This window comes from Colwellia sp. BRX10-1 (assembly GCF_014077545.1).
Lineage (GTDB): Bacteria > Pseudomonadota > Gammaproteobacteria > Enterobacterales > Alteromonadaceae > Colwellia_A.
Genome location: NZ_JACGWC010000002.1, coordinates 1 through 57,671, shown reverse-complemented (window position 1 = coordinate 57,671; position 57,671 = coordinate 1). Strand labels below are relative to the sequence as shown.

The following is a 57,671-nucleotide window of genomic DNA, read 5'->3' as shown; positions in this document are numbered from 1 at the left end:
TTATAGAATGAACGCACATTAGGATTGATTGGATCGCCATCATTTCTGCTTTCGACAATAGCCAGTTTATTGGAACTCAATTCGACTAATGAACCAACAGGATAAATACCCATACACTTGATAAATAAGTCGACTAAACGCTGATCTAAATGCTCTTTTTGCGCCAAACTTCGTAAAATACTAAATGCTTTTATATGGCTATAACCCTCTTTATAACAACGGTTGGCGGTTAGGGCATCAAAAATGTCACAAATGGCAATCATCCGACCATATTTCGTGATTTTTTCTTTAGGGATGTTATAAGGGTAGCCAGTACCGTCGAGCTTCTCATGGTGGAGTGCAGCAACTTCAAGACTCAATTCGGAAATACCCGGCGTCGACTCTATTATTTTTATCGAATGGTTTACGTGGCTTTTCATAATGGTAAATTCAGCTTCTGTTAACTTACCCGGTTTATTTAAAATGCTATCTGGGATATTAATTTTACCGACATCATGTAAAAAAGCACCAACTGAAAGTAACTGAATTATTTTTTTGTCTATTTTTAAAAAGCGCGCAAAAATCGTCATTAATACAGAAACCGATACTGAATGCTCGAGTAAGTACTCATCTTTTTTCCTGATATTGATCACACAGGCTAAGGCATCCGCATTTTTAAATACGGTATCAATGGTTTTATTCGTTATTTCAATAACGGGTGTTAGGTTTATATTTCGTCCTTGTTGAGCATCTGAAAATACTTGCCGTTGAATCTCTTTTGATTGATTAAAGAGTTTTTTCGCTTTGCTTATCTCTAAGATAATGGGGGATTTATTACTTGCTGGTAAGGGCGTCTCTTTTATACGACCAACAATATTATTATCGGCATCGAAGGTGAGTGTTTTGCTGGTATCAATTAATAAACTTTCGACGCCCCTGCTACGCAAATTACCTATAACCTTGATATTTTTTATATGGCCAGGGGTTGTTAAGCTGTAAGCGCCTCGTTGTTTGGCGATATCAACCACATAATGCCCTTTTAATAATCCTGAAATTTCAATTTCAACAATCATAAATAATATACTCGTTAAACTAGCAGCTGTTTTCTATTATTCTTTAGTTGATATAAATGGGTATCCGCCTCTTTTAGCAGTTCGTCCATCGAACGTCTACCATCACTTGCTGCTACCCCACAGGTTATTGTAACGGGTAAAACTGCTTGTTGATAAGGCATAGGGTTTTTGATAAAAAACTCGCTTAAACGTTTTGCTGCTAGTTCTGCTTCTTGGTATTTTTGGCTTGCCAATACCACAACAAATTCATCGCCTGCGAAACGAAAACATCGGTCATTTTCTCTTATTAATCCTTGTAAATTTGTCGCTATATAAGCCAGTACTCTATCACCACAATCATGACCGTATTGGTCATTAACTTGTTTGAAATCATCACAATCAACAAATAATAGTGAAAAGGGAACGCCATACCTTTGCTGTCGTACTAACTCCTCGGCAATAAAAATTTCCATTAAACGACGGTTGGCAACACCGGTTAAGCGATCATAATGTGCCATGTATTCAAGTTGCTCTCGAATGAGCACATTGGATAAGCACAAACTTACTTTAGTAGCGAGTTGCTCTAAATGAAAGGTGCCGAGTATATTACTAAAGCGACTTTTATCTCTATCAGAAAACAATAGGCTACCAAAAAGTTGCCCTTCTAGTATTAAGGGAATAAGCGCAATAGATTGTGCTTCTATAAGTAATTCAGTAGGTATAACAGCAGGTAAATTATCTAAATCATTCGTTAGGAAAGGTTTACTGTCATGATGAAAAGCTTTTAGCTGCTCTAAAGATATTTTGTTACTATGTCGTTGTTGCCAATTCGATTGCAATCGTTCATTGAATAAATAGCTGATCGGTGTTGGTTCAACCAAAAGTAAAGTAATCTCAGTGATATCAAATTTTTGTTGTATGGAGTTCAACAAACGTTGGATAAGTTCTTCACAAGATTTACTTTCAAGTACTTCTTTTTCTATTTCAAATAGCTTTAGTGCAATGTTTTCATTAGCTTTTGAGTTGGCGATTAGTTGCTCAATTTCTAATTCTGACATAATCATTTCTTGTTTTATGAAACCGTTTTAATTGTGTTCTTTTCAGAGCTATTGTGCAAGGGCTTAGTCAGGTCCCCTTTGTTAATCGCTATATTTACTAAAACATCACTTTTAAACGCTAAGGTAGTTGTGATAATGGTATTAATATTGCTTAACCTTTAATCGTTGATAAGAGAGGATGTTGGCAACAAAAAAATGTCAGTCTTTATTACTTAACCTTTTTTATGTTCAGCCGATAATAAGTTAATGCTTATATATTTTTTTGAATTTTTGGATTGTCATTTATGCGATTTTTATTAGTAATTTTAGCGTTGTTATTTTTTATAAGTAATACCTGCTATGGTCAAAAACTTGAAGCAGTGCAAATTTATACAGATAACCAGCTTTTGGGTTTGATTAAAGAGAATAAACATTTGGGGCAAGTTGTGCTCGACGAATGTCAGCTTGTACAAGACATTGAAGCACGAGCCACTAAATCAGAATACCCTTCGTACCAATTTCTTTGGGGGGATATGCTAGCGTATGGTGTCTGTGTTAAAAAAGATGTGCCGCTTGGACTTCACTTTATGAAAAATGCTGCAGACCAAGCTTTGCCTGAGGCACTTGAACAACTGGGGCGTTACTACCATACCGGTAAATTTATGCAGGTTGATGTAGAAAAAGCAATGTTTTATCTCAAAGAAGCCGCGGCAGTAAATAATTTAAAAGCACAGATCCGTTTAGCGGATATTTATGCACAAGGCTATGGTAGTCCATTAGACTACCCAGAGTTATATACACAACTTCATCACTCAGTTACCGATGATAAAAAAATTCATCAGCAAATTGCAAAAATATTATCAGCGTTGGCAGATAAAATGCCGGAGCATGTTGTTAATTCAGCCAAAGAAGGTAAATTTTAAGCTGTTTTTTATGTGATGACATTTTTTATCGCATTACTCTCTTAATAGCTTTAGCTAGTAAATCCCATAATTAACATGGGGCTAAACGATTTATATTGCGTTATTAAATTTTAAAAAAGCATCATCATTCGATAAAATTAATGTCTATCGACAGCGTTTTTAATTACCACTTAAAACCAACGCTTTGAATGGTAACGGGTATAGGTATATAATTGCTGTATTAACACATTAATCGAGTTTATCCCCTGAAAGATCCTCATCAAAAACGCGAAGCACAAAAATACGACAATCCAGTGGCGAGTCGAGAATTACTATTATCAGTAATAGAAAACTCTGCTGTGCCACTTAATTTTAAAGCGATATGCAAAGCTTTGAATTATCATGATGAAACGCATCATGTTGGCGTAAAACGACGTTTGCGTGCTATGGAAAATGCAGGTCAGCTTGTTTTTAATAAACTTAAGCAATATGTCATTCCTGCCAAAAATAGTTTGATCACGGGTAAAGTTACCGGTCATCGTGATGGTTTTGGCTTTTTTATACCTGACATTGCTAAAGGTGAGAAGCCAGGCAAAGATTTTTATATTTCATCTCATGAAATGCAACGGGTATTCCATGGTGATATTGTTAGCGCTATTTTAGTGGATCGTACCGATCGCAAAGGCCGACAAGAAATTAAAATAATTGAAGTCATTGAACCGCGTAAAGCCGGTATTGTTGGCCGTTTCTATGTTGAACATGGTATCGCTTATATTGTTCCAGACGATGCGCGTATTAAGCAAGATATTTTGATTGAACCCGAAAGCAAGCTTGGTGCACGGCACGGACAAATGGTGGTGGTCAATGTTCTGCATCGCCCATCAAAACGCAATAATGCCGTAGGTGAAGTGATTGAAGTCTTAGGTGACCATTTAGCACCAGGCATGGAAATTGACATTGCTCTACGTGAGCATGATTTACCGCACGAATGGTCTTCTAGCGTTATTGAAGAAGTTGCAACAATAGCAGACGAAGTCGAAGACGAAGCAAAAATTTCACGAGTTGATTTACGTGACTTACCGCTAGTTACTATAGATGGCGAAGACGCCAGAGATTTTGATGATGCTGTTTACTGTCAGCCTGAAGAATCCGGTGGCTGGCGTTTATGGGTGGCTATAGCCGACGTAAGTTACTACGTACGTAATGGTACAGCGCTTGATGATGAAGCTATATCTCGTGGTAATTCGGTGTATTTCCCGAGCCAAGTTATTCCTATGTTACCGGAAAAACTATCTAACGGTTTATGTTCATTAAACCCTGATGTTGACCGTTTATGTATGGTTTGTGAAATGACTATCAGTGCGTCAGGTGAGTTGTCGGGTAGTAAGTTCTACTCTGCGGTTATGCGCTCACATGCTCGTTTTACTTATAGTAAAGTAGCAGCAATTCTATCGGGTGAAGACGCAACCGAAAAGGCAGCGTTGCGCGAACAATATCAGCCATTAGTCGGCGATTTAGAAAATTTATATCAAATGTATTTAGCATTAAAGACCTCGCGAACTAATCGTGGTGCCATTGCCTTTGAAACCTCCGAGTCTCTATTTTTGTTTAATAGTGATCGTAAAATAGAATCGATTGTGCCGCTTATTCGTAACGATGCGCATAAAATCATTGAAGAATGTATGGTTTTAGCGAATGTGGCAACGGCAAAATTTGTAGAAAAACACCAAATGCCGGGCTTATTCCGTGTTCATGACAAACCGAGTGAAGATAAGTATAAAAACTTTGTCAGTTATTTAACTGAACTCGGCATATCCTTGCCAACACGAGAGCAACCTGAACCTGCTGATTACGCTAATATTTTAAACCATGTTCAAGGTCGTCCAGACCAAGAGTTGATCCAAACCATGTTGCTGCGCTCTATGCGCCAAGCAGTTTATCAAAGTGAAAATTTAGGACATTTTGGTTTAGCACTCGAGTCTTATAGTCATTTTACTTCGCCAATTCGTCGTTATCCAGATTTGGTTATTCATCGAGTGATTAAAGCGATTCTGGCAAAGCAAGCACAAAGCGCTAACGAAAGTAATGAAGCGAATGCCGGATTTTACCAATACTCACCTGAAGAAGTTATTGAACTAGGAGAGCATTGTTCAATGACCGAACGTCGTGCTGATGATGCGACTCGTGATGTTGCTGATTGGTTGAAATGCGAATTTATGCAAGATCACGTTGGTGATACTTTCACCGGTGTTATTTCAACCGTTACTAATTTTGGTCTATTTGTACGCTTAACCGATTTACATATCGAAGGCTTAATTCATATAACCTCTTTAGGGCATGACTATTATCACTTTGATGATGTTCGCATGTGTTTGAGCGGTGAACGTTCGGGCACTAAATATCGTATTGGTGATGTTTTAGAAGTTAATGTTGCCGCAGTAAACTTAGATGAGAAAAAAATAGATCTCGTTTTGTCGGGTGAACAAGCCCCGAAAAGTAGTGGTAAACCTGATGGTAAATCGAAAGCTAAAAGTACAGGGCTGAGAAAAAACGCCGATCAGGGCTTTAATAGGCCCAAGGGAACTAGCGACAAAGGAGCGCCTAAAAAGCCAAAAGACAAGAAAACAGAAAAATCAAAAGCTAAAAAGCGTACCGCACGAAAAAAACGTCCAGGTAAAAATGCTCGTAAAACGGCTGAGTAATATCGGTTAAAAAGTCGTAACGATTAACGTTCGACCGATACGTAATGAAGCTCGATATAGAGTAATTAAAGAAGAAGTTGAAAAGAGAATAACATGGCAAAACAAGACGAATTAGTATTTGGCATTCATGCTGTTAATGAATTAATTAAACGTGCTCCAGAACGCTTTATTGAGCTTTTTTTATTAAAAGGTCGTGAAGATGAACGGTTAATGACGATCATTAATTTGTCAAAAAAGTATGACATATCCACCCAGCTTGTTAGCCGTAAGGTCCTTGATGAAAAAAGTGATGGCGAACAGCATCAAGGCGTCTTAGCACGTATTACTCAAGGAAAAACTTACACCGAAAATGATCTCGTTGATATTCTAGCCCAAGCCAAACAAAAAGATGAAACACCCTTTTTATTAATTCTTGATGGTGTCACCGATCCTCATAATCTTGGTGCGTGTCTTAGAAATGCAGATGCGGCCGGTGTACAGGCTATTATTGTTCCAAAAGATAATGCGGCCCGCTTAACAGCAACAGTGCGTAAGGTTGCTGTTGGTGCAGCTGAAACCGTGCCATTGGTACAAGTGACAAATTTAGTACGTACGATGAAACAGTTGCAAGACAATGGTGTTTGGATTATTGGTACAGCAGGAGAAACGGATCATTGTTTGTACGATGAGAAATTAGCTGGCCCAATGGCATTAGTGATGGGCGCAGAAGGCAAAGGTATGCGTCGATTAACCCGTGAAAACTGTGATCAATTAGTTAAATTACCTATGGCTGGCAGTGTTTCAAGTTTAAATGTTTCTGTTGCTACCGGCATTTGTTTGTTTGAAATAGTACGCCAACGCCGTTAATGCTTACCTACATTTATGGTAGTTAAGTTGCTCCACAGCTTTAAACCTCAATAAAATCATCAAAGAAGTCATTTTCTTGGTGATTTTTTTGTTTATTGCCCTGTATCCTTATATTTATCTTGCCTTCGCTGCTTATATTTACTACACTTCGCGACCTTAATTCAGCCCGAACTTTTTGTTCCTTGCCTCTTTCTGGTGTTTGGCTGAGCCAGCTAATGAGGCTACAACCGTAAGGAGCTCGTAATGCGTCATTACGAAATCGTATTTATGGTTCACCCTGATCAGAGTGAACAAGTACCTGGCATGATCCAGCGCTATACAGACTTGATCAATGCTGCTGAAGGCAAAGTCCACCGTCTTGAAGACTGGGGCCGTCGCCAATTAGCATACCCAATCAATAAATTGCACAAAGCACACTATGTTTTATTAAACATTGAAGCGCCACAAGCAGTTATTGATGAGCTTGAAACAGCTTTCCGTTACAATGATGTTGTTATTCGTAACATGATCATGCGTACTAAAGACGCAGTAACAGAAGCGTCAGCAATGGCTGCTGCTAAAGAAGAACGTCGCGACGATCGCCGCGAAGTTAAGAAAGATGCTCCAGCTGTTACAGAAGCACCAGTTGCTACTGAAACTACAGAAGAAGCTGCGAGCGAATAAGTAACTCGTGACAAACTCTCTTTATGAGAATTGCCTTGTGTTGGTAGGTGAAGTGGTAAAACCACCGAAAAAATCAACAAGCCCTGCAGGTATTCAGCATTGTCAGTTTTCAATGGACCATAAGTCCATACAAAATGAAGCTGGCATGAACCGACAAGCATTTGTCCGGATACAGGTTGTCGCAACAGGTGAGCTGTCACAAAACTTAACTCGTGATTTAATTGCGGGCAGTAAGCTCAAAGTGACTGGTTTTATAAACCGTCATGAATCAAGAAATGGTAACCCACTTCTTGTCTTACATGCTCAACATATTGAAATGATTAATTAAGGTGGTTTTTTGGTTGGTTAATCTACCCAATAAAGACACCATATTTAGGAGAAATCCATGTCTCGTTTTTTTAGACGTCGTAAGTTCTGCCGCTTCACAGCGGAAGGTGCTACCTCTATCGATTATAAAGATATTGCTACACTGAAAAACTATATCACTGAAAGTGGTAAAATCGTTCCTAGCCGTATTACTGGTACTGCCGCTAAATATCAACGTCAACTTGGTCGTGCGATCAAGCGTGCTCGTTACTTAGCTTTATTACCATATACTGATTTACATAAGTAACCTAAAAAGGGGTTTTGAAAATGGAAGTAATACTTCTTGATAAAATCGCCAAATTAGGCGGCCTTGGTGACAAGGTATCAGTTAAATCTGGTTATGCACGTAACTTCTTATTACCGCAAGGTAAAGCAGTTTTTGCATCTGAAGCTAACGTTGAACATTTTGAAGCACGTCGTGCTGAAATTGAAACAGCATTAGCAGCAACTTTAAAAGCTGCTGAAGCTAAAGCTGCTAAAATCGTTGAATTGGCTGAAATCACTATCGCATCATCTGCGGGTGAAGAAGGCAAATTATTCGGTTCTATCGGTACTAAAGATATTGCTGATGCAATTACTGAAGCAGGCGTTGAAGTAGCGAAAGCTCAAGTACGTATGCCTTTAGGTACAATCCGTGAAACGGGTGAATTCGAAATCGCAATTCACTTACACAACGATGTTGATACTAACATTAAAGTTGTTGTTATCGCTGAAGCTTAATTTAGTTCGCTAAATTACGTTGATAAAATACCGTTATTTCTTTTTAAGAATAGCGGTATTTTTTTGCCTATTGTTTCCGATAGTATAAATATTTTTACCTGAAAATTATCACTGTAAAATAATTCCCCTCTAAAATATCATCAAAAAGTAGGTATACTCCAGTCGTTAGCATTAAGTAAACCTCGTTCAATTAAACCGCCAATACCTTGTAAACCACCAGTATGTAATAAGACGAGGCGATGTCCTTTAGGAAAATACTGCTGATCTATTAAGTCTAATAACGCTAAAATCATTTTTCCTGAATATACAGGTTCAAAAATGAAACCTGTTTGTTGGCTAAAGCTTAATATTTTCTCCACATCTTCTTTACTAAATTTAGCATAACCGCCACGGTGAAATTCTGGCATTATTTGCCAATTACTGAAATGTAGATTATCACCGAGCAGGCTATTTACTTGTTCTGTTAAGTAACCATCTTGCTTTAATACGCCAATCCCTAAAAGATTATGCTGATTATTATCTGCTTTTATAAGTCCGGCTAATGTACCACCACTACCCACAGGCGTTACTAAAGTATCAAATTCACATTGTTGATTTAATTCAGTTATGACTTCGCCAACGCCAGCTAATGCTAAGGTGTTACTGCCGCCTTCAGGCACAATTAAATAGCCAGGGTATGTGAGTTGTAATTGAGCTAAGTACTCCTTGTTTTCACGAAGTCGATAGGATTTTCTGTCAACAAAGTGCAGTTCCATGCCCCATTGCTGGGCCATCGAGAGGGTGAAGTTACTCGCATATTCTTTTTCACCACGAATAATACCGATACTTTTTAACCCCTGCTGATGGCAAGCAAAGGCGAGGGCGTGAATATGATTAGAAAAACTACCACCAAAACTTATCACACCAATATAGTTATGTGCTCGGGCGTGGCGTAAGTTAAATTTTAATTTACGCCATTTGTTGCCAGATATTATCGGATGAATAATGTCGTCTCGTTTGATCGAAACAGAGAGTTGATGCTTCTCAAATAAAGGGTGGATGATTTTCTGTAAAGGAGATTCTGTTTTCATAAAAGGTAATGTTATTCTTTACTTAAATATAACTACTCGATAAAAAACTTGCGCCTTCAATGGAATAGGGGATAATGATTTATAGACATCTGACTATAAATAATAATATTGATAAATGTCACTTATTAAAAAAATAAATAATTTTTTCTCCAAAGTTGAGTCCAAAGACTTGTTAGGTGTAAGTTTACATCAGCATTCTTTTGCTTTTTTTTCCTGTCCAGAGCAGGGGGAATCTCAGTTTCAACAAATTAACTCGCCATTGGCAGAGCATCCTCAACAGATTAAAATTCAAAAAGAAAAGTATCAGTTGCAAGGGCAATGTCATCTAGTGCTGGCTTCATCACAAACCCAAATATTGCAAGTCGACAAACCCAATATTCCCGATAATGAATTAAATGCCGCTTTAAAATGGCAGATTAAAGATCTCGTTAACCATTCTCCAGAAGATATGGTACTCGATTATTTTGACGGTCCAACACTTTCTGGTGGCAATGACAAAATAAACGTTGTTTGTGCTTCTAAAAAAGAATTATTAGCCTTAATTGGTCCACTTAATCAAGATGGGCTAATATTGAAGACGATTACTACCGAAGAATTCGCCTTTGCCAGTTTATTGCCAGTGAAAGATGATGCCTGTTTAATGGTATGTCAGCAACCTAACGAAGAAATAATTTTATTGATCGTTAAGCAAGGCAAAGTATTCTTCTCTCGTCGTTTACGTGGTTTTGCTCATATTGCAACCAAAACAGAAGAAGAGTTATCGTTTGGCATTGTTGATAATTTAAACCTTGAAATTCAACGCTCAACTGACTATTTTGAACGTCAATTAAAACAAGCACCTATACGCAGTATTGAAGTTATTGTGCCGATGGCTAATGAGGCGTTACTTGCACGTAAATTGGCTGAAAACACCAATGTTGCTGTGAACTTATTCACCATGCCTGAAGGTTTTAACCATGCACGAGAGTTTGCGGTAAGCTTAGGAGCAACAAAATTGAATAATATGGAGCCAATAAAATAATGGCAAAAAATTCAATTAATTTACTACAACAAGACTTATTGCCTAAACAAGTGCTGGTGACTTTACCCCGCGTTGTTATGCTTTGGTGTTTAACTCTCGTCTTTATGTTGTCTTGGACTTTTTTCAACCTTTATCAAGTAACTGAATTGACGGCTAAGTACGTAGCGCTTTCTCAAATAAAAACTAATCAAGATAACCAACTTGCTCAACTAGAAAATAAGCTCAAAGCGAACAGGGCAGACGTAACAGTGCTTGAAGAACTAGCAATGTTGAAAATTGTTTTGAAAAATAAAAGTGTGCTACTGAATGAATTAACTGATCGCACTCATACTTCGGTGGCAGGCTTTGCCTCATCGATGACAGAACTGTCTTTAATGCATCATAAAGACATTAGTTTGCAGCATGTTAATATTACTTATCAAGATTTAACGTTTTCTGGTGTGGCGCGAACGCCAGAAGCTGTACCCGCATGGTTAGCTAAATTTGAAACATCAAAGTTTTTATCAGGTAAATCATTTATTAATTTTTCTCTTAACGAAAATGAGCAAAAGCTTACCGAATTTTTAGTTAGTTCTAAATCAAAGACCGGAGGCGCCGATGAATAAACAATGGCAAGCGTATAGTGAAAAATATTTAACGATTACTCCTCGTGAACAATATATGGTGTTATTAACTGGGTTAGTTGCCATTATATTTATTATTCATAACTTCTTTATTGATGATAACGCGCTAAAGATTGTTAAGCTTGATAAGCAAATTATACAAGTGAACAACGACAATCGAACAGCTAAAGCTTCTATATTAATTTTTGAAGAAGGCTTGTCAAAAGATCCTAACGAATCATTAAATAAGCAAATTTCACAATATAAAGATAAATTAAATAAGGTTGATGTAAATTTATTAAAACTTACCTCAGACTTAATAGACCCTGTTCAAATGCGTTACGCGTTAATGCAGTTATTAAAAACCCAGAAAGGTGTTTCTTTACAATCATTTCAAGTTATTGCTGCACAGCCGATGAACATCGCTAGTACAGCGACTGCGGTTACCGATGATGGCACTAAAACGGCTATCGTTAACTCTGACCAGCCAGAATTGATACTTTATCGTCATGCGATAAAAATTAAACTCAGCGGTAGTTACTTTCAATTACGTGACTACTTAACACAGCTGGAAGCATTATCTTGGAAGTTTTTTTGGCAAGAGTTTACTTACCAGCTAAAAGAATACCCAGTGAGTGAGTTAGAAATAGAAATGTACAGCTTAAGTACTAAACGGGAGTTTATAGGTGTTTAAAATCTTAACTTTCAACAGTATTTTTTTTATAATTTTGCTGACTTCTATTGTGGCTAACGCTCAAGATGTTGACCCAACTAAACCGCTTTCAGGTACTGATTTTTCATCAATGAGTAAAGCTCAAACGACACCGAAAGCAGAATTAATATTAGAAAGTATTATTCATGGTGTAGAAGTACACACTGCTGTTATTAATGGCCAAGTGTTAAAAATAGGTGATTTTATTCGCCAATATGAATTAGTAGCTGTGAACAATACCAGCGTGGTCTTACGTTCAGCAGAAAAACGCTTAAAGCTCAGTGTTTTTTCTAGTGTCGTGGTTAAATCAAAATGAAAAGATATGATCAAATGAAAAACACTCAAAGAAAATTTTATTGTTTCACCTTACTGTTAACTTTGTTTGGTTGTCAAACGGCGCCAGATAAACCAACTGAAATGATTAATGCACTAGACAAAGCGATTGAAGAATCGAGTAAACCTGCGCCTAAAGCATTGCAACAAGTGCCAAGTGCTATTCAGCAAGAATTAATGCAACGTAATGTTAGCCAAGCTCGAGAGGGTTTATTGGCAGAAAAACGCTTAGAAATTGCCGCTAGCGATGTTAGCGCACAAGAGTTTTTCGCAGCCTTAGTCGACGAGTCAGCGTACAGCGTTGTTGTACATCCCGACGTAAGCGGTACGATTACCTTGAACTTGAAAAGCAGTACGCTTAATGAAGTGCTTGATGTTGTTGAAGAGGTTTATGGCTATGAAATTAGACGTAGTGGCAAAATAGTACAAGTTTATCCAGCCGGTATTCGCACTGAAACTATTCCACTAAATTATTTGTTTGTTAAACGCTCAGGCATGTCGAGTACTAGTATTAATTCTGGTGGCGTGTCAGAAAATGACCAAGGTAGTGGTAATAACTCAAATAACAGTTCAAACGGTAATTCAAACAATTCTGGTAATTCAGGTGGTGGAAACAACCAAAATAGTCAGCAAGGAAGTAGCGGTATTAATATTTATACTGAGACCACATCTGACTTCTGGGCTGAATTAAAAGAAACGCTAACGGTATTGGTAGGTTCTGAAGAAGGCCGTTCAGTTTTTGTTTCTCCGCAAGCAGGCTTAGTGACTGTTCGCGCTTTTCCAGATGAAATAAAAGTCATTAAGAGTTTTATTAACGATACAGAAACTCATTTACGTCGCCAAGTCATTATTGAAGCTAAGATTATGGAAGTTACGCTCAACGATGATTATCAGCAAGGTGTTAAATGGGATCAAATTTTAGGCAGTATTGGTAGCACTAACTTAGCTTTTTCAACGTCTGGCTCCATCGCTGGCAATGTTATTTCAAATACTATTGGTGGCACAAGTAATCTTACCATTAACAATAACGATTTTTCAGGCGTTATAGATTTACTCTCTACCCAAGGAAATGTTCAAGTATTGTCAAGCCCAAGAATTACCGCTACCAATAATCAAAAAGCGGTAATTAAAGTCGGTGGTGATGAATATTATGTTACTGAGGTTTCAAGTACGACGACTACCGGTACGTCAACTACTACTACACCTGAAATTAACCTAACCCCTTTTTTCTCAGGGATTGCTTTGGATGTTACCCCTCAAATAGATGGTAATGGTGAGGTTATTCTTCATGTTCATCCTTCAGTTACTTCAACTGATGAGCAGACTAAAGTTATTAAACTTGGCAGTGAAGAAATAATTTTACCCCTTGCACAAAGTAGCGTACGTGAGTCCGATACTATTATTCGTGCTAAATCAGGTGAAATAGTGGTGATTGGTGGGTTAATAGAAACACGTAAAGTGATGTTAGATTCAAAAACACCTTTTTTGGGCGATATTCCATTTATGGGAGAGTTATTTAAAAGTAAAAGTGAAACTACCCAGAAAAAAGAACTGGTGATCATGTTAAAGCCGATTGTTATTGGCCAGGATACTTGGAAAAATCAATTACAAGATGCTCGCTCATTATTGAAACAATGGTTTCCTGAGGAAAATGATTTTTCTCAAAGTGAAAAAGGTAGGTCTGATGATTCTAGCGACAATGAATAATAGCTAAAATCTATGTACCTTTACCACTTTGGTTTAACGGAACTTCCGTTTACATTAACACCAAATACTGCATTTTATGTAGGGTTAGAGCCGCATAACGAAGCGTTAGCTGTCTTACTAACCGCGCTAAAAACAGGTGAAGGCTTTATAAAAGTTATCGGTGAAGTCGGTACGGGTAAAACCCTACTTTGCCGTAAACTGCTTAATGAAATACCTGAACATTTTGTAACCGCTTATATTCCTAACCCTTATTTAAAACCTGATGAATTACGACGAGCGGTGGCGGTTGAATTAGGTATCAAACAAGCACAGCGAATGTCAGTGCAATTGCTTACTCAACGTATTCAACAGCGATTATTAGAACTTCATTTAGCCGGTCATTCGGTAGTGCTTATACTTGATGAAGCACAAGCTTTACCAGAAGAAAGCCTAGAGGCTTTACGCTTATTTACTAATTTGGAAACTGAAACACGTAAACTTTTGCAAGTTGTGCTGTTCGCACAGCCAGAATTAGATGAGCGCTTAGCGACGAAAAGATTTAGGCAGTTAAAGCAACGTATCACTTTTTCTTATAAATTACGTGCGATGACAGCGCCAGAAGTTCAACGTTATATTCAACATCGTATGCAAGTTGCTGGCTATAAAGGTGCTTCTTTATTTAGTGCCGCCATATCGAAGAAGGTGGCGAAAGTTAGTTTAGGGATCCCACGTTTAGTTAATGTGTTATGTCATAAAATGTTGATGTTAAGTTATGGCCAAGGTCAATATCAGATAACGAACAAGCATTTATCTGTAGCGATAGAAGATACCGAAGCAACAACTCAAGCGAGCAATGTTAAAGGCTATTTAAGTATTACGGGTCTGATCATTTCAGCCATCTTAATTGTCTATGTTTTAAAAAATTATGGAGTGATCGCTTGAGCGTAATTAACCAGATGTTAAAAGATTTAGATCAGCGTAAAGCTCAACAACAAGGTTCGAGTGATTTTACCGTACCTGTTTCTTCAGCGTCCTTAAATAAAAAAACTGTTTTTATCAGTTTACTGATCATTATTTTATTAAACATTTGCGGTATTTTTGTTTGGCAAATGTATGTTGAAAACCAAACATTAAAAATGTCTAATTCTTCAGAAATTAATCGAGTTGGAAAAAAAGCCGAGCAAAATCAGGTCGTAATAAGTGAAAGTTTAGCGCAACTACAGAACAGCACTGAACCAGTAAACATGACCCAAAATAGCGTTGTAGCATCTAAACAGGCTAGTTTGAATAATAATTTGAAAGGAGAACAGCTAATTCAAGTTGATTTAAACCAAGCTAATTTAGCTGAAACTCTGTCTCAGAATATTACAACCGAAGAAGCGCCCAGTAAGATTGATGCACCAGAGACAAAAAATAGTGGCTTAGTGAATGACTCAAATATTCAACAAGCGTCAATTGACTCTTTAGCGCCAGTAGCGAAAAAATCAACATTAACAATATCTCGAAAAGCACTAACGCCTTATCAACTTGCTGAGCAAAAATTAAAACGTGCTGAGCAAGCGCTTGCCAACAATGATATTTCTAAAGCAGAGACTATGTTCGAAGATGTATTATTAGTTCTGCCAACACATAAAACAGCGAGAAAACATTTAGCGGCTTTATGGTTTGGGCGTCAATCTTATGCTGCTGCGTTAAACTTACTTTCTCAAGGCATTAACTTATCCCCTGATGATAGCGAATTTCGGGTGATGCAAGCTCGAATTTATTTACAGCAAAACAGACTACAACAAGCATTCGCCACTTTAAATAATATGCCGAATGTCAATGATGTTATTAATGTCGAATATCAGAGTTTACGCGCAACAACAGCGCAGCAACTTAAGGAATTCACATTTTCTGCACAAGCCTACCAAATTTTAGTTAATATCGAACCTACTTCGGGGCGATGGTGGTTGGGCTTAGGCGTCGCTTTGGACAGCAATAGTGAATTTAAGCAAGCAAGTACGGCGTATCAAAACGCATTAACTAAAACAGGGTTATCTGCAAGCGCTGAGAATTTTGCCCGTCAGCGTATTATCGAGTTGGGAGAATAATTATGGCAGCACCTAAATTAAAAATGCGCCTAGGCGATTTATTAGTACACGAGCATATCATTACTAATGAACAATTAATGCAGGCACTGAATAGCCAAAAAGCGACAGGACGAAAACTAGGTGATACCTTAATTGAACTTGGCCACATCGGCGAGCGTCAATTACAAGAGTTCTTAGCGCAACAGCTTAATGTTCCTTTCTTAGATATTAGTCAACGTCGTATTCCCAATGAAGTCGCGTCATTATTACCAGAAGTTCATGCACGTCGTTTACGCGCGTTAATCATTGAAGACCAAGGTGAAAGTGTCTTGCTAGGGATGAGCGACCCTGCTGATTTAAGTGGTCTAGACCAGCTTGAAAGAATGCTTGCTCCGAAAAAAATAAACCTTGCTGTAGTCATGGAGTCACAGCTTTATCAAGCATTTGATGGCTTGTATCGACGCACAGCAGATATTGAATCATTCGCCAGTCAGTTAGAAGAAGAGTATGAACAAACCACTGATTTCGATTTATCATCAACATTTTCAGATGACAGCGGTGATGCAACGGTTGGTAAATTATTACAATCGGTCTTTGAAGATGCGGTGCAGATGCGTGCCTCTGATATCCATATTGAGCCAGATGAAAATCTATTGCGCATTCGTCAGCGAATAGATGGAGTATTACAAGAAAATATTTTAAAAGAAAATAAAATTGCTTCAGCCATGGTTTTACGATTGAAACTAATGGCTGGCTTAGATATTTCAGAAAAACGTTTACCACAAGATGGCCGTTTTAATCTTCAAATTAAAGGCCATAATATTGATGTGCGTATGTCTACTATGCCAGTACAGTATGGTGAATCGGTCGTTATGCGATTACTTGACCAGTCTGCAGGTTTGCTGTCTCTCGATAAAATTGGAATGCCTGCCGACTTAGTCGCCCGTGTTCGTCACCAAATTACCCGGCCACATGGTATGGTGCTAGTTACAGGGCCAACAGGTAGTGGTAAAACAACAACTTTGTATGGCGCGTTAACCGAACTTAACCAAGCGAGTAAAAAAATTATTACCGTGGAAGACCCCGTAGAATATCGTCTACCTCGGATAAATCAGGTGCAAGTCGCACCAAAAATCAATTTAAATTTTTCAACAGTGTTACGTACTGCACTTCGTCAAGATCCCGATATTATTATGGTTGGCGAAATGCGAGATCAAGAAACGGTCGAAATTGGTTTGCGTGGCGCATTAACAGGTCACTTAGTGTTATCAACACTGCATACTAATGATGCCATTACCAGCGCCTTACGATTAATTGACATGGGTGCGGCGGGCTTTCTTGTTGGTAGTTCACTACGTGCGGTGATTGCACAACGTTTAGTACGCAAGGTCTGTGAATACTGTCTTGAAGATCATTCGCCAGACAGTCAAGAAATGATGTGGTTGACTCATCTTGCTGGTGATGAAGCCACAACAGCCAGTTATAAAAAAGGTCGTGGCTGTCGGTCATGCCAGTATACAGGTTATAAAGGACGTATAGGTGTATTCGAATTATTAGAAATGAATGATGCGATGATGGCGGCTTTAAAACGTGATGATGCTGAAGCATTCACTGAATTAGCAAAAGCTAATCCTACTTTCACACCGATAGCACAAGCGGCATTTAATTATGCTAAACAGGGTATTATTAGCGCAGAAGAAGTACTTCGTTTAGTTGATAGTATTGACGTTCAGGGTTAAGAGTAGACTTACTTATGGCTATATTTAGTTACGTAGGCAGAAATGCTAGCGGCTCACAAGTTAAAGGGACAATAGAAGCAACAAACGCTAATACGGTTGCTGAGCAATTGTCACGTCAAGGCATTATTCCAGTAGCTATTAATAAATCAAAAGATAGCGGTTCAACTGATATAGCAAATATAGATATTGGTGATTTACTGGGCTTTTCTGTTATATCACTGGATGAACTCATTGTCTTTTGTCGACAAATGTATGCACTTGTTCGTTCGGGCGTGCCAATATTACGCGCGATCAACGGTATGGCAGAATCAAGTACATCTGATAAATTAAAAGTTGCTTTAACTGATATTGGTAGTCAATTAGAAGGGGGCTACACCCTTTCAACCGCTTTAAGTAAATACCCTAAGCTTTTCTCACCTCTATTTGTTTCGTTAGTCCATGTTGGCGAGAATACTGGACAGCTAGATGGTTCGTTCTTAAAGCTGGCCAATTATCTTGAACGAGAGCAAGACACCCGTAAACGAATAAAAACCGCCTTACGTTATCCAAGTTTTGTCCTCGGCGCCATTGTGATTGCTATGGTCATTTTGAATATTTTTGTTGTTCCTACATTTGCCAATATGTTTGCAAAGTTAGGCGCTGACTTACCCGTGACTACAAAAATGCTAATTGCCAGTTCGAATTTCTTTTTAAACTACTGGCCTCATCTGCTTGTAGGAAGCGTATTTGGCTTCTTTGGCCTAAAAAATTATTTAAAAACTGAACGTGGTATGTATTTATGGGACCGATTAAAAACAAAATTACCGGTTGTCGGAGGGGTGATTGAACGGTCTATTCTGTCACGATTTTCCCATACATTTGCCATTGTACTTAAAGCCGGTGTTCCTTTAACAACAGGATTAACCTTAGTTGCAGACGCCGTAGATAACACTTATATGCGAGATAAAATTTTAGCCATGCGCGGTGGTATTGAAAGTGGAGATAGTTTATTGCGCTCAGCCAATGCCAGTAAGTTATTTACGCCTCTCGTTTTACAAATGGTGGCTGTTGGTGAAGAAACCGGTCGAGTAGACGAGCTTCTAGAAGAAGTTGGTGATTACTATGAACGCGAGGTTGATTACGAACTGAGTACGTTAACGGCTCGTATTGAGCCGATAATGATCGCTATTGTTGCCGCTATGGTATTGGTGCTTGCACTGGGTATATTTACTCCAATGTGGGACATGATGTCGGCCTTTAAAGGTAAATAGTGTTTGTCTTTAATTGTTACGTTTGATTATTATCAATGTAATGAGCCTATGACTTGAAACGTAGATCAATTTAGCTTGTTGATTTAATCGTTGAGGTATTTATAGCCTAATAATTTTTATGGATTAAGTTAGTTATAATATGACATTACAACAGGTAAGTGCTAAAAAGGGTAAGTCGTTAGCTGAAAACCTGATCATACTCGCTATGATTGGCTTACTTATGGCGACATTCCTCTATTATTTTTTTAAACAAGAGCAGCATTTATCACGTGTAGGTTTTGATTCTGTTGCCAATACATTTTCCGCACGAGTTATAGGTATTCATGCGCAATGGTTTATGGATAATAAACCCAGCTGGGTCTTGATCAAAGAAGCAACAGCAGTCAATGGCGATCGCGAAAATAATCGCATTGCCGTAAACAAATTGGGTTGGGTTGATATAGCCACTGTAAATAGCCTAAGTAATGAAAATGAGTGTCAGAAAATATGGCAACAAGTGTTAGCAACACCTATGATTTATATAAAACAGCCTATTTCAGCAGTAATAGTCAATATAAAAACTAATCAAGTGGGGCAGCAACAAAAATATCTTTGCCAATATAGCTTACCTTCGGGTGAATATTTCGAATATCACCCAAGCAACGGTAAGGTTACTGAAATAAAGATACATTAATAAAAAGTAGTGAATTTGTTTTATATACGTTAATAATGCTATAAAAGTACACTAAGTAAGTGACTTTATTAGTAAATCGTTGTTAGAATCAATTTATAACACTAGTCAAAGCGCTAGCAAAACGATAGAAGAGGTTGTGATGAAAAAACAAGCAGGTTTTACACTCATTGAATTAGTCATTGTTGTGGTTATTTTAGGTTTCTTAGCGGTAACGGCCATTCCTAAATTTATTGATTTAACTGATCAAGCTAAACAAGCCAATATCGAAGGTATGGCAGGTGGTTTTGCAACGGGTATTTCTCTAGCTAGAGCTCAGTGGGAAGCTGAAGGGCGCACGACTACTGGCACAAATAACACCACAGTTTATGATGGTGTGAGTCTAACATTAACCACTGAAGCAGCAGGTGTACGTCCTGGTTATGTAACGGGTTTAACCGATGGGGCAACATTAGGTGGTGGTTTCGACGCAGCTAACTGTAAAGAAATTTGGGATAATATTTTTCAACAACCTCCAACACTAGAAACATTTGCTAACTCAGACAGTACAACAAATTATATTGTTGCTGAAACAGGTGATGTCGCTGACTCACATTGTATTTATTATTTAACAGAAACATTGAATAAAGACGCAACAACGGGTGCTTTTGTTGACCCGGGTGTAGCAAATATAGGCAACAATTTTACCTATTATCCTGCGACTAGTCGTGTAGAGATTAATATTGCAGTAATAAACTAATCGTTAGATAGATAAGAATTTAAAATTAAATTAAAAGGTAAATTATGAAAAAATTACAAAAGCAAGCCGGTTTTACGCTAATTGAATTAGTTATCGTTATCGTTATTTTAGGTATTTTAGCTGCAACGGCAGCACCTAAGTTTCTTGATTTGACTGGAGATGCCAAGGCATCAGTAGTCGAAGGAGTTAGAGGTGCATTAAACTCAGCTGCTGATCTAGCACACGCTAAAGCATTAGTTGCGGGTAAAATTAGTGCGGCATCAGCAGGTCAAGCGATCAGTGTTGGTTCTTCAAACATTCTTTTAAATTATGGCTGGCCAACAAATGCATCTATTGGTGATTTAATTGATATCGATGGAGATTTATCTGAAGTATCAACTGCTGTTGGTACTTTTCAGCATGATAACGGTGTAACCGTAACAAGTTGTATTGCTGTTTATGACAGTAGTTCTGTAAATAATGCTGAAACACGTCCCACTATTAATTCTACAACTACTGGTTGTTAGTCAGAAGCTTTGTTGTAATAAGAAACCGAGCATTGCTCGGTTTTTTATTATTAGATGTTTATTAATACACTAATCATTTTTAGACTCTACAATATTTATTCCCCAATCTTCAACGAGCGGATATGTGAATTTAGCTTCTTTTAAAACTCTCTGATATACAACTTCCTGTTTCATAATATCTAAACATAGCAATATATTTGAATAAATGCTCTTTCTTGGAGCATGTCTAACACGCTCAAGTCCCCAATTAATATATCGCTGTAAAGCTTGAGGGCTTTTCTCTCGCAACCCAGCAACTAATGTATGCTCATAAATGTTTTTATCTAGCCTACTTTGCCAAGCGATAGGGTTTTCAATATCTAACAAACGCTCAATATTTTGATAACCATATTTTTCATGTTCAACAATAATGTTGCCTGTGTGTAAGGTCGTTATCAAGAAAGGGAGGAAAATGATGGGAGACAATATAGATAGAAAACGGAGTAAGAAGGTATTGTCTAATGAAATACCATGGCTCTTAATGTTACTTTGTACATCAGTATACCAAAGTAACATAATAAAAATAAACCAGTGGCTTATAGAGGTATAAAAAGGAAACTCTAATTGACTGTGCAGCAACAAAGGGGTAATCAAACCTAATATAGCTAAGCGCTTAGCTGACTTATTATTAATTTTAAGCCAGCTATTCATATAAGCAATAAAGAAAAAAATCATACCAAAAAACGCTACTATTCCTCCTTCACTAACCCAATATAAAACTTCACTGTGTGGGTGAGACAGATTTAATTCAGGTTTTCTAAACTTAGGGTCTAATATTTTATGCTCGTTATATCGGTCTAAGAACTTGCGTTCAAAGTTACCGTAACCAACGCCTAAAAAAGGATTTTCTTTTATTATTAAAGTTGTTACATAAAAGTTGTAAGGCCTTGTGCCTTCTGACTGATAACTGCTTTCACCTCTTTTAGCTACATTACTATCATCAAAGCTTTGCATTGCAGCTAAAGTAGAAATGATTATAAATAGGAAGTTAATCCCCAGTTGTTTTTTATTCTTCAGATATAAAAAAGGGCTGATAAAGGCTAGCACTAGAAGTGTTGCGAAATGTCCGGTTCTTGACTGCAACACCACCACTAAAAACGTCGCGGAAAATAAGCAGAAATAACAGAGCGCTTGTTGATATTTATCTATGGAAAATGTTTTTGATGAGACTGATAAATACATTGCAATCGCAATGCCTGTTGACATAAAACTTGCCATTACATTAGGTTGTAAAAAACTGCCGTGAGGTCTACTAATTCCTACCGTATAACCTCCCCAATCATCTGTTTCTAAAATAAAATACTGTACTAAGCCAAAAATTGCTTGTAGAGCAACAGCTATTAATATCCACCATAAAATTTGTTGGGGGTTTATTCTTAATTCATCAAATTGATATAAACATAACAGAAGCAATAAACCACCAGCCAAACCTAGTAAGCGTGGAATGGCGTGGTCACTGAACTCACTGCCATAAAACATAGGCACACATAAACACAGAAACCCCAATAAACTGTAAAGCTGTAATTTACTAAGAATGACTTTTTTGTTAATGGTAATTTGCCAAAGACCTAAAGAAATAAGTATGGTGGCGATTAACCAACCAAAAACATTGAATGACAAATAAAGCCCTGTGCCACCGGGTGTTTCTAAAACTATGTGCATGGCAAAGCAGAAGTATAAAATGAGAAAAAATCGGAAATAGGGAAAAAGGCGCAATGGTATCAAATGAGTAAAAAAACAATATACAAAGACTAATGGTGTTCACTAGTATTTACAATATCTTATCGCCAGATTGTTTGTTAGGTGCAAGATATATTTTTTTTGATAAATGTTATATGCTATCAAATGATAATAAATTGAATTTTTAAACAAGAGTGAAAGACCGATGAAGTCTATGAATACACTAAAACAACCAAAGAAAAATCAGCAAGGATTTACCCTGATTGAGTTGGTGATCGTTATTGTTATTTTAGGCATTCTTGCAGTAACAGTAGTACCCAAGTATATAAACTTAACTGCCGATGCCAATACCGCGACATTACAAGCAGTTAAGGGTTCATTAGAAGGTGCATCAGCGCTTGTTTATAGTAAATCCATTGTTGCTGGAAATCAAAGTGATAGAACGGCTTCAATTACTTTAAAAGATGGTAACTCTCTTGCTATTAGTTATGGTTACCCTGTAGTACCAAGATCTCCTGGAGTTTATTGGCGTAGATTAATCAATTTAGGAGATGACTTTGTGATTAGTGCTAATAATACGGGGGCAATTTTAACTATTTATCCTGCAAATATTGACGCCCCAACGAGTTTAACGTCACCTTGTATGGTCACTTTTCAGGGATCCGTAGGGAAAGATATAGCACCTGTAATAAGTATTTTTGACTGTATTTAATTTATAACTATTTTAAGAGATGATTTGTGAGCATAAATAAACTTATCACCAATCAAAGAAAATTACTGAAACAACAAGGTTTCACAACAATTGAGTTAGTAGTTGTCATTATACTCATTGGTATACTCGCCACGACCATTATTCCAAAAATGCAAACTTCTGGTGGCTATGAAGAAATCACCTACCAAAACGAAACCGTAACTAAACTGCGTGGTATTCAATTACGTACCATGCAAGATACTTCTGTTAGTCAATGCCACCTTGTTTTAATTACTAATGATAAACTAGGCATTCCAGATGATAGCTGCAGCAGTTTTGTAAATAATAATATCAACAGCACGACTATCGTTAAAATTATCGATGATACTGTTAATTTTCAATATGCAGGTGGTACAACGCCATTTTCATTTGATCATTTAGGTCGGCCGATTAATTGTTCTTCTCCTTGCCAAGTTAGTATAGTTGGTCAAGAACAAACGCTCATTGTTGCTATTAACGAGCAAGGTTATATTTATGCTGTTAACTAATTGTATGAGTGCGAAAAAAAATTATAAGCAGAAAGGTTTTACGCTGATTGAGCTTATTGTTGGTATTGTCGTGCTATCTATTACCTATGCAGTGTTAACAAGTTTAATTTATCCAATGGCAAGTCAAAGCGCCGCACAAGTTCACCAGATCAGAGCCGCAGAATTAGGGCAATCGATGATTAATGAAATTTTAGGTAAAGCGTTTGATGAGAACTCTGATATGTCTGGTGGTTTTGTCAGGTGTGGCGAAATATCTGCGCTTAGTTGCACAGCTTCGAGTAACTTAGGAGCTGAGCCTGGTGAACAACGTAATAATTTTGATGATGTAGACGATTACAACTCAATTAATTTTGGCGATGAAATTGTAAATTCCTCAGGCAATAGTCTTGCTGATATTTATATGGGTTTTAATATGAATGTTTCAGTCATCAATGATAGCGACTATAGCGGTGAATACCAATCAGCTACAGATAATGAAAAAACAGCAAAATTAATTACTATTACTGTACGCAGCCCGCAAAACGATGATTATGTTTTTTCGGTATATAAGGCGAATTTCTAATGCTAATTCGTTTTAGACAACCATATAGCACTGTAAAAAAAATTAAGGATGCTTCTTTGTTAAAAAGAGTACCTTTGAGAAGTACTAATTTTAAAGGTAAAGCTTCAAAAGGTTTTACCTTGATTGAACTTATCATTGCCATGGTATTACTGGGCATATTATCGGTAGGAGTAAGTAGCTTCTTACAGTTTGGTAGCCAGTTATATGCTGATGCTACTGCACGTGATCAAATATTATCGTCTGCTCGCTTTGCCATCGAAAGACTTAACAGAGAGCTTAGGGCCTCATTGCCTAATAGTGCACGAATAACTAATACTTGTTTAGAGTTTATGCCAATTAAAGCAAGCGCTGTATATGTTGATATACCTGTTTCTCCAGATTCAGCAAGTGATGAAATTACTATTGTACCCGCTTCAACTACTGTCAGTAGTGCCGATATTATAAACTTTAATGTCATTGTTTACCCGGTTGTGGCAAACGATGTTTACCTTAAATCAAATAAGAAGTTTTATCCTATTGATAGTGCAGCTTATTCAAGCGATCGTACTATTGACCCACATGTTTTAACCTTAGAAAACTCAGTGCTGTTTGCTGAGGATTCCGCAACGAATCGGGTTTATTTTATTGATGATTCAGTGATGTATTGTATTGAAGGTAGTGGTGATAATAATAATTTAATAAGATACGATGTTACCGGGCATAGTAATGCAGGTGAACCACTTGGTTTAATTAACCGGGCTATAATGGCTGAGTTTTTAACAGATGATTCAGCATTTAGTACCGATGGCGCTAATTTACAACGTAATGCGATTGTATCTATTCGGCTACATTTTATGAGGTTATTTGAAGAAATTGTTTTTGATAATGAGATACAGGTGCCAAATGTTCCATAATCCAGTTCATCATTATAAATATGCTGCAAACCAAGTCAAAAGTAAACAAGAAGGCAGTGCAATTGTTGTCGCTATTTTTGTTATTGTTGTCTTGGCATTACTGGGGGCGGGGCTAGTAAAAATACTATCCTCAAGTGCGGAATCTGTTGCCTATGAAGTTATAGGCACCCGTGCTTATGCGGCAGCACAGACAGGTGCTCAATGGCAGTTACTAGAAGTTTTTCCACACGATACTAATGTTAAAACGGCTTGCAAGAGCAATATTATTGTACCTGATTTTTCGAATGTTGAAGGCTTGTCTTCTTGTCAAGCAACAGTAACCTGTAAGGACGATGGTGTATTTGATGGTACAACATATTATGTGATTACCAGCGTTGGCCAATGTTCAATTGGAGGTGTTGTTACTTCTCGAACTGTTCAGATAGAGGCAAGAAGTTTATAACACTCTTATGGAAAACACTTAAATCAAGTGTGATTTAAGTGTTAGGTTTTTTTACAGTTAGCTTTGTTGATTATATTTTTACCTCACTATCCTATTGTTTTTTATTGCTTTTGGTTGGTTGGCATGACTTGTGCTTAATTGTTGGTTAAGTAGTAAACAAGTGTACTGATGTTCTTCATTAATTGAGGTTTATAATGATTAAGTTTTCTTTAAAATTTACCACGTTTATTTTTTTATTTTTATCTAATGTTGCCCACTCAGGGCTAATCAAATCTGAGCTCACTCAGGATAACTATGTCACTATTGGCGGCTTAGACTGGACTTGGGCGTCTGCTGAGAATGCGTCGTGGGCCAGTAATACTATTTATACGCCTGATTCAATTGACAGTCTTAATGGCTGGGATCGTAAAGGATGGAGACATGCTGAATCTTCTGAGTTATTAATATTTATAAATAATAGAGATATTGCAGACTTTAGTTACTTAAATGCTTCAAATGAACTTGTATACAAGAATTCATTTGTGTTTTGGAATACTGCTATTACAGAGGTATCTGATATAGATGTTGATGGTTTTAATGCAGGACTAATTGAGACCTACTTAGTGGGTGATAACAATACAAGTAGCTGGGCATATGAAACTTTTTACGTTCGCAATACTCCAGCTCAAGTACCTGAACCTACAACAATTATGATTTTTGCCATTGCTTTAATCGCATTATCCGTGAGAAATCGTGTAATTCAATAGTTTCGAATTTGTAGCGTTTACGTGCAAACAGCCTCGTCAATGCGGGGCTTTTTATTGCCTTAAAATAATTATATAGACCTATATTAAGCTCGTTAAATTTATTTGAAAAGACGTGCCGATAAAAAATAGCTGGCTTTTAAGCCGAACATTCATCTTTATTCATAAGTCATAGTGAAATTTTATTCACAGATAAATATGATTAATTAGCATGGTTATCTCGTGGTAAAATGCTGAAATTTATTAAATAGGTTATCTAAAAAGATTGATTTGTAATTCGAAGCGATTACAAAAATATTTTGTCATTTTATGGTAATAATTAGGGAACTATTGGTGTTGAATACAAGACTAAAGATTGGCGAAAGTGTAACTGCACCGCAAAGTAAGTAACATAACCGATAAACGTAATTGTGCAATTGTAACATTTAGTCCAAATCGAGAAAATGTTACTATGACTTTTTAACAATAATGAGGGATTTAATACATTATTGATTAACAATTCCCTCAATTTTGGCTTAGTCATTAAAAATATGCTAAAAAAGTGATGTTTTTTATCATTCAAACAACACAAATTTGAAACACTCAGGTATGATTAGCCCATATAATATATTATTAACAAACTTGACAAAATGCTCATTGATTAACTCAATGCTTTGTTGAGAATAAAAGAGATTAATTCTCTTTTTATAACACTTTAGGATATTTAGATCTTATGTTTAAAAAATTACGCGGCATGTTTTCTAATGATTTATCAATAGATTTAGGAACGGCGAACACTCTTATTTATGTAAAAGACCAAGGCATCGTTTTGAATGAGCCTTCGGTAGTTGCTATTCGCCAAGACCGCTCTGGTGGTTCAAAAAGTGTAGCTGCAGTAGGTTCTGCTGCAAAACAAATGCTGGGCAGAACGCCAGGTAATATTGAAGCTATTCGCCCAATGAAAGATGGTGTTATCGCTAACTTTTTTGTTACTGAAAAAATGCTGCAATACTTTATTAAACAAGTTCACAGTAATAATTTTTTACGCCCAAGTCCTCGTGTACTTGTTTGTGTTCCTTGCGGTTCTACTCAAGTTGAACGTCGCGCTATTCGTGAGTCTGCACTTGGTGCTGGCGCCCGTGAAGTTTATCTTATTGACGAACCAATGGCTGCGGCTATTGGTGCAGGTATGCCCGTTTCAGAAGCTACAGGTTCGATGGTAGTTGATATTGGTGGTGGTACCACTGAAGTCGGTATTATTTCATTGAACGGTGTGGTTTATTCTTCTTCTGTACGTATCGGTGGCGATAAGTTTGACGATGCCATTATCAATTACGTACGTCGTAACTTTGGTAGTTTAATTGGCGAAGCAACCGCTGAGCGTATTAAACATGAAATTGGTTCAGCCTACCCAGGTGAAGAAGTATTAGAAATTGAAGTACGTGGCCGTAACTTAGCTGAAGGTGTTCCTCGTAGTTTTACGTTGAATAGCAATGAAATATTAGAAGCACTACAAGAACCACTAACCGGCATTGTTAGTGCTATTATGGTTGCTTTAGAGCAAGCGCCACCAGAACTAGCCTCTGACATTTCAGAACGTGGTATGGTACTTACTGGTGGTGGTGCATTATTACGTGACTTGGATCGTTTATTAATGGAAGAAACTGGCATTCCTGTTGTCGTTGCTGATGATCCACTTACGTGTGTGGCTCTTGGTGGTGGTAAAGCGCTTGAGATGATTGATATGCACGGCGGCGATTTATTCTCTTATGAATAAGTAACACTTCCGTCTGTCGTTGTAGGGTAAATTTAGCGGGTAGAAGTACTTATTGACTGATGTCATCTTGTACCTATTACTTAAATTTACCTATGTAGCTTAACGATGACCATTCCCTAAATAAATTTTAGGTTTATATGAATCCAATATTTAAACATGGCCCTTCCCCTCAGCACCGACTCTTGTTGGTGCTGTTTTGTTCTGTGTCTTTAATTTTTTTCGATCACAAAATGAATAGCTTTGAAAATATTCGGGGGTATTTACAGTCTCTGGTCAGCCCCTTACAGTATTTAGCGACGACTCCTAAGCAAGTCATGACTTGGGCTGCCGAAAATATTGTTACGCGGCGACAACTACTCAGTGATAACCAGCAATATAAAGTTGAAGAATTGCGTTTTCATCAACAACTATTAGAACTTGAAATTATCAAGAAAGAAAATAAGCGGTTGCGTTTATTACTGGCCTCGCCGATACGTGGTGAAGTAAAGAAAATGGTCGCTGAAATAATATCAGTCGACTCTGATCCGTATAGTCAGCAAGTCGTTATTAACCGTGGCAGTGATGATGGTGTCTTTGAAGGTCAACCTGTTATTGACGATGAAGGTATTGTTGGGCAAGTATTACATGTGGGTATTAATAGTAGTCGGGTTATTTTAATTACTGATGTCACTCACGCCGTACCTGTTAGAGTTAGTCGAAATGGTGTGCGTTTAGTCGCTTCAGGAACAGGACAAATAGACAGATTAACCCATAATTTTGTGCAACACAGTACGGATGTTCGCACGGGTGATTTATTAGTAACTTCAGGTCTTGGTGATAAGTACCCTGAAGGGTATCCTGTTGCACGAGTGACCAAAGTTTCACAGAATGATGCAAATGCCTTTGCTTTAGTACAAAGTCAGCCGGTCGCTAAAATTGATCGATTACGCTATTTATTACTGCTGTGGCCTGAAAAAGCATCAGAGATTTTTGCGCCTTCGCAAAAAGTAGTAACACCAAACGTACCTGATAATAAAAAAAGTGAAGATAACACAGGACTAAATAATGTCGATACGTAACCTTTTGATTATTATTTTTACTACGGTTATCGCTTTAATCGCCAGCATTATGCCATTACCCCAGAGTATTGATGTTTTTCGTCCAGACTGGGTGTTAGTAGTATTAGTATACTGGTGCTTAGCCTTACCCGCGCGTGTTAATGTTATAACCGCTGGTTTTGTTGGCTTATTACTTGATGTTTTACTGGGGTCTATTCTCGGTGTGCACACGATGGCGATGGCTCTTGCTGTTTATATTATCGCGGGCAACTTTCAAAAAATTAGAAATTTCTCTGTTTGGCAACAATCACTCATTGTTGGTGTTTTATCGGCGTTATATCATTTAATTGTTTTTTGGATGCAACGGTTTTTAACTGATGCCGTGTTCCTACCTAGTTATTTATATCCGGTGATCACAACGATTGTACTGTGGCCTTGGGCGTTTTTATTATTAAGAAAAGTACGTCGTCACTTTCGTATTACTTAACCCCTGTTATTGACCCGTTAACTGAGTAATTTTTCTATGAAGCCCGTTTTAATTTTAGCGTCACAGTCACCACGAAGAAAAGAATTACTTAGCCAACTGGGTTATCAATTTCAAACTATTTCTGCTGATATCGATGAAAGCATCATCGACAATGAATCACCAAGCGATTATGTGTTACGTTTGGCGATTGAAAAAGCGACTGTAGTCTCAAAAAATCAAGTAGCAGGCAGTGTCGTGCTTGGTTCTGATACTAGCGTTATTTTCGACAATCATATTCTTGGTAAACCTGAGAATATTGCAGCATGCTGTCAACAACTGCTAATGTTATCAAGCAACACTCACCAAGTACTGACCGCCATTGCCGTTGTAAAAAACAAACAAATATTATCCGCGGTTATTTCTACGGATGTTACCTTTAAAAAATTGTCTGTTGAAGAAATTAAGCGCTACTGGCATACCGGTGAACCTCAAGATAAAGCAGGCTCGTACGGTATTCAAGGTATTGGTGGACAATTTGTGACACAAATTAAAGGTAGTTATTCTGCTGTAGTCGGTTTACCTTTATATGAAACAGCAAAGTTATTGGCTGAGTTAGGTTTACCTACCCCTGTTCAAGACCAAACAAGCCCCCTCAGCGACGGAGAAATTTTATGAGCGGTGAATTACTGATTAATGTAACCCCAAGTGAAACTCGAGTTGCGCTAATAGAAAATGGCGTATTGCAAGAAGTTCATGTTGAACGTGAATCTCGTCGTGGTTTGGTTGGCAATATTTATCTAGGTAAAGTTATTCGGGTTTTACCGGGTATGCAAGCAGCCTTTATTGATATTAATTTAGAAAAAGCCGCGTTCTTACATGCTTCAGACATCAACACTAAACTCATTATTAGTAATGACGATTTGCCCGCTGACCACGTACCTGACATTAGAGCGTTAGTGCATGAAGGCCAGCAAATTGTGGTTCAGGTCATTAAAGATCCACTGGGCACCAAAGGAGCGCGCCTAACCACAGATATTACCGTAGCCGCTCGATATTTGGTGTTAATGCCAAATGCTAATCATGCGGGCATATCACAACGTATTGAATCTTCAAAAGAGCGCAATCGTCTCAAAGATATTATTACGCCATATTGTAGTGAGGAACACGGCTTTATTGTTCGAACGGCTGCTGAAGGTGCTGATGAAAAAGAATTAAAACATGATGCTGAATTTTTACGACGTGTCTGGAAAAAAGTGCAAGACCGTAAAAAAAGAAAGCAAATGAAAGCGCCTATCTATCAAGATCTTTCATTAGCATTTCGTGTACTCCGTGATTTTGTTGGTATTGATCTTGAACGAATTCGTATCGATTCAAAACTGACTTTTGAGCAGTTGCGGGAATTTACCGAAGAATTTGTCCCTAATTTAACCCCTTTTTTAGAAAATTACCCAGGGGAGCGACCAATCTTTGACTTGTTTGATGTCGAAAATGAGATACAAAGAGCGTTGCATAGAAGAATTGAATTGAAGTCGGGTGGTTACTTAATTATTGATCAAACCGAAGCGATGACCACGATTGATATAAATACCGGTGGATTTGTCGGCCATCGTAATCTAGAAGAAACTATTTTTAATACTAATTCAGAAGCCACACAAGTCATTGCTCGACAGTTGAGACTGAGAAATCTAGGTGGCATCATTATTGTCGATTTTATTGACATGAACAGTGCCGAGCACCAAAAACGTGTGTTACACAGTTTAGATGTAGCGATGGCGAAAGATAATGTTAAATACAGTATTAGTAAGTTTTCTAAGCTTGGCTTAGTAGAAATGACCCGTAAACGTACCCGAGAGAGTCTAGAACATATATTGTGTGGAGAATGTTCAGTGTGTTCAGGTCGAGGGCATTTAAAAACTGTTGAAACCGTTTGTTTTGAAATTTTGCGTGAAATAGTACGAGTAAATCGCGCCTATGATTCAGATAAATTCACTGTTTATGCTTCTTCTGCAGTGAGTGAATCACTAATTAATGATGAATATCATCACCTTGCTGAGTTAGAAGTTTTCATCGGTAAGCAAATTAAAGTTCAGACAGAAACCATGTATAATCAAGAGCAGTTTGATGTGATTATGATGTAATTAAAAACTATCGATAAAGGCCATTAGGGTCTTATTGTTACTTAAACTTAGGTTTATAGTTCCAGACTAAACCTAAGTACCTACATCCTTGTCGGCACAGGTTTACAGGTATAGAGTTCCTGACTAAACCTAAGTACCTGCATCTGTGTAGGCATAGGTTTACAGGTATAGAGTTCCAGACTAAACCTAAGTACCTACATCCGTGTAGGCAATTTAGTATATTGGCTTCAAAACCTGATTTGACGGTAAATAAATCAATCACCGTAAGTTAAAAATTAAGATAATTAAGTGTGTAGTAAATTCATTTTATGAGTATTTCAGCTTTTTCGAATCGTTGGTTAAATCGACTGTATAAAGTATTGGCAATTTTGTTGGTGCTTTTTGCGGTACTGATCAGTGCGTTTCGTTTATCTTTGCCCTACGCACATAATTTTCATCAAGACTTACAATATTATCTCAATGAAACTTATGATAGCAATGTAAGCATAGGTTCGTTGAGCATGGAGTGGGAGGTTGACGGGCCGACGATAGTTGTTGAAAAAGTCAATGTACTAGATACTCAAACCGCTAATATATTTGTGTCTCGCATGGAATTGACTGTTGATTTCTGGGGAAGCTTACGCCATCAAAAATTGATTTCTCAAGATATAACTTTAGCAGGTGTACAAGTTTTTTTTGATAAAGCATTATTAACGTCAAAAGATCAAAACGCGGAAGATAGTTCGGTTATTGCTACCATCAGCGATGTATTGTTTCAGCAAATTAATCGCTTTTCATTAATAAACAGTAATATCACCATACAAGATGAGTCAAAAACGCGAACCTTTTTGGTCGACCAACTTGCTTGGGTCAATAACGGTAATCATCATCGAGCTACGGGTAGTATGCTTATTGACGGGTTAACATCTAATAATATTAAATTTAATCTTGATGCATCTGGACAAGACCTTCGTGATTTAAGTGGTCAACTATACTTTGAAGCGAATAAGCTTAATGTAACTCCGTGGCTAGATACTGTTTTTGCTATCGAAAATGACAAAACTTATTCATCGGTTAATTTTAGTGCTTGGTATACCTTAAACAAAGGCAAAGCCAACAGATTACAAATCGCATTAGGCGATAATGAAGTGAGTTGGCTTTTTAAAGATGAATTACACAGTATTCGTATCGACGAAGGTAATATCTTGGTTGAAAATTTTGACGATGCTAAAAATATAAGCACTACGACCACACCATTACAGTTCTACACCAACAATAAGGCTTGGCAGCCTTTAACCATCAACACGAAAAGAACGGCCAATGGCCTACTTACGTATATTTCTTCATTAGAGCTGTTTGGTTTAGCTGACCTTTATCCACTTTTTTCTGGCCACCCAGAAAGTGAAACATTATTAAATGATCTTGCTCCGGTTGGACAGATAACCGACGTTTACTTGCTCAATAATGACGATGATATTAAAGCCGTAGCGCAATTTTCGGATGTTACCTCTTCGTTTAGTCAAGGGATCCCCGGCGTTGAAAATGTCAGTGGTGAACTTACCTTCACTCAAAAAAACTTGCAGGTTAAGTTGTTAGCTCAAAATGGAGAGCTAGATTTTGACCAACACTTTCTTTATCCCATTCCATACCAATCGATTGCTGCACAAGTTAATGTCGACTTTAATCATGCTGAACTATTAGTGAAAGTTCAGCAAATCGAAATGATATCAGAACAACTTAATGCTACCGCCGATTTAGAAATTAAAGCGCTAGAAGATGAAACAATCACGATGGCATTACTCGCTAATGTGCATCAAGGTGACGCTAAGCTCGCAAACTATTTTTACCCACATCTATTGATGGGACAGGAACTGGTCGATTACTTAAACTTAGCCATCATTGACGGTGAATTCGCACAAGCTCAAGTGCTTTTTAATGGGCCACTCGATAAATTCCCATTTGAAGATAATAGCGGTATTTTTGTTGTTAATGCAGAATTGGTCAAGAGTAAATTTCAGTTTGATCCAAGTTGGCCGGTGATTAATGATTTTGATGCTAACTTAAATTTCACTAACAACAGCATGCTAATTACGGGTCGAGGTGGCGAGCTTACTGGCATAGACGTTACCGGTGTTAAGGTTGCTATTGATGATTTAGCTGGCCAACAAATATTAACGGTTGCCGCGAATTTTAAAGATACCCAAGCCAATGCAGTAAGTGACTTAATGAACAATAGTCCGTTGGCCGACACGGTTGGAGAGACACTAAACCAGCTACAAGTATCAGAAAACATTTCAGGTAGCTTTGCACTAAATTTACCTTTAAATGATCTTGATAGTGCTGTGGCAAGTGGCAAGGTTGAGTTCAAGAATAATAAAATAGCATTGCAAGCACCTGCCATGAACTTTACGGAAGTGAATGGTGAATTGAGCTACGAAAATGATGTAATAAAGACGCAAGGACTGACATTAAATTGGCGAGAAATGCCCTTAGTACTGAAAGTAGAAGCCCAGGATACTAACCGTAAATATTACCAAACATTGATTAACCTACAAGCGCAGTGGCCAGAAACCGCTTGGAAAAAAGAGCTGCCAGAATTACTTGAAAAATATGGTCAGGGTCTGTTAGCGTGGCAAGGTGATTTAACGCTAAAGATGCACCACCAAGGTGGTTTTAGTTATGAACTCTTACTGGACTCTACTTTAGAAAAGATAGCACTTTCATTACCTGCGCCTTATAAAAAAATAGCCGATGATGTACTTAATGTTGCGGTAAAAGTTTCTGGAGAGGAAAATTCATCAGTACTTTACGCACAAATAGGTGATGAGCTGAATTTTTATGGTGAGTTAAATCATAGTAAAGTGCAATTTACTAAAGCACATTTAGTCTTAGGTAATGAACATATGTTATTACCAACGGAAGGCTTTCATATCACGACAAACTTATCTACCGCCTCAGTAACCGAGTGGCAACCGTTAATTTTTGATATTCTTGATGGCATAGAACAAGCATCGGTAAATACAGCTGCAGATAATGTTGCCCTGTTAAGTGCGCCTAAACGTATTAGGGGCAAGGTTGAAAAGCTTAATGTGTTAGGACAAGAATTAACTGACGTCTCTTTTAATCTTAACGATGAAGAGCAATGGTGGTTACTTGAATTGCAAGCCAAAGAAACACGTACCAAAGCTAAGTTTTATCCTGATTGGCATCAACAAGGGATAGAGCTTAATGCTGATTTTATTCATTTAACGGCAGATGATGAACTTGTTAATGAAAACCTTGTTGAGGAACCATCAGCAGAACCGATAAGTAACGATGTTATTTTCGCTAATATTCCGCCTATTCGTGGGAAATGTTCGAGTTGTAGCTATGGAAAATTTGATTTTGGTGAAGTTGATTTTTCTATTGAACGGTCTGCTGTCGATACGTTAACCATTAAAAAATTTACGGCTACACGGGGTAAAACACAATTAAGTTTTGATGCCAGTTGGCAACATAATGCCGATGAATCTCAAACCACTATTATAGGCAAATTGAAAGCGAAAAATGTTGATCAAGAAGTCGAGAAATTAGGTTATCCTTCAACGATAAAAGATAGTGAATTGGACATGTACTATAATTTTAACTGGACAGGTAGCCCATTAGATTTTGCGATAGAAAGCTTTAACGGTACAAGCCAAGTTAAACTTTCAGACGGATATTTAGCTGAAGTACCTGATCAAGCCCGAGCATTTTCACTACTCAGTTTACAGTCCTTAGTTCGTAAATTGAAGTTTGATTTTCGAGATATTTTTAGTGATGGTATGTTCTATGATTCCATTAAAGGAGATTTTGAGGTCAAAAATGGCGTTGTTTATACCGATAACACTTTCATGAAAGGTGCGGCAGGCGACTTATCTATAAAAGGTAATACCAACTTAAACGACCAAGTACTCGATTATAAAATGTCTTATAAGCCCAATTTAACCTCAAGCTTACCTGCAATTGCCTGGATAGCGACATTAAACCCATTGACCTTTATTGGTGCTTTGGCTCTTGATGGCGTTATTACCTCGCAAGTTGTTTCAGAATATAAAATTGAAGTTACTGGGCCAATTGACTTACCCGTAGTAAAAGTCGTCGATAAAAAAACCCAAAATATAAAAGTTGGCCGTTCAACACCTCCTGAAGTTATTGATATCATTCCTGATCAGAACAATATCACTCCTGTTACACCAGCAAATAAAACAGAGGGTATAAAAGATCACAAGGAAATAAACCTAGATGGTTAGACTTACGGCAATACAACTATGCTCTGTACCGAATGTTGAAGAAAACCTAGTGAGTATTGAGGCTGAATTAGCTCGATTATCGCCAGTTACTTCGAATGATGAACATATTGTCGTTTTACCTGAGTGTTGTTTGTTCTTTGGAGGAAAAGACGCCGAGCAATTAGCGGTATCTAAACGATCATTAAAAGATAAGCTGGCAACGTTAGCCAAAAAATATCAGGTGCTTTTGGTTGCTGGTAGTATTCCACTAGCAACCTCAGCCAAAATTGAAGATAAGTTTACTAACAGTAGTTGTATTTTTTCACCGCAAGGTCATGAGTTAATACAGTACGATAAAATTCATTTATTCGATGCTAATGTTGAAGATAACGAAAAAAGTTATCGTGAATCTCGCTATACTCAAGCGGGTGATAAAATTTGTTGTTGGCAAGCTGAAAATGTAAATATTGGCTTAACAATTTGTTATGACTTGAGATTTCCTGAACTTTATCGCCAACTTCGCTTGTTAGGTGCTGATGTTATTACAGTACCAAGTGCCTTTACTACAGTAACTGGTCAAGCACATTGGCAAACATTATTACAAGCACGTGCCATTGAAAATCAAGTGTATATTGTAGCTGCAGGCCAACATGGTACGCATCTTAATGGTAGAGAAACATGGGGACACAGTATGATTATCAGTCCTTGGGGAGAAATACTTAGCTGTATAGAGCAAGGTATTGGTAGTATTAGTGTTGAATTTTCCCGTGACGAACTAGACAGAGTAAGAGCAGCAATGCCTGTTACTGAACATAATCAATTTGAAAGCACATTAAAACGCCCAAATTAAATAAATTAATACGATAAGTGAAAAATATGAATAGTGTTGAACGTGAACTTTTAGCCGATAGCCAAATTGACCGAGATCTTTTAGATCAAACGTTAAACAATATATATCAACGAAACATTGATTTAGCCGACTTATACTTTCAGTCGAGCTGCCATGAGTCATGGATGCTAGAAGATGGCATTGTCAAAGAAGGTTCATATAATATTGAACGTGGTGTTGGTGTGCGAGCAATATCAGGCGAAAAAACTGGTTTTGCTTACTCTGATGATATTTCTCCTCTCGCGTTAAAAAAAGCAGCCGATGCCGCTAAAGGTATTGCAAATGCCGACCAAAATGGTCGTGTACTTGCTTTTAAAAATCAAACTGTGAAATCAGTTTATCAAGCCACTGATCCGTTAGGCAGTCTAGCGCAAGAGCAAAAAATCACCTTAATGCATGAAATTGAAGCCCATGCTCGTTCAGTTGATAAGCGTGTTCAGCAGGTTATTGTTAGTTTGTCAGGTGTTTATGAAAAAATATTAGTGGCTGCTAGCGATGGTACTTTTGCTACTGATATACGACCACTGGTTCGCTTAAATTGCTCAGTATTAGTCGAAGATAATGGTAAACGTGAACGTGGCAGTGCTGGCGGTGGTGCTCGAACTGATTATAGTTATTTCTTTGAACTTGAAAATGGTAAAGCACGTTATTTAGCTTATGCCGAAGAAGCGGTTCGTCAAGCTTTAGTCAATGTGGTGGCAATAGAATCTCCAGCTGGCATGTTACCTGTTGTACTTGGTTCAGGTTGGCCGGGCGTCCTATTGCATGAAGCCGTTGGTCATGGTTTAGAAGGTGATTTTAACCGTAAAGGTTCGTCAGCATTTTCAGGTAAAATTGGTCAAAAGGTGACTTCTGATTTATGCACTATTGTTGATGATGGCACAATCCCTAATCGCCGTGGTTCAATTTCAATAGATGATGAAGGAACGCCAGGACAATACAATGTACTGATTGAAAAAGGTATTTTGAAAGGTTATATGCAAGATAAGCATAACGCTAAGCTGATGGGTGTAGCACCTACCGGTAATGGTCGCCGTGAATCTTATGCACATTTACCCATGCCTAGAATGACTAATACTTATATGCTTGCGGGTGAACATGATCCAAAAGATATTATTAAGTCAGTGAAAAAAGGCATTTACGCGCCACATTTTGCTGGTGGTCAAGTTGATATTACCTCTGGAAAATTTGTTTTCACCAGCTCTGAAGCTTACCTTATTGAAAACGGTGAAATTACTTCGCCAATAAAAGGCGCTACGTTAATTGGTAGTGGTCCTGAAGCGATGAAAAATGTCAGCATGGTCGGTAACGACCTGAAACTTGATGCTGGCGTTGGTGTTTGTGGAAAAGATGGACAAAGTATTCCGGTAGGTGTTGGCCAACCTACTTTGAAAATCAATGAAATGACAATTGGTGGCACTCAGTAGTTCATTTCTGAATAAATTACTTTTAAGAAAGTCATCCGCTATTTAGAAATAAATGGCGGATGACTTTTTTTTTGCGCTAGCTATTAAGAGGAATATTTTGGCAATACATTATAAAAGTAATAACAATCGCTATTTTTATTAACAGGGATTGAAAAATAATTCTAATTGTTATAATGTAACAACATATGCGTAGTAATTATTTTTTATTTACACAGTTTTTTTCACAGAGTCGGCAATCAATAATAAGTTTATTGATCATGTCTGCATTTCTGTGCGCCACGCTTAGTCATAGTTCGCATGGTGAATTGATACCTGATAATGTTGAATTACAGCAGTGTAAACTGTGTCAGCATAACATTGACACGCCAAAGAATAATATCACCTTAAAACTGGTTAACGTCAGTAATTATCAACAATCCACGCAAACGTTAATTATAGTTAATCGTTACACGCCATTTTATTTGATACCACAGTTACGTGCCCCCCCCTGTTCAATAGATAAAAATTAACACAGTTCAAAAATAAAAATTTTAGGAAATTAGCTTAATCGCTAATCTTCTTTAGATCTATCTATTGGAAAAAAAATGAAATCAATTTATATCAATAAAATAGCACCTTTGTGTGCCTTATCATTATTAATGGTCGGCGCTGCCAGCCATGCTCAAAAATTTTCAGGCGTAGTATTTGATGCCGATGGCAACAGGATTGCGAAAGCTAAAGTTTCTTTGGTTAATACTAAATATAAAGCAGTTACTGACGAAAAAGGCCAATTTACTTTTAGTGACATTGGTGTTGGTAAAGTAGAACTTCATGTTAGTGCTAAAAACTTTAGTCATATCAACGAGTATTTCACCATTACCGATCAAGACATTACCGAGGTGACAATTTCACTGAGCGCTACGGTCATGGAAGTGGTCGATGTTTATGCGACGCCTTTGCATTCATCGAGTATTGAGTCGGCCTTGCCAGTAAATGTTATTTCTGGTGACGAGCTGCGTTTAAAGCAAGCATCTACTTTAGGTGAAACACTGAAAAATGAAGTGGGTGTACATTCAAGTTATTTTGGCCCAGTTGCAAGTAGTCCTATTATTCGTGGTATGGATGGACCAAGAGTGTTAATCACACAAAATGGTTTAGACGTAGGGGATGCATCTCGTGTAGGACCAGACCACGCGGTTGCAGCCGAAGCTGGTACTGCCCAACAGGTAGAAGTACTTCGTGGGCCGTCAACGCTTTTTTATGGTAGTGGTGCGATAGGTGGTGTGGTGAATGTCGTTGATAATCGAGTACCTACAAATATTGATAATCAGGTCGATTATTTACTTAAGCATAATGATGTTGCAGATGAAAGTGAAGCAACACTCAATGTAAACACAGGGTACAAAAGTCTAGCCGTTCATCTTGATGCGTTTTGGCGTGAATCTAATGATTATAAGATCCCAGGCTATGCGACTGCAGAAGAAGACCATGATGAACATGAAGAAGGTCATGATGAACATGAAGGCGAAGAAATTAAAGGTATTCTAGAGAACAGTGCCTCGAAGTCATCAGGTTTTACCCTGGGTTCAAGTTATTTGTTTGACGCTGGATATATTGGCTTTTCGTATGGCCGAATGGAAAGAACTTACGGTATTCCTGGGCATTCAGAACACGGTGAAGAAGAACATGAAGAAACAGGAACTGAAATCAGTGAAGAAGGCGCTGTTTTTGGTGATTTAGTACAAGACAGATATCAACTATTGAGTGAAATTAGTTTTGAAGACAGTTTTATTAATCGTGTGATGAGTAAAGCTGCTTACACAGATTACCAACATCAAGAAATTGAAGGAGGTGAAGTCGGTACTCAATTTAATAATGAGATGTTAGAAACACGCTTTGATCTTTATCATCAAGCCGTTGACGGTTGGAAAGGTGCATGGACATTGCATTATAAAGAAAATGATTTTAATGCGATTGGAGAAGAAGCATTCACGCCTCCTTCAAACACAGAATCAATTGCCATTGCTTGGCTTGAAGAGAAACACATAGATGATGTTTTATGGCAATTAGGTATACGTGCCGAACATGTAACCTTGAGTGCAAATAGTGAAGTTGAATCACACGATGAACTAGGCAGCCATGAAGAAGAGTCGCATTTTAATAAACAGAGCTTTACGCCTATAAGTGCGTCTTTAGGTGCTGTATGGGAATATTCAACGGGTTATAATTTAGGATTTTCTGCTGCGTTTTCTCAGCGAGCACCTTCAGCGAGTGAATTGTTTTCGAATGGTGCTCATATCGGCACGAATACTTATGAAGTTGGGGCATTGTTTGAGGTACATGAAGAAGACCATGAATTACATGTAGACTTGTCTGATCAAAATGTTGAGTTAGAGACAGCTTATAATCTAGATCTTACTTGGAGAAAATTTGAAGGCGACTTTGGTTTCGTTGCCAGTGCTTTTTATAATCATATTGACGATTATTATTATCAAGCGAATACTGGGCTATTTGCAGAAAGCGGCCATGATAGTCACGATGAAGCCATTGAAGAAAATCATGAGGAGGAAACTGCCGGTTTGCCCGTTTATGTATTCCAACAAAATAATGTGGTGATGTATGGTGTAGAAGCTGAGTTTTTTTATCAGGTAGCACCTTCACTTAAAGCGACGCTATTTACTGATTATATTCGTGCAAAGCTTACTGATAATAACAATGATAATCTACCTAGGATCCCGCCAATGCGCGTTGGTGGTCAACTAAATTATATGACCGATAAGTATTCAGCAGAGCTAAGTGCAACACACTACTTTAAACAATCAGACACAGCGGCATTAGAAAGTGATACAGACGGCTATACTATGCTAGATGCTAACTTTAATTACTTTATTAATAATGTTGGCGACGATATGGTGGCATTTTTAAAAGTGAATAATATTACAGATGAAGAAGCACGAGTACATACGTCATTTCTCAAAGGTGTTTCACCATTACCGGCACGAGGGTTTACGGTTGGTATTAGAGGAAGTTTTTAAGCAGTAGAATAATAGCTTTGTAGATGAGGCCAAGGCTTCATCTACAAAGTATGTTTAACGATTTACTTTAATCTAAGACCTGACTTTTCAATCGTGATTTTGTCTTTCTTCAATAAGTTTCCAACTGTCGCTTTAAAGGTTTTTTTACTGACACCTAAAATACGTTGTATCAGTTCTGGTGAGCTTTTGTCATGTAATGGGCTAAAACCATCATTTTCTGCAATGTGCGCTAATAATTTATCGGCAAAGTCATTAACTTTCCCTTCACCTGAACGAGAAAGTGATAAATCGATACGACCATCTTCACGGATGTTTTTAATAAAACCGTCAATAATTTTACCAACACGTAATGGTTGAAAAATTTCATTGTCGTAAAGTAAGCCCCAGTGCTTATCGTTGATAATCGCTTTGAAACCCAGATCAGTTTTTCCACCAATCATTAACTTAACTTTGTCCCACTTTTGATAATCAGCAGGCCAAATATCAATATATTTGTCGAGCTTACTTGAAGCGGCAATTCGGTCTGTGGTGGTATCAAGAAAAATACGTACTAGATAATATTTCCCTTCTTCCATTGGTGTATGCTGCTGATTAAAAGGTACTAATAAATCTTTAGGTAACCCCCAATCAAGGAATGCACCCATTTTATTGAGCTGTTTTACTTTCAATGAAACGAATTCATCTACTTGGCCAAACGGCTTTTCAGTGGTCGCAATAATGCGTTCAGCTGAATCAACATAAATGAAGACAGTGAGTTTATCGTCTACTTTACAGTTTTCAGGAATAAAACGGTTCGGTAGTAATACTTCACCCAGTTCTCCAGCACTTAAATAAGCACCTTTTTCGGTGACTGCAACTACAGAAAGGGTATTATATTTACCAATGTCGGCCATTTGAATTTACCAAGAAAATTAATATGAAAATCTTAAGGGCTATAATAACGCATATCAAAAATGAATGATGTTATTTTCTTGGTTTGGTTTGAATATATTCAGCGTGGCGTAGCTGAAGTAAATCGCCAATTTTGCGAATAACATGCTCTTCAATACTTGCCAGCTCACCATCGGCATAAGCCATATTCCATAACTGCTTAACAATTGATATTCGTTGTTCGATAGAAAAATGTTTATTTATTTTCGATGTATATCGATAAAAATCAGTCGCTTGTTCACTTTGAATCAGCGCCTGATCAATAATTTGCTTAACTTCTTCTTCATTTAAGTGAAACTGTTCAACGAGTAACACGGCCAGTTTAGCTTGTTCTTTTTGGTCAAAGTGTCCATCAGCACGCATCACTTCACACAATAATACCGCACAGGCTAGCTCTATAGTCACCTCATCAGAATTTTTTTTAGTGTTATTGTCTGTTAAATCATCGGCTAGGTTTTGAAAAAAAGAACTGATTTTTGTAAGCATGTTTATTCCTTAAATAAAGTAATCACTTTATTGTTACGCTCAGCAATAAAGAAAACAAGCAGATAATAGCTATATTTGATAACAAAGTGTGTCTGATTGCTATTTTTTGCTGGTAATATTATGATAACAAATTGATGACAACGCTGTCTTTGGTGACAAGGTTGCACTAAAGTTTATAAGGTAAAAGAATGTTAAGTCAGTATCCCTCTGCAGTTGTAAAAGCAAGTCCAAATAAAAAACGACTATTGTCAGTTGACGCTTTACGTGGTTTCGATATGTTTTGGATTTTAGGCGCTGAAGGTTTGTTTGCAGCATTATTTATAGCGACAGGCTGGCCCATTCTTGCGGTGCTTGCACAGCAAATGGAACACAGTGCTTGGCATGGGTTTCGTATTTATGATTTAATTTTTCCCTTATTTATTTTTCTATCAGGAGTCAGTCTAGGTATCGCAGCAAAGCCCTTATCTAGCTATGAGCCAGAACAAGCAAAATCGATTTTATATAATGGCATCAGGCGCTTATTGCTTTTGATTAGTTTTGGTATTTTATATAACCATGGTTGGGGCGGCGGTATTCCCACATCATTTGATAGTATCCGTTATGTTAGCGTACTCGGGCGTATTGGTATTGCGTGGTTTGTAGCAGCATTATTAGTTTGGTACGTCAGTGAAAAAATACAGTGGTTCGTTGCAGGCGGTATTTTAATAGGATATTGGTTACTACTAAGCTTAGTCACATTAGGTGGATATGGTGGCGGTGATTTTTCAGCGAATGGAGCATTGAACGCTTGGTTTGATCAACATTTATTACCGGGGTCAACTTATCAGGGGCTCGCCATCGACCCAGAAGGGTTGTTATCAAATATAACATCGATTGTAAATGCACTAGCGGGTGTCTTCATTGGTCGTTACATGATAAAAAATATTTATACGCCCAAGACACTATTAACCGGTCTTTTGGTTATTGGGACCTCTATTTTATTACTCGGTTATTTATGGGGCGTTTTTTTCCCAATTAACAAAACATTATGGACGAGTTCATTCACTTTGGTCACTATTGGTTACAGTATTTTATTACTGACGCTATTTTATTGGCTGATTGATGTATTAGAGTTCACCCTATGGGCTAAATTTTTCGCAGTAATTGGTACGAATTCAATCATTATTTATTTAGGTTCGAGTATTGTTGATTGGCAATATACCTCGAAAAGTATTTTCGGAGGCTTAATCAACTCTGTACCTACAGGTTGGCAAGATTTTATTCTTTATGCTGGCATGGTGCTTTTACAATGGCTAGTCCTGTATTGGCTATATCGAAGAAATATTTTTATAAAAGTATAAATATTGGTTAAAAGGACGAATATTGTCGAGGACTGTTTTTTCAAGGCAGTCTTTTTTTATATCAGTAAATAAATAGTGGTTTGTTAACTTATTGTTTTTGATTGAAAAATAATGTTTTTTTGTTTTTGTTTACTGAATTTGTTATTTCGGCGCGTATCTTGTAACAAGCATTTACAACTTAATTGATTGTATAGACTGTTAATTAGCTATCCTATAGACAATTAAAAAAATTATTAGTTCAGATCACATTTATGAGGACATAACCGTGACACGTAAAAAACAAATTATTATACCCATTGCCATTCTAATCATTGGCATTTTATTGTTTTTTGGCTTTTCAAGCATGAAATCGCCACCAGAAGAAAAAGCGGAAGTTGATAATACCCCCATCGTTGCTGTTGAAGAGGTTCATGTTGCACCGATGAATTTAACGGTTAAATCATATGGTGTCGTACAGCCTAAGTATGAAACCGAACTTGTCGCTCAAATTAGTGGTGAAGTAGTTGAACTGGCAGATGTTTTTGTACGTGGTGGTTTTGTTGCAAAAAACCAATTGCTCGCCCGTATCGACCCTAATGATTACCAAGCTGCATTAATTGATGCTGAAGCAACAATGGCCTCGGCACGTGCTTCGCTAGAAAAAGAGCGTGCCCAAGGGCAGGTAGCTGAACAAGAATGGAAACGCATTACGGATACTTCTCCTACTGAATTGAGCTTGCGTAAACCGCAACTAGCACAAGAACTTGCTAATGTTAAATCAGCACAAGCCTCTGTACTTCGCGCCAAACGTAACCTAGAACGTACCGAAATTAGAGCGCCTTATGATGCAATGATTGAAAGTCGTATGATTGGTTTAGGCTCTTTTGTCGGTACTGGCACTAAAGTGGGTAAATTATTAGGAACAGGGGTAGCTGAAGTTCGCTTACCCGTAGCCGATGATCAACTGCAGTTTTTAGCTTCACAAGGGGAAAATGCCCAGGTTAATTTACTTGGAACATTTGCGGGTGAAAATATTACATGGTCCGCAAAAATTGCTCGCAGTGAAGGTGTTGTAGACAATAAAAGCCGTATGACTTATTTAGTGGCTGAAGTTAAAGACCCTTATGGTTTGAAGTCTCAAAAAAATGTAAATAAACACAATCCTATTCGCTTTGGCTCTTATGTTAAAGCAGAAATTTTTGGTATTAGCCTTAATCGTGCCGCTTTGTTACCTCGATACCTCGTTAGTAATAACCGCGTTGCCATTTTAGATGCCGATTCTAAATTGCACTATGCTGACATCATTATCGCTCGTCAAGAAGGCTCAAATGTTATTGTAACTAACGGTTTGAAGGAAGGTGACCAGCTCATTGTTTCAGCATTAGATTACCCTGTTGATGGCATGAAATTAGCTTTGCAAGGTAGTAAAAGTGAAGTAATTAATCAAGATGCACTTGAAACACAAATCGCAAGCACTAAGGATTAGATGATGGATGATACCAATAAAGGCTTAATTGCTTGGTTCGCCCGTAATAGTGTCGCGGCAAATTTGTTGATGATATTTATTCTAGTGGGTGGTTTTTTTACGATTAGCACCATCAACAAACAAATGTTTCCACAAATAAACATTAACTGGATTTCTTATACCGCACCTTACCCAGGGGCAGCCCCTCAGGAAGTAGAGGAAGGTATTACCATTAAGGTTGAAGAAGCTTTAGAGACTGTCCAAGGCTTAAAGCGTGTGATCACTTATTCTAACCGCAATTTTTCAAATGGTTGGTTTGAGGTTGATCTCGATTACGACCCACAAGTTGTTTTAGAAGAAGTTAAATCAGCAATTGATTCTATTTCAAGCTTTCCTGACGGTATGGAACGTATTAAAGTTGAACGCGAAAAGTTTCGCCAAGAAGTTATGTATATCAGCTTATACGGTGACCTAACTAATGGCGAGCTTAAAGAGTTAGGACGAAAAGTCCATAATGAAATTCAACAATTACCTTTAGTCAATATTGCAGAATTATACAGCGGCTTAGACTACGAAATTTCAATAGAAGTTAGTAAAGATAAGTTACGCGAATATGGCTTAACTTTTAGAGATGTTGCGCAAGCGGTACGTGGTTATTCTGGCAATATGTCTGCTGGACAAATTCGTGCAGAGAATGGCTACATTAATTTACGCGTTGAGAACCAAGCTTATCGAGGTTACGAATTCGAGCAAATACCTATTATTACCTTAGCCGATGGTACTAAAGTCTTGTTAGGCCAAATGGCGACTATTATTGATGGTTTTACTGAAGGCCTACAGTATTCAAAATTCAATGGTGAAAACTCGGTCAGTATCTTTATTGGCGCAGCTGATAATCAAAGTATTACCGATGTTGCCGATGTCATTAATAAGTATGTTGATGAAAAGTCGAATGTTCTTCCTGCAGGCGTTAAGTTAGAAACTTGGGTTGATATGACCTACTATCTTGAAGGCCGTTTGACCATGATGATAGACAATATGAAAAGTGGTGCAATATTAGTCTTTCTAATGTTAGCGTTATTCTTACGTGTCCGTTTGGCTTTTTGGGTAATGATGGGCTTACCCGTATGTTTTCTTGGTACTTTATTCCTGATGCCATTAGAATTTATTAATGTCACTATTAATGTCATTAGCTTGTTCGCCTTTATTTTGGTGTTAGGTATTGTTGTTGATGATGCCATCGTTATGGGGGAGAGTGCCCATGACGAAATTGAACAACATGGCCATAGTACTGAAAATGTTATTCGCGGTATTCAACGTGTTGCTATGCCAGCAACCTTTGGGGTATTAACAACGATTGCGGTCTTCTTGCCTTTTCTTTTTGGTGAAGGGCCTTCTGCCGCGTTCGGTAAAGCCATTGGCTCGGTAGTTATCTTGTGTTTAATTTTCTCTTTAATTGAGTCAAAACTCATTTTACCGGCGCATTTGGTTAAAATGAAACCTAAGGTTAATATAATAAAACTTAAGAAATTAAACGAGTATGGCTTCTTTTGGTTCATTCAATATCCTTTAGATAGGATCACTAAAGTAGTAGACAGGCTTCGAGGAGCCATTGATGACAGTTTAAAATCTTTTATTCAAAATATTTATCAGCCAGCGTTACAGAAATTTCTAGATTATCGTTATGCCGTACTAATGTTTTTTATTAGTTTAATGTTAATCAGCGCAGGTTTGTTTAGTGGTGGTTTTGTTCGCTTTGTTGGTCAACCTAAGATCCCACATGACTTTCCTCGTGTTAATGTTGAAATGAATGTAGATGCCTCAGAGAAAGCAACCTTACAAACCTTATTAAATATCCAAGGTGTAATTAATACCATAGATAAAGAGATTGAAGCTCAATACGGTCAGTCAATGATCTCTGATATGCAGGTCGATTTACGCAGCAGAACCAGTGGTCAATTGATGGTTAAATTAGTGGTACCTGAATTAAGACCGATGAATACTTTCGAACTGGCTGATTTATGGCGTGCCGCTATACCGAATTATCCTGGGGTAAAATCGTTTACCATTGGTGATAATTTATTTGGCTCTGGCCGAGACGACGGTGATATTGCCTTTAGATTAGAAAGTAAAGATGATGCACAACTACTCGCCGCATCAAGAGAGTTAAAAACTAAACTTAATTCTTTAAAAGGTATTGGCGATGTTAATGATAGTCGTCAAACAAGTGCCAAAGAAGTTCAGTTTGAATTGAAACCGCTTGCTTATAGTTTAGGATTAACTTTAGCCGAAATTGCTTCACAAGTGAGTTACAGTTTCTATGGTTTAGAAGCACAACGCATTTTACGTGACAGCGAAGAAGTGAAAGTGATGATCCGTTATCCACTTGAGCAACGAAGCTCTGTTGGACATGTTGATGATGTGATGATCAAAGCGCCAAATGGTGCGGAATTACCTTTGTCGGAATTGGCTAATATTACCTTACAAGAAGGGGTGACTAGTATTCGTCGTGAAAATGGTAATCGGACAATTAACGTCTGGGCAAGTGTTGACGCTGAACAAGTTGAGCCATTCAAAGTTGCTAACGATATCAGAGACAACTTTATTCCTGAACTATTAAGAAAATTTCCAAAAGTTCAAAGTGAAGTGTCGGGCAGTATTCAAGAAGAAATGGAAGGTGCGGACAATCAAAAACGTGACTTTATTATCTCATTGTTGATTGTTTTCTCATTACTGGCTATACCATTGAAGTCTTACTCTCAGGCAGTGATGATTATGATCGTTATTCCTTTTGGTATTATTGGTTCGGTCTTTGGCCACTTCCTTTTAGGTATGGACTTAAGTGCACTATCAGTTATGGGGATATTAGCGGCTGCGGGTGTGGTCGTTAATGACTCCTTAGTCATGGTTGATTATGTTAATAATGCCAGAAAATCAGGCGTCAAACTAAAAGATGCGGTAATACATGCCGGCACTAAACGTTTTAGAGCTATCATGTTAACGTCAATAACAACCTTTATTGGTTTAGTGCCTATCATCTTCTTTGAGGTAAGTGCCCAAGCACAAATCGTAATTCCAATGGCGATATCTTTAGCCTTTGGGGTATTATTTGCGACTATAGTTACACTGGTACTGATCCCAAGTTTATATCTTATTATTGAAGATATGAAAAAGATCTTTAAGCGTAAAAAGAAACAACCGCTTATTGCTGAAAACACAGGTGATTTATCGGTTAATTAATCGATAGTATTTTTATCAAAGCCATTACTTTTGTAATGGCTTTTTTATGCGATTCATTAAATTTATTAACCAATATCTCTCTGCTAGCCTGGTCAAGAAAAGCTATCGTTAATAATAATAGCTGGCTATAATGGTGTTAATGCTAATATTAATAAATGAAGCGAACTCATTATAATGAAATATATTTATCTTTTTTCAACACTTACTCTCATGACAATAACGGGTTGTTCGACAACTGAAAATGCTTGCGAAGATATAACCATCGCGAGTGAACAGATTCAAATGTGCCAGTCACTGCAACGCCAAATAGCAGACGCCAAAGGTAAACCTATAAAACGAACTGAGTTAGAACGTCGTTATCAAGTTGACTGCATCGACATTCGCTACTATCGTGATGACAAACAACCAGCAATTTGTGGTAATAAACAAAAAATTGGCGAAGAAATTAAGACGCTTAAAAAAGAGGCTAATCAGTAAACGATTAAGCTCTTGGTCGCTTACTTTAAGGCAAACTTTAGGGTTTGCTTTTTTGTTTACTTTTCTTAAAATTAATCATCAAATGAGTGTGTCATATGTTTAAAAAAATAGTCGGTTTAGTCTTCACTTGTAGCTTTTTATTCTCATGTCAGCAAGCCGCTGAGGAAGTGACTAGCAGAGATACAGCCAATACCGAAGCTATTTCAGCCGCAGAGGTATCAATAATGCCTAAAAAAAGTTTGTCTGCTAAAGCGGAACCTGAGCAAATATCATTTACCGCAACAATTAAATATATGAATTTAGAAGGGGGCTTTTTTGGATTAATTTCTAAAGAAGGTAAGCATTGGTTACCGCTGAATTTAGAAAAAGAATTCCAAAAAGATGGCGCTGTTATCAAAGTAACAGGCAAAGCTATCACGGGTATGATGACTATTCAGCAATGGGGAACTCCTTTTTCAATTACCGATATTGAATTAATTACTGCAGCGAATAAAGCGCCTGAAAATAAGAACCTGCAGTAGTTTTACTTACTGAGCGAAGGTTGCATCAATAATGTTAGATGACTAATGTTAGATGACTAATGTTAGGTGACGATTTTCACCTGAAATGATGATTTGATAGATACCACGATATTCTTGTTCTGTCATTAGTGATACAAAGCTTTGGCTTAGTCATTCTGCCAATTGTATTAAGGTATGTAGCGGTGTTACTTACAGAGCGAAGGTTGCATCCATAATGTTAGATGAATAATGTTAGGTGACGGTTTTTACCTGAAATGATGATTTGATAGATACCACGATATTCTTGTTCTGTCATTACTGATACAAAGCTTTGGCTTAGTCATTCTGCCAATTGTATTAAGGTATGTAGCGGTGTTACTTGCAGAGCGAAGGTTGCATTAGTAATGTTAGGTGTCGGTTTTCACCTGAAATGATGATTTGATAGATACCACGATATTCTTGTTCTGTCATTGGTGATACTGAGCTTTGGCTTAGTAATTCTGCCAATTGTGCCGTGGTGTTACTGTGTCCAAACACTACGGTGTTCTCTTGTTCTTTGATCAATTGCCAGGCGAGTTGCTCTAATTTATTGGGCGCATAATTTTTGATCGCAAGTTGTTGCTGTTGTGCTAGCGGTGTAGCCGTTGCCATAGTCCGTTGATAGCGCGTACTGTATATATTTTCTATTTCTGCATTCTCTAGAATACGCGCAAGTTCTTTTGCTCTATATGTACCGCATTGTGTTAATCCAGAATCTTCTTGTTCAGTTTTGTTTTCAGCATGACGAATTAAATAAAGGCTGTAGCTTTTACTTTCCTTTTGTACATAAGCGTTTTCAGTCGCATTAACGATTAAAAAAGGTATGTTGATAAAAAAAATTAACAGTAAAATTAATTTATTCATAACATACCTTTTTCGATTCATGCTTATTCACTGTTAAAATAAACGATTCAAACCATTCAATGCAGCAACACGAAATGCCTCAGCCATCGTTGGATAATTAAACGTGGTATTAACAAAGTATTCAATGGTATTACCGCCATTGGTTTGTTGCATAATTGCTTGACCAATATGAATGATTTCAGCCGCATTTTCACCAAAACAATGAATACCTAAAATTTCTTTAGTTTCACTGTGAAAAAGTATCTTTAGGGAACCGACTAAACTATTTGATATTTGTGCTCTTGCTAAATGTTTGAACTGGGCACGACCAACCTCATACGGAATTTTTGCCGCGGTCAGTTCTTGTTCTGTTTTACCAACAGAGCTTATTTCTGGAATCGTGTAGATACCTGTAGGAATATCAGCAATAAGTTTTGCTGTACTTTGGTGATCTATCATCGCTGAGGCAGCTAACCGGCCTTGATCATAAGCAGCACTGGCTAAGCTTGGGTAACCAATGACATCACCTACCGCATATATATTGTCGACACTGGTTTGATATTGATCGTTGACTTTTAGTTGCCCACGTCCATCTGCTGATAATCCTGCATTTTCAACTTTTAAGTCGGCTGTATTACCTGTTCGCCCATTAGCAAAGAGTAAACAGTCGGCGCGCATTTTTTTACCTGATTCTAAATGAACAACCACAGAGTCGTCGGATGCTTCAACTCGTGCAATCGCCTCGCCATGACGGATCACTACACCATTATTCCATAAGTGGTAGCTGAGTGAATCAGACATTTCTGCATCTAAAAAAGAAAGCAGTCTATCTCGGGTATTAATTAAATCTACCTTTACACCTAAACCTCTAAATATAGAGGCATATTCGGAACCAATAACACCAGCACCATAAATAATGATAGAACGGGGATCATGCTTAAGTGATAAGATGGTATCTGAGTCATAGACTCGCGGATGGTTAAAATCAATATCTTTAGGTCGGTAGGGATGTGAACCAGTAGCAATAACAATTTGCTTTGCCGTAATTTGTTCAATAGCGCCCTCGTTATTCACTATTCTAAGCGTATGGGCATCAATAAAAGACGCTTCACCCGAAATCAGTTCAACGCGGTTACGATCATAAAAGCCACTGCGTAACTGTACTTGTTTACGAATAACCGAAGAGGCATGTTTAAGAATAGCTGGGAACGTTAAGTGTTTTGCTTTTTCATGGCCTCTAAAAAGTGGGCTCGCGTTATACTCAATGAGTCGGCTAACACTTTGACGTAAAGCTTTTGAAGGAATAGTTCCCCAATGCGTACAACCACCGCCAACGTCTTTATATCGTTCAACAATAGCAACACGTTTTTCTTTTTTAGATAGCTCCATAGCGGTACCTTCGCCACCTGGTCCGGTACCTATAATTATTGCATCGTAATCGTAATCGTTATTTGTTTTCTTCTTCGTTTTAGCTTTATTTTGAGTTGCCAAAATCTTGCCTTAAATTCCTACTAAGATAAAAAAATTTTAGCAGGAATTTAGACATCTGACCATGTAAAAGCTTATTAATCTAAAGGGTTTATGCCAGTTGGGTTAATAAGCGTTGAAAATGTTGTTGTTGGTCTGCCAAGTGCTGCTTAAATTCTTGGTATTGCGCTGCTAATTCAGAGCTCTCAACGTCGGCGATTAATTTATCGCGCCTACTGGCAAGTAATTTTTTACGCACATCATAGTAGTCATTAATTCTACTAATGAGTAAATCATATTCTTGCTGTAGTTTTTCTCGCATTTGCTCCGCATTTGGATGAGAGAGTAACTTCTTCTGGCTACGTTTAAATACCATAGCTAAGCGCGCTTTTTCAATTTTGTCATCCGGGTAAGTCCGTAGTTTTGAGGTAAGCTTCAAAAACTCACAACCCTTAATCAACCATTTAGTTGGATCAAACTGCCACCAACGAATGCCGTTACGATAATCATTTTCAAAAATATGATGATAGTTATGATAGCCCTCACCAAAAGTTAAAAAAGCAAGAAAGCCATTATCTCGTGCAGTATTTCTTTCTGTGTAAGTTTGTTTACCCCAGATATGTGCCAAAGAATTAATGAAAAAAGTAGTGTGATGGCTTAACACTAAACGCAAGAAACCGACTAAAAGTAAACTACTAATAATATCGCCGTGCCATAAACCAAATAAAATAGGTACACCAAAGTTCATTAATATTGTCAGCAACAAATAATTTCTGTGCTGCCACATTACAATAGCGTCTTTTTGTAAATCACGGGTATTGTCGTAATTAGCATATCGATGCGCTTGATACTCACGAAGCATCCAACCGATATGTGAATACCAAAAGCCTTTTTTAGCTGAATAGGGGTCTTTGTCATTATTATCGACATGCTTATGATGAACTCTATGATCAGAAGCCCAATGTAATATACTATTTTGTAAGGCAAATGCACCACCTAGTGCAAAAATGAAACGCAGCGAAGCATGTGCTTGATAGGTTTTGTGCGACCATAATCGGTGATAGCCAGCAGTAATAGACATACCACAATAAATAAAGCAGCATAGTGCTACTACAAGTTCAGTGGTATCAAAACCGTGTGTTATTGCTCGATACGGGACGCCAATTGCGGCAACTAAAAAGGTAATTAAAAACACACTAAAATTTAGCCAAACGATTTTAGGTTTATTCATGTAATAAGAATTCCATCAGTAAAAAAACGAACACTAAGTAAATAATTTCAGTGTACACGTGTACTCTATTTTAACTTTGATCACTTTTCAGTCAAGGTAATTTTTATTAAACTTTTTATCTTCAATCAATAATACTGGATTTAAATGTAGATGTTAGTGATCAAGTTTCTAGTAAATAGATGAAAATTCAGTATGATATAAACAGGCTAAAGTATAGGTTAATTAAGTAATGAGCGGGATTCGGGCACAGCAAAAAGAAAAAACACGTCGACAAATAATTGATGCTGCTCTTGGGCAGTTAAGTAGTGAACGTAGCTTTTCGAGTTTGAGCTTACGGGAAGTCGCTAAAGAGGCTGGCTTAGCACCAACATCATTTTATCGACATTTTTCTGATATGAACGAACTAGGTTTGACGCTGGTCGATGAAGCGGGTTTAACTTTGCGTCAATTAATGCGACAAGCTCGCCAACGAATTGAAAAAGGTGGTTCTGTCATTCAAATATCTGTCGTTACCTTTATGGAGTTTATTGAAAGTAACGGTAATATATTTCGCTTATTATTACGAGAGCGTTCTGGAACGTCAGCTGCTTTTCGAGCGGCGGTAAATCGAGAAGTGCGTTATTTCACCTTAGAACTATGTGATTATTTACAGCAAGCAAATAAATTGAATGCGGATGTGGCTTTTTTACAAGCCGATGCAGCGGTGACTATCGTATTTAGTGCTGGCTCTGATGCATTAGATGTTGATAAAGAGGATCGTCAACAAATTTCAATGCGTACCATTCAGCAGCTGCGCTTTATAGCACGGGGAGCTGCTGAATTTAGCAATAGGGGAGTAAAAAAGTAAAAACGTTACTTTTTACGTGAAAGTATCACACCTGTTTCAACATGGTGGGTATATGGAAACTGATCAAATAACGCAAATTTTTCAATATTGTGTGTCTTTATTAGTTCAACTAAGTTTTCTTTTAATGTCTCAGGATTACATGAGATATAAACAATACGTTCAAATCGGCTGACTAACTCAACGCTGTCAGGGTCAAGGCCAGCTCTTGGTGGATCAACTAATACTGTATCGTAATTATAGCTTTTAAGATCGAAACCTTCTAGACGACGAAATACTCGCTCACCATTCATCGCTTGACTAAAATCTTCGCTAGACATTCTTATTATATCAACATTGGTTAACTGGTTTGCGGTGATATTATTTTGTGCTGATTTTACTGATGTTTTCGATATTTCAGTACCTAATACTCGATCAAAGTTTTCAGCGAGTGCGATACTAAAGTTACCATTACCACAATAGAGTTCGATTAAGTCACCACCGATATTTTGTGTGCCTTGCTTTGCCCAAAGTAGCATTTGCTCATTAACGTGCCCGTTAGGCTGTGTAAAACTATTTTCTACTTGCTCGTAGATATAAGTTTTATCGCCAACAGTTAACTTCTCAGTGACATAATCTTTATCAAGGATAAATTTTTGTTTTTTAGCACGGCCAATAATATCAACAGGGGCTATTGCTGAAAGGGTTGTTTTTAGTGTTGCCGCTTCAGTTAGCCATTCTTCATCTAATTGTCTGTGATATAACAAGCTTATTAAAAGCTCGCCACTGAGCGTTGATAAAAAATCGACTTGAAATAATCGATGACGAAGTGACGGTTTATCTTTAATTTCGTCAAGCAAGGCTTTCATAGCTTGATTAATGAGTTTACTGGCAACCGGGAAAGTGTCGACGCGATACTTTTCTTTCGTTTCACTATTAAACATAATATAAAATAAGTCATCATTGTCATGCCAAACTCTAAATTCTGCTCGTAATCTATAGTTTAAAGGCTCTGATCGAAAAACATCAAAATTTGGTAAGTCAAAATCACTAAACAATTTAGCGATATCATCCTGTTTGTTATCAAGTTGTTTATCATAAAATTGTGGTGCAATGTGACTAAACATATATAAGCCTTAAACGTAGAAAGAATTAAACAATATTATACCCAACTCTAGTGAGTATTAAAGAGGCGCTGAGTTTAGCGATTGTGATTACTTTGTCTAGTCATTTGTCTATAATTTTCTTACAAGGGATTGACTTCTTGCTAAAGTTTTACGAAAAAATGCCGATATAATAGCCATATTAAATTTAAGGATCTTTAGATCTTTGATTGTGTTTAATTAAAATTTAATTAGATACTGGAGAGTAACAATGAATAAAATTGATAATCAGACAAGGTTGCCGAATTATTTAGGGCAAAGTCGTAAAAGTGAACCAGCAAATAATGAAGTCGTTAAACGAGAAATGCCAGCAGAGTCAGTTAATACACTGGCATTAAACCATCGTGCTGCCATTACGATGAAAATTATATCTCAATCAATTTCTAGTCAGATTTCAGCAAATTTTCAAAAGATTACCGATGCACCACAAGCAACTAATGTAGTGATGAGTGATCTCAGTAAAACAGCGTTAACTGAAAGCGAGCCATCAACTAGCCTTTTTGATTTCGAAGCAGTGGCTCGTAATGTTATGGACTTTGTTAGCGCGAGTATCTTAGCTGCCCAAGCAAATGGAGCGAGTGAGGATAAGTTGAAAGAGATGTTTGAGCAGGGGCGTGCTGGGGCGAATTTAGGTATTGATCAAGCAAAAGGCGATTTAAAAGATCTCGCCATGCTTGACGATGACTTAAACCAAGGTATAGAAAAAAGTCGTACGCTTATTAACAAGGGAATTGATGACCTCCATGAACAAATGTTTCCTTCAGCCAATAAATCAAATGAGAAGGTATCAGAGTTAACGCCAATTATCAGTTCTACAGCAATTGATAGCGAATTATACACAAGCAATTCAAAAAGTAGCGAGCTGAGTATTACTACTACTGACGGTGATGTAGTTTCAATATCATTTAGCGAATTACAAGAATATGCCAGTAAAGAAGCTTACCAGTATCAAGAGAGTAGCCAAGGGGGATCGACAAATTATAGTAGTACCAGTAGTCAGTATCATGAAATCAACTTTTCTTATAGCGTAGAGGGTGAACTTGATGATGATGAAAAAGCAGCAATCGAAGCATTAATTAAAGACGTAAATTCATTACAAAAAGATTTCTTTAATGGCGATGTTAATAAAGCTTTTGAAAAAGCAGTTGAACTTGGCTTCGATAATAAACAGATAACTAGTTTTAGTATGGATTTGCAACAAACAAAAACCAGTTATGTTAGCCAAGCGTATACAGCAGTGGCAGAGTTGGATGATAAATTAGCGCCTAGTGTCGGAAAAGACCTGAGGCCTTTAATTGACTTCTTAGATCAGTTTAACCAACTGCAAGAACAAGCAGATAAAATATTGTCTAAGAATGATGATGCTTTTGGTCAGTTACTTGATGCAGTCTTTAAAGCTGAGTTTGGTGACGATAAAGTCGCTAAAGAAAAGTTCGATAAAGTAATAGATACGGTTAAGTCTGACAACATTAAGCTTTAATAGATAAAATAAACCCACGCTAACGTGGGTTTATTTAGGATAACTTACCAAGAAGAACGGTTATTCTTCTTCGAGATTTTTTTCTGGACGTTCCTTAGCTTCACGAACTTTCAAAGTACGCTGCTGAAATTCAGTATCATTAAGCGATGAAACAGCCGCATCAGCCGCATCAGCTGACATTTCAACAAAACCAAAACCACGACGCTTTCCAGTATGTTTATCTTTCATTAAACGAACAGAATGAACTTGACCATGTTCAGAGAATAACTCTCTGATCGATGATTCATTTGCTCGGTAAGGTAGATTCCCTACATATAACGTTTTTATTTCTTCATCAGCACTTTCTGCAGTAGTTGATGAACCTATAAGTGGCGCAATAAAAGTACTTACTAAAACTAATATCGCAGTAATTTCTGGTGAGCTGCCAATAACAGTTGATAAAATGTAAGCAATAACAGCAAATACTACTGCGACTATAAATGTTAACCCTTGAGGAGACTTCATATATGAATACCTAATTATTATTTTAAATTCTAAATTAAAAAACTAAATTGCAATGTACCTGCTACCCAGCCTTGAATATTGTACAAAGTACAAAGTTGTAAAAAAGATAAGTGTAATTTATATGCAAATAACACCTTACTTATATTAAGCAAAAAATAAAAAGTTTACTACACTAAATAAGCATATTAATTAAAAGCACTATTTTAGTGCTTATATAAGCCACTTTAAATGGATTATTATATAGTAGGAATAAGAACGTTGATGTTTATTGAGCGATTAGAGAGTATATTGCCCACATTGTTTTTATTTTCAGCAAACAAACATAAAGATGAAAATAGTGCTTGATCCTTTTCAAAATATGTCTAGAATGCGCTCCAGTTCCAAGGGGTAACCCAAACGAACGTTTTGATAAGTTATCTACATCACTTTAGAGTAAAGTAGTTAACTTAACGTTTTATAGATAAGGTTTGAATCTTCGAAAAG

General features: G+C 37.4%; 53 protein-coding genes (1 of these 53 running past the window's edge). 42 read left to right on the top strand and 11 right to left on the bottom strand.

Translation table 11 applies throughout. The features are described from left to right. Both H4J75_RS02750 and H4J75_RS02745 read right to left on the bottom strand, forming a co-directional pair. On the bottom strand, positions 1-1,052 hold the 5' portion of the coding sequence (locus H4J75_RS02750) for an HD-GYP domain-containing protein (protein ID WP_182221281.1). 139 nt of this gene lie to the left of the window's left edge; the window shows 1,052 of its 1,191 coding nt (coding positions 1-1,052); it begins with the start codon at positions 1,050-1,052; its stop codon lies off the left edge, out of view. A gap of 14 nt (positions 1,053-1,066) precedes the next feature. Then, positions 1,067-2,089 carry a DUF484 family protein gene (locus tag H4J75_RS02745; RefSeq protein ID WP_182221280.1) on the bottom strand — a complete coding sequence of 341 codons (1,023 nt, stop codon included), beginning with the start codon at positions 2,087-2,089 and terminating at the stop codon, positions 1,067-1,069. Positions 2,090-2,373: 284 nt separating this feature from the next. On the opposite strand from H4J75_RS02745, the gene H4J75_RS02740 reads away from it, so the two are divergent. From H4J75_RS02740 to rplI, 7 genes are all read left to right on the top strand, one after another. Continuing rightward, positions 2,374-2,991 carry a tetratricopeptide repeat protein gene (locus tag H4J75_RS02740; RefSeq protein ID WP_182221279.1) on the top strand — a complete coding sequence of 206 codons (618 nt, stop codon included), beginning with the start codon at positions 2,374-2,376 and terminating at the stop codon, positions 2,989-2,991. Positions 2,992-3,284: 293 nt separating this feature from the next. Then, positions 3,285-5,672 carry a ribonuclease R gene (gene rnr / locus H4J75_RS02735; RefSeq protein ID WP_404842397.1) on the top strand — a complete coding sequence of 796 codons (2,388 nt, stop codon included), beginning with the start codon at positions 3,285-3,287 and terminating at the stop codon, positions 5,670-5,672. A 93-nt stretch (positions 5,673-5,765) separates the two neighbouring features. Then, positions 5,766-6,518 (top strand): 23S rRNA (guanosine(2251)-2'-O)-methyltransferase RlmB, encoded by a 753-nt coding sequence (rlmB, locus tag H4J75_RS02730; RefSeq protein WP_070375544.1) that lies wholly within the window; start codon positions 5,766-5,768, stop codon positions 6,516-6,518. 243 nt (positions 6,519-6,761) lie between these two features. Continuing rightward, the gene (gene rpsF / locus H4J75_RS02725; protein ID WP_070375545.1) at positions 6,762-7,181 is read left to right on the top strand and encodes a 30S ribosomal protein S6; all 420 of its coding nucleotides are present in this window, start codon (positions 6,762-6,764) and stop codon (positions 7,179-7,181) included. Between the two features lie 37 nt (positions 7,182-7,218). After that, on the top strand, positions 7,219-7,509 hold the full coding sequence (priB, locus tag H4J75_RS02720; RefSeq protein ID WP_083277989.1) for a primosomal replication protein N: 291 nt from the start codon (positions 7,219-7,221) through the stop codon (positions 7,507-7,509). A gap of 57 nt (positions 7,510-7,566) precedes the next feature. Next, the gene (gene rpsR / locus H4J75_RS02715) at positions 7,567-7,794 is read left to right on the top strand and encodes a 30S ribosomal protein S18 (protein WP_070375547.1); all 228 of its coding nucleotides are present in this window, start codon (positions 7,567-7,569) and stop codon (positions 7,792-7,794) included. Between the two features lie 20 nt (positions 7,795-7,814). Next, entirely contained in the window at positions 7,815-8,267 is a 453-nt protein-coding gene (rplI, locus tag H4J75_RS02710) for a 50S ribosomal protein L9 (RefSeq protein WP_182175428.1), read from the top strand. Positions 8,268-8,407: 140 nt separating this feature from the next. Here the strand turns inward: rplI and H4J75_RS02705 are convergent, their stop codons facing one another. Then, positions 8,408-9,337, bottom strand: a complete 930-nt coding sequence (locus H4J75_RS02705) for a 1-aminocyclopropane-1-carboxylate deaminase/D-cysteine desulfhydrase (RefSeq protein WP_182221278.1) — start codon at positions 9,335-9,337, stop codon at positions 8,408-8,410. A gap of 115 nt (positions 9,338-9,452) precedes the next feature. On the opposite strand from H4J75_RS02705, the gene H4J75_RS02700 reads away from it, so the two are divergent. The 12 genes from H4J75_RS02700 to H4J75_RS20365 all read left to right on the top strand — a co-directional run bounded on the left by H4J75_RS02700 (position 9,453) and on the right by H4J75_RS20365 (position 20,667). Beyond that, the gene (locus H4J75_RS02700; RefSeq protein ID WP_182215563.1) at positions 9,453-10,358 is read left to right on the top strand and encodes an MSHA biogenesis protein MshI; all 906 of its coding nucleotides are present in this window, start codon (positions 9,453-9,455) and stop codon (positions 10,356-10,358) included. Beyond that, positions 10,358-10,963 carry a PilN domain-containing protein gene (locus H4J75_RS02695; protein WP_182221277.1) on the top strand — a complete coding sequence of 202 codons (606 nt, stop codon included), beginning with the start codon at positions 10,358-10,360 and terminating at the stop codon, positions 10,961-10,963. The genes H4J75_RS02700 and H4J75_RS02695 overlap by 1 nt, the downstream gene beginning before the upstream one ends. Continuing rightward, entirely contained in the window at positions 10,956-11,654 is a 699-nt protein-coding gene (locus tag H4J75_RS02690) for a hypothetical protein (RefSeq protein ID WP_182221276.1), read from the top strand. Before H4J75_RS02695 ends, H4J75_RS02690 begins: the two co-directional genes overlap by 8 nt. Before the next feature lie 49 nt (positions 11,655-11,703). After that, on the top strand, positions 11,704-11,988 hold the full coding sequence (locus H4J75_RS02685; RefSeq protein ID WP_182221275.1) for a hypothetical protein: 285 nt from the start codon (positions 11,704-11,706) through the stop codon (positions 11,986-11,988). Positions 11,989-12,002: 14 nt separating this feature from the next. After that, entirely contained in the window at positions 12,003-13,712 is a 1,710-nt protein-coding gene (gene mshL, locus H4J75_RS02680; RefSeq protein WP_182215556.1) for a pilus (MSHA type) biogenesis protein MshL, read from the top strand. 12 nt (positions 13,713-13,724) lie between these two features. Then, the gene (locus H4J75_RS02675) at positions 13,725-14,633 is read left to right on the top strand and encodes an ExeA family protein (RefSeq protein WP_182215554.1); all 909 of its coding nucleotides are present in this window, start codon (positions 13,725-13,727) and stop codon (positions 14,631-14,633) included. Then, complete coding sequence (locus H4J75_RS02670; protein WP_182221274.1) at positions 14,630-15,784, top strand: lipopolysaccharide assembly protein LapB; 1,155 nt, start codon at positions 14,630-14,632, stop codon at positions 15,782-15,784. The genes H4J75_RS02675 and H4J75_RS02670 overlap by 4 nt, the downstream gene beginning before the upstream one ends. A gap of 2 nt (positions 15,785-15,786) precedes the next feature. Next, entirely contained in the window at positions 15,787-17,502 is a 1,716-nt protein-coding gene (locus H4J75_RS02665) for a GspE/PulE family protein (RefSeq protein ID WP_182221273.1), read from the top strand. Between the two features lie 14 nt (positions 17,503-17,516). Continuing rightward, entirely contained in the window at positions 17,517-18,752 is a 1,236-nt protein-coding gene (locus H4J75_RS02660; RefSeq protein WP_182221272.1) for a type II secretion system F family protein, read from the top strand. A gap of 139 nt (positions 18,753-18,891) precedes the next feature. Beyond that, entirely contained in the window at positions 18,892-19,425 is a 534-nt protein-coding gene (locus H4J75_RS02655; protein ID WP_182221271.1) for a hypothetical protein, read from the top strand. A gap of 139 nt (positions 19,426-19,564) precedes the next feature. Continuing rightward, positions 19,565-20,161: a type II secretion system protein gene (locus tag H4J75_RS02650; RefSeq protein WP_182215546.1), complete on the top strand. Its 597-nt coding sequence runs from the start codon at positions 19,565-19,567 to the stop codon at positions 20,159-20,161. 44 nt (positions 20,162-20,205) lie between these two features. Next, a complete protein-coding gene (locus H4J75_RS20365) occupies positions 20,206-20,667 on the top strand; it encodes a prepilin-type N-terminal cleavage/methylation domain-containing protein (RefSeq protein ID WP_182215544.1) in 462 nt (153 codons plus the stop codon). Positions 20,668-20,736: 69 nt separating this feature from the next. Here the strand turns inward: H4J75_RS20365 and H4J75_RS02640 are convergent, their stop codons facing one another. After that, complete coding sequence (locus H4J75_RS02640) at positions 20,737-22,368, bottom strand: PglL family O-oligosaccharyltransferase (RefSeq protein WP_182221270.1); 1,632 nt, start codon at positions 22,366-22,368, stop codon at positions 20,737-20,739. A gap of 232 nt (positions 22,369-22,600) precedes the next feature. Between H4J75_RS02640 and H4J75_RS20360 the strand changes: the two genes are divergently transcribed. The 16 genes from H4J75_RS20360 to H4J75_RS02560 all read left to right on the top strand — a co-directional run bounded on the left by H4J75_RS20360 (position 22,601) and on the right by H4J75_RS02560 (position 41,221). Further along, entirely contained in the window at positions 22,601-23,098 is a 498-nt protein-coding gene (locus H4J75_RS20360; RefSeq protein ID WP_182221269.1) for a prepilin-type N-terminal cleavage/methylation domain-containing protein, read from the top strand. Positions 23,099-23,124: 26 nt separating this feature from the next. Then, positions 23,125-23,625, top strand: a complete 501-nt coding sequence (locus H4J75_RS02630) for a type II secretion system protein (protein WP_182215538.1) — start codon at positions 23,125-23,127, stop codon at positions 23,623-23,625. Continuing rightward, positions 23,612-24,187 (top strand): type II secretion system protein, encoded by a 576-nt coding sequence (locus H4J75_RS02625; RefSeq protein WP_182215536.1) that lies wholly within the window; start codon positions 23,612-23,614, stop codon positions 24,185-24,187. The genes H4J75_RS02630 and H4J75_RS02625 overlap by 14 nt, the downstream gene beginning before the upstream one ends. A 74-nt stretch (positions 24,188-24,261) precedes the next feature. Beyond that, entirely contained in the window at positions 24,262-25,080 is an 819-nt protein-coding gene (locus tag H4J75_RS02620) for a PilW family protein (RefSeq protein ID WP_182215535.1), read from the top strand. Continuing rightward, complete coding sequence (locus tag H4J75_RS02615) at positions 25,070-25,522, top strand: MSHA biogenesis protein MshP (RefSeq protein ID WP_182221268.1); 453 nt, start codon at positions 25,070-25,072, stop codon at positions 25,520-25,522. Before H4J75_RS02620 ends, H4J75_RS02615 begins: the two co-directional genes overlap by 11 nt. A gap of 194 nt (positions 25,523-25,716) precedes the next feature. Beyond that, positions 25,717-26,268 (top strand): PEP-CTERM sorting domain-containing protein, encoded by a 552-nt coding sequence (locus H4J75_RS02610; protein ID WP_182221267.1) that lies wholly within the window; start codon positions 25,717-25,719, stop codon positions 26,266-26,268. Between the two features lie 709 nt (positions 26,269-26,977). Next, positions 26,978-28,021, top strand: a complete 1,044-nt coding sequence (locus tag H4J75_RS02605; RefSeq protein ID WP_070375565.1) for a rod shape-determining protein — start codon at positions 26,978-26,980, stop codon at positions 28,019-28,021. Between the two features lie 137 nt (positions 28,022-28,158). After that, on the top strand, positions 28,159-29,079 hold the full coding sequence (mreC, locus tag H4J75_RS02600; RefSeq protein ID WP_070375566.1) for a rod shape-determining protein MreC: 921 nt from the start codon (positions 28,159-28,161) through the stop codon (positions 29,077-29,079). After that, positions 29,066-29,545: a rod shape-determining protein MreD gene (mreD, locus tag H4J75_RS02595; RefSeq protein ID WP_070375567.1), complete on the top strand. Its 480-nt coding sequence runs from the start codon at positions 29,066-29,068 to the stop codon at positions 29,543-29,545. Before mreC ends, mreD begins: the two co-directional genes overlap by 14 nt. Before the next feature lie 36 nt (positions 29,546-29,581). Continuing rightward, positions 29,582-30,199: a nucleoside triphosphate pyrophosphatase gene (locus H4J75_RS02590; RefSeq protein ID WP_182221266.1), complete on the top strand. Its 618-nt coding sequence runs from the start codon at positions 29,582-29,584 to the stop codon at positions 30,197-30,199. Next, positions 30,196-31,662, top strand: coding sequence for a ribonuclease G (rng, locus tag H4J75_RS02585; RefSeq protein ID WP_182175473.1), 1,467 nt, complete (start codon positions 30,196-30,198; stop codon positions 31,660-31,662). The genes H4J75_RS02590 and rng overlap by 4 nt, the downstream gene beginning before the upstream one ends. A gap of 308 nt (positions 31,663-31,970) precedes the next feature. Next, positions 31,971-35,912 carry a YhdP family protein gene (locus H4J75_RS02580; RefSeq protein WP_182221265.1) on the top strand — a complete coding sequence of 1,314 codons (3,942 nt, stop codon included), beginning with the start codon at positions 31,971-31,973 and terminating at the stop codon, positions 35,910-35,912. Continuing rightward, positions 35,905-36,741, top strand: coding sequence for a carbon-nitrogen hydrolase family protein (locus tag H4J75_RS02575; protein WP_182215527.1), 837 nt, complete (start codon positions 35,905-35,907; stop codon positions 36,739-36,741). The genes H4J75_RS02580 and H4J75_RS02575 overlap by 8 nt, the downstream gene beginning before the upstream one ends. Positions 36,742-36,767: 26 nt before the next feature. Further along, complete coding sequence (gene tldD, locus H4J75_RS02570; RefSeq protein ID WP_182175476.1) at positions 36,768-38,207, top strand: metalloprotease TldD; 1,440 nt, start codon at positions 36,768-36,770, stop codon at positions 38,205-38,207. 257 nt (positions 38,208-38,464) lie between these two features. Then, complete coding sequence (locus tag H4J75_RS02565) at positions 38,465-38,716, top strand: hypothetical protein (protein ID WP_182221264.1); 252 nt, start codon at positions 38,465-38,467, stop codon at positions 38,714-38,716. A gap of 75 nt (positions 38,717-38,791) precedes the next feature. Further along, on the top strand, positions 38,792-41,221 hold the full coding sequence (locus tag H4J75_RS02560) for a TonB-dependent receptor (protein ID WP_182221263.1): 2,430 nt from the start codon (positions 38,792-38,794) through the stop codon (positions 41,219-41,221). A 62-nt stretch (positions 41,222-41,283) separates the two neighbouring features. Here H4J75_RS02560 and H4J75_RS02555 read toward each other — a convergent pair whose 3' ends face one another. Together H4J75_RS02555 and H4J75_RS02550 are read right to left on the bottom strand one after the other, a co-directional pair. Further along, positions 41,284-42,114: a S1 RNA-binding domain-containing protein gene (locus H4J75_RS02555; RefSeq protein WP_182215524.1), complete on the bottom strand. Its 831-nt coding sequence runs from the start codon at positions 42,112-42,114 to the stop codon at positions 41,284-41,286. Positions 42,115-42,184: 70 nt separating this feature from the next. Then, positions 42,185-42,637: a TerB family tellurite resistance protein gene (locus tag H4J75_RS02550; protein WP_182215523.1), complete on the bottom strand. Its 453-nt coding sequence runs from the start codon at positions 42,635-42,637 to the stop codon at positions 42,185-42,187. A 188-nt stretch (positions 42,638-42,825) separates the two neighbouring features. On the opposite strand from H4J75_RS02550, the gene nagX reads away from it, so the two are divergent. From nagX to H4J75_RS02525, 5 genes are all read left to right on the top strand, one after another. Beyond that, positions 42,826-43,977, top strand: coding sequence for a transmembrane glucosamine N-acetyltransferase NagX (gene nagX, locus H4J75_RS02545; RefSeq protein ID WP_182221262.1), 1,152 nt, complete (start codon positions 42,826-42,828; stop codon positions 43,975-43,977). Positions 43,978-44,242: 265 nt separating this feature from the next. After that, positions 44,243-45,442, top strand: a complete 1,200-nt coding sequence (locus H4J75_RS02540) for an efflux RND transporter periplasmic adaptor subunit (protein ID WP_182221261.1) — start codon at positions 44,243-44,245, stop codon at positions 45,440-45,442. 3 nt (positions 45,443-45,445) lie between these two features. Continuing rightward, the gene (locus H4J75_RS02535) at positions 45,446-48,661 is read left to right on the top strand and encodes an efflux RND transporter permease subunit (protein WP_182215518.1); all 3,216 of its coding nucleotides are present in this window, start codon (positions 45,446-45,448) and stop codon (positions 48,659-48,661) included. Between the two features lie 174 nt (positions 48,662-48,835). After that, positions 48,836-49,138, top strand: coding sequence for a hypothetical protein (locus H4J75_RS02530; protein WP_182215516.1), 303 nt, complete (start codon positions 48,836-48,838; stop codon positions 49,136-49,138). 95 nt (positions 49,139-49,233) lie between these two features. Continuing rightward, positions 49,234-49,659 carry a hypothetical protein gene (locus H4J75_RS02525; RefSeq protein ID WP_182215515.1) on the top strand — a complete coding sequence of 142 codons (426 nt, stop codon included), beginning with the start codon at positions 49,234-49,236 and terminating at the stop codon, positions 49,657-49,659. A 354-nt stretch (positions 49,660-50,013) separates the two neighbouring features. Here the strand turns inward: H4J75_RS02525 and H4J75_RS02520 are convergent, their stop codons facing one another. From H4J75_RS02520 to H4J75_RS02510, 3 genes are all read right to left on the bottom strand, one after another. Continuing rightward, positions 50,014-50,541: a histidine phosphatase family protein gene (locus H4J75_RS02520; RefSeq protein ID WP_182221260.1), complete on the bottom strand. Its 528-nt coding sequence runs from the start codon at positions 50,539-50,541 to the stop codon at positions 50,014-50,016. A gap of 33 nt (positions 50,542-50,574) precedes the next feature. Further along, the gene (gene sthA / locus H4J75_RS02515; RefSeq protein ID WP_182175485.1) at positions 50,575-52,011 is read right to left on the bottom strand and encodes a Si-specific NAD(P)(+) transhydrogenase; all 1,437 of its coding nucleotides are present in this window, start codon (positions 52,009-52,011) and stop codon (positions 50,575-50,577) included. A gap of 88 nt (positions 52,012-52,099) precedes the next feature. Then, positions 52,100-53,218, bottom strand: coding sequence for a fatty acid desaturase (locus H4J75_RS02510; RefSeq protein ID WP_182221259.1), 1,119 nt, complete (start codon positions 53,216-53,218; stop codon positions 52,100-52,102). A 229-nt stretch (positions 53,219-53,447) separates the two neighbouring features. Here H4J75_RS02510 and fabR point away from each other — a divergent pair, with 229 nt between their 5' ends. Then, positions 53,448-54,065: an HTH-type transcriptional repressor FabR gene (gene fabR, locus H4J75_RS02505; RefSeq protein WP_070375583.1), complete on the top strand. Its 618-nt coding sequence runs from the start codon at positions 53,448-53,450 to the stop codon at positions 54,063-54,065. A gap of 5 nt (positions 54,066-54,070) precedes the next feature. Here the strand turns inward: fabR and trmA are convergent, their stop codons facing one another. Beyond that, positions 54,071-55,168, bottom strand: a complete 1,098-nt coding sequence (gene trmA / locus H4J75_RS02500) for a tRNA (uridine(54)-C5)-methyltransferase TrmA (protein WP_182221258.1) — start codon at positions 55,166-55,168, stop codon at positions 54,071-54,073. Between the two features lie 247 nt (positions 55,169-55,415). On the opposite strand from trmA, the gene H4J75_RS02495 reads away from it, so the two are divergent. Next, positions 55,416-56,684, top strand: a complete 1,269-nt coding sequence (locus tag H4J75_RS02495; RefSeq protein WP_182221257.1) for a DUF5610 domain-containing protein — start codon at positions 55,416-55,418, stop codon at positions 56,682-56,684. A gap of 60 nt (positions 56,685-56,744) precedes the next feature. On the opposite strand, the gene H4J75_RS02490 is transcribed toward H4J75_RS02495, so the two are convergent. Next, a complete protein-coding gene (locus tag H4J75_RS02490) occupies positions 56,745-57,188 on the bottom strand; it encodes an RNA-binding protein (RefSeq protein ID WP_070375587.1) in 444 nt (147 codons plus the stop codon). Positions 57,189-57,671: the final 483 nt, after the last annotated feature.

What these genes read in the sequence shown, in the direction of transcription:
- mreC (WP_070375566.1), top strand. Translation starts at nt 28,159, where the DNA reads ATGAATCCAATATTTAAACATGGCCCTTCCCCTCAGCACCGACTCTTG.
- rlmB (WP_070375544.1), top strand. Translation starts at nt 5,766, where the DNA reads ATGGCAAAACAAGACGAATTAGTATTTGGCATTCATGCTGTTAATGAA.
- mreD (WP_070375567.1), top strand. Translation starts at nt 29,066, where the DNA reads ATGTCGATACGTAACCTTTTGATTATTATTTTTACTACGGTTATCGCT.
- fabR (WP_070375583.1), top strand. Translation starts at nt 53,448, where the DNA reads ATGAGCGGGATTCGGGCACAGCAAAAAGAAAAAACACGTCGACAAATA.
- rpsR (WP_070375547.1), top strand. Translation starts at nt 7,567, where the DNA reads ATGTCTCGTTTTTTTAGACGTCGTAAGTTCTGCCGCTTCACAGCGGAA.
- H4J75_RS02665 (WP_182221273.1), top strand. Translation starts at nt 15,787, where the DNA reads ATGGCAGCACCTAAATTAAAAATGCGCCTAGGCGATTTATTAGTACAC.
- mshL (WP_182215556.1), top strand. Translation starts at nt 12,003, where the DNA reads ATGAAAAACACTCAAAGAAAATTTTATTGTTTCACCTTACTGTTAACT.
- H4J75_RS02495 (WP_182221257.1), top strand. Translation starts at nt 55,416, where the DNA reads ATGAATAAAATTGATAATCAGACAAGGTTGCCGAATTATTTAGGGCAA.
- H4J75_RS02580 (WP_182221265.1), top strand. Translation starts at nt 31,971, where the DNA reads ATGAGTATTTCAGCTTTTTCGAATCGTTGGTTAAATCGACTGTATAAA.
- trmA (WP_182221258.1), bottom strand. Translation starts at nt 55,168, where the DNA reads ATGTTTAGTCACATTGCACCACAATTTTATGATAAACAACTTGATAAC.
- H4J75_RS02575 (WP_182215527.1), top strand. Translation starts at nt 35,905, where the DNA reads ATGGTTAGACTTACGGCAATACAACTATGCTCTGTACCGAATGTTGAA.
- H4J75_RS02535 (WP_182215518.1), top strand. Translation starts at nt 45,446, where the DNA reads ATGGATGATACCAATAAAGGCTTAATTGCTTGGTTCGCCCGTAATAGT.
- H4J75_RS02660 (WP_182221272.1), top strand. Translation starts at nt 17,517, where the DNA reads ATGGCTATATTTAGTTACGTAGGCAGAAATGCTAGCGGCTCACAAGTT.
- H4J75_RS02675 (WP_182215554.1), top strand. Translation starts at nt 13,725, where the DNA reads ATGTACCTTTACCACTTTGGTTTAACGGAACTTCCGTTTACATTAACA.
- rng (WP_182175473.1), top strand. Translation starts at nt 30,196, where the DNA reads ATGAGCGGTGAATTACTGATTAATGTAACCCCAAGTGAAACTCGAGTT.
- H4J75_RS02695 (WP_182221277.1), top strand. Translation starts at nt 10,358, where the DNA reads ATGGCAAAAAATTCAATTAATTTACTACAACAAGACTTATTGCCTAAA.
- H4J75_RS02560 (WP_182221263.1), top strand. Translation starts at nt 38,792, where the DNA reads ATGAAATCAATTTATATCAATAAAATAGCACCTTTGTGTGCCTTATCA.
- H4J75_RS02700 (WP_182215563.1), top strand. Translation starts at nt 9,453, where the DNA reads ATGTCACTTATTAAAAAAATAAATAATTTTTTCTCCAAAGTTGAGTCC.
- H4J75_RS02605 (WP_070375565.1), top strand. Translation starts at nt 26,978, where the DNA reads ATGTTTAAAAAATTACGCGGCATGTTTTCTAATGATTTATCAATAGAT.
- H4J75_RS02510 (WP_182221259.1), bottom strand. Translation starts at nt 53,218, where the DNA reads ATGAATAAACCTAAAATCGTTTGGCTAAATTTTAGTGTGTTTTTAATT.
- H4J75_RS02705 (WP_182221278.1), bottom strand. Translation starts at nt 9,337, where the DNA reads ATGAAAACAGAATCTCCTTTACAGAAAATCATCCACCCTTTATTTGAG.
- H4J75_RS02565 (WP_182221264.1), top strand. Translation starts at nt 38,465, where the DNA reads ATGTCTGCATTTCTGTGCGCCACGCTTAGTCATAGTTCGCATGGTGAA.
- H4J75_RS02520 (WP_182221260.1), bottom strand. Translation starts at nt 50,541, where the DNA reads ATGAATAAATTAATTTTACTGTTAATTTTTTTTATCAACATACCTTTT.
- H4J75_RS02610 (WP_182221267.1), top strand. Translation starts at nt 25,717, where the DNA reads ATGATTAAGTTTTCTTTAAAATTTACCACGTTTATTTTTTTATTTTTA.
- H4J75_RS02615 (WP_182221268.1), top strand. Translation starts at nt 25,070, where the DNA reads ATGTTCCATAATCCAGTTCATCATTATAAATATGCTGCAAACCAAGTC.
- H4J75_RS02490 (WP_070375587.1), bottom strand. Translation starts at nt 57,188, where the DNA reads ATGAAGTCTCCTCAAGGGTTAACATTTATAGTCGCAGTAGTATTTGCT.
- H4J75_RS02555 (WP_182215524.1), bottom strand. Translation starts at nt 42,114, where the DNA reads ATGGCCGACATTGGTAAATATAATACCCTTTCTGTAGTTGCAGTCACC.
- nagX (WP_182221262.1), top strand. Translation starts at nt 42,826, where the DNA reads ATGTTAAGTCAGTATCCCTCTGCAGTTGTAAAAGCAAGTCCAAATAAA.
- rpsF (WP_070375545.1), top strand. Translation starts at nt 6,762, where the DNA reads ATGCGTCATTACGAAATCGTATTTATGGTTCACCCTGATCAGAGTGAA.
- H4J75_RS02690 (WP_182221276.1), top strand. Translation starts at nt 10,956, where the DNA reads ATGAATAAACAATGGCAAGCGTATAGTGAAAAATATTTAACGATTACT.
- H4J75_RS20360 (WP_182221269.1), top strand. Translation starts at nt 22,601, where the DNA reads ATGAATACACTAAAACAACCAAAGAAAAATCAGCAAGGATTTACCCTG.
- H4J75_RS02745 (WP_182221280.1), bottom strand. Translation starts at nt 2,089, where the DNA reads ATGTCAGAATTAGAAATTGAGCAACTAATCGCCAACTCAAAAGCTAAT.
- H4J75_RS02740 (WP_182221279.1), top strand. Translation starts at nt 2,374, where the DNA reads ATGCGATTTTTATTAGTAATTTTAGCGTTGTTATTTTTTATAAGTAAT.
- H4J75_RS02655 (WP_182221271.1), top strand. Translation starts at nt 18,892, where the DNA reads ATGACATTACAACAGGTAAGTGCTAAAAAGGGTAAGTCGTTAGCTGAA.
- H4J75_RS02625 (WP_182215536.1), top strand. Translation starts at nt 23,612, where the DNA reads ATGCTGTTAACTAATTGTATGAGTGCGAAAAAAAATTATAAGCAGAAA.
- tldD (WP_182175476.1), top strand. Translation starts at nt 36,768, where the DNA reads ATGAATAGTGTTGAACGTGAACTTTTAGCCGATAGCCAAATTGACCGA.
- H4J75_RS02525 (WP_182215515.1), top strand. Translation starts at nt 49,234, where the DNA reads ATGTTTAAAAAAATAGTCGGTTTAGTCTTCACTTGTAGCTTTTTATTC.
- H4J75_RS02650 (WP_182215546.1), top strand. Translation starts at nt 19,565, where the DNA reads ATGAAAAAACAAGCAGGTTTTACACTCATTGAATTAGTCATTGTTGTG.
- H4J75_RS02640 (WP_182221270.1), bottom strand. Translation starts at nt 22,368, where the DNA reads ATGCACATAGTTTTAGAAACACCCGGTGGCACAGGGCTTTATTTGTCA.
- H4J75_RS02530 (WP_182215516.1), top strand. Translation starts at nt 48,836, where the DNA reads ATGAAATATATTTATCTTTTTTCAACACTTACTCTCATGACAATAACG.
- H4J75_RS02590 (WP_182221266.1), top strand. Translation starts at nt 29,582, where the DNA reads ATGAAGCCCGTTTTAATTTTAGCGTCACAGTCACCACGAAGAAAAGAA.
- H4J75_RS02550 (WP_182215523.1), bottom strand. Translation starts at nt 42,637, where the DNA reads ATGCTTACAAAAATCAGTTCTTTTTTTCAAAACCTAGCCGATGATTTA.
- H4J75_RS20365 (WP_182215544.1), top strand. Translation starts at nt 20,206, where the DNA reads ATGAAAAAATTACAAAAGCAAGCCGGTTTTACGCTAATTGAATTAGTT.
- rplI (WP_182175428.1), top strand. Translation starts at nt 7,815, where the DNA reads ATGGAAGTAATACTTCTTGATAAAATCGCCAAATTAGGCGGCCTTGGT.